Annotated in this window: 47 protein-coding genes, 3 pseudogenes and 1 riboswitch (1 of these 51 running past the window's edge); of the genes and pseudogenes, 28 read left to right on the forward strand and 22 right to left on the reverse strand. The window is 61.7% G+C overall.

Features of this window, described 5'->3' with window-relative positions; translation table 11 throughout:
- The 4 genes from ACCD05_RS20545 to ACCD05_RS20560 all read left to right on the forward strand — a co-directional run.
- A protein-coding gene (locus ACCD05_RS20545) for a MarR family winged helix-turn-helix transcriptional regulator (protein ID WP_111562653.1) crosses the window boundary here: on the forward strand, positions 1-200 show its 3' portion. 337 nt of this gene lie to the left of the window's left edge; 200 of the gene's 537 nt are visible here — the last part of the coding sequence; the start codon falls outside the window, past its left edge; its stop codon occupies positions 198-200.
- 84 nt (positions 201-284) lie between these two features.
- A complete protein-coding gene (locus tag ACCD05_RS20550; protein ID WP_413394935.1) occupies positions 285-965 on the forward strand; it encodes an OmpW/AlkL family protein in 681 nt (226 codons plus the stop codon).
- Positions 966-1,052: 87 nt separating this feature from the next.
- Positions 1,053-1,709: a thiamine diphosphokinase gene (locus ACCD05_RS20555; protein ID WP_413394937.1), complete on the forward strand. Its 657-nt coding sequence runs from the start codon at positions 1,053-1,055 to the stop codon at positions 1,707-1,709.
- A 3-nt stretch (positions 1,710-1,712) separates the two neighbouring features.
- Entirely contained in the window at positions 1,713-3,536 is a 1,824-nt protein-coding gene (locus ACCD05_RS20560; RefSeq protein ID WP_413394939.1) for an ABC-F family ATP-binding cassette domain-containing protein, read from the forward strand.
- A 7-nt stretch (positions 3,537-3,543) separates the two neighbouring features.
- Here the strand turns inward: ACCD05_RS20560 and ACCD05_RS20565 are convergent, their stop codons facing one another.
- Positions 3,544-3,939, reverse strand: a complete 396-nt coding sequence (locus ACCD05_RS20565) for an ester cyclase (protein ID WP_413394941.1) — start codon at positions 3,937-3,939, stop codon at positions 3,544-3,546.
- Positions 3,940-4,086: 147 nt separating this feature from the next.
- On the opposite strand from ACCD05_RS20565, the gene ACCD05_RS20570 reads away from it, so the two are divergent.
- Positions 4,087-4,710, forward strand: coding sequence for a hypothetical protein (locus ACCD05_RS20570; RefSeq protein ID WP_413394943.1), 624 nt, complete (start codon positions 4,087-4,089; stop codon positions 4,708-4,710).
- Positions 4,711-4,725: 15 nt separating this feature from the next.
- Here ACCD05_RS20570 and ACCD05_RS20575 read toward each other — a convergent pair whose 3' ends face one another.
- Entirely contained in the window at positions 4,726-6,555 is a 1,830-nt protein-coding gene (locus ACCD05_RS20575) for an ABC transporter ATP-binding protein/permease (protein WP_413394945.1), read from the reverse strand.
- A 151-nt stretch (positions 6,556-6,706) separates the two neighbouring features.
- A riboswitch (SAM riboswitch) is annotated at positions 6,707-6,784 on the forward strand.
- Positions 6,785-6,818: 34 nt separating this feature from the next.
- Here ACCD05_RS20575 and metA point away from each other — a divergent pair.
- The 7 genes from metA (at position 6,819) to ACCD05_RS20610 (ending at position 12,491) form a co-directional block, all read left to right on the forward strand.
- On the forward strand, positions 6,819-7,742 hold the full coding sequence (metA, locus tag ACCD05_RS20580) for a homoserine O-acetyltransferase MetA (RefSeq protein WP_018901853.1): 924 nt from the start codon (positions 6,819-6,821) through the stop codon (positions 7,740-7,742).
- 137 nt (positions 7,743-7,879) lie between these two features.
- A complete protein-coding gene (locus ACCD05_RS20585) occupies positions 7,880-8,902 on the forward strand; it encodes an aldose epimerase family protein (protein WP_413394947.1) in 1,023 nt (340 codons plus the stop codon).
- A gap of 112 nt (positions 8,903-9,014) precedes the next feature.
- On the forward strand, positions 9,015-9,788 hold the full coding sequence (locus ACCD05_RS20590; protein WP_413394949.1) for a GntR family transcriptional regulator: 774 nt from the start codon (positions 9,015-9,017) through the stop codon (positions 9,786-9,788).
- Positions 9,785-10,816, forward strand: coding sequence for an SIS domain-containing protein (locus ACCD05_RS20595; protein ID WP_047508964.1), 1,032 nt, complete (start codon positions 9,785-9,787; stop codon positions 10,814-10,816). The genes ACCD05_RS20590 and ACCD05_RS20595 overlap by 4 nt, the downstream gene beginning before the upstream one ends.
- Positions 10,816-11,967: an N-acetylglucosamine-6-phosphate deacetylase gene (gene nagA / locus ACCD05_RS20600; protein ID WP_413394951.1), complete on the forward strand. Its 1,152-nt coding sequence runs from the start codon at positions 10,816-10,818 to the stop codon at positions 11,965-11,967. Before ACCD05_RS20595 ends, nagA begins: the two co-directional genes overlap by 1 nt.
- A 139-nt stretch (positions 11,968-12,106) precedes the next feature.
- Positions 12,107-12,253 carry a hypothetical protein gene (locus ACCD05_RS20605; protein WP_018901848.1) on the forward strand — a complete coding sequence of 49 codons (147 nt, stop codon included), beginning with the start codon at positions 12,107-12,109 and terminating at the stop codon, positions 12,251-12,253.
- Positions 12,254-12,338: 85 nt separating this feature from the next.
- Positions 12,339-12,491 carry a hypothetical protein gene (locus ACCD05_RS20610; protein ID WP_018901847.1) on the forward strand — a complete coding sequence of 51 codons (153 nt, stop codon included), beginning with the start codon at positions 12,339-12,341 and terminating at the stop codon, positions 12,489-12,491.
- 26 nt (positions 12,492-12,517) lie between these two features.
- Here ACCD05_RS20610 and ACCD05_RS20615 read toward each other — a convergent pair whose 3' ends face one another.
- Together ACCD05_RS20615 and ACCD05_RS20620 are read right to left on the reverse strand one after the other, a co-directional pair.
- The gene (locus ACCD05_RS20615) at positions 12,518-13,243 is read right to left on the reverse strand and encodes a beta-ketoacyl-ACP reductase (protein WP_047508970.1); all 726 of its coding nucleotides are present in this window, start codon (positions 13,241-13,243) and stop codon (positions 12,518-12,520) included.
- Positions 13,244-13,312: 69 nt separating this feature from the next.
- A complete protein-coding gene (locus ACCD05_RS20620; RefSeq protein WP_413394954.1) occupies positions 13,313-14,494 on the reverse strand; it encodes an acetyl-CoA C-acetyltransferase in 1,182 nt (393 codons plus the stop codon).
- 236 nt (positions 14,495-14,730) lie between these two features.
- Here ACCD05_RS20620 and phaR point away from each other — a divergent pair, with 236 nt between their 5' ends.
- Complete coding sequence (gene phaR / locus ACCD05_RS20625) at positions 14,731-15,309, forward strand: polyhydroxyalkanoate synthesis repressor PhaR (protein WP_018901844.1); 579 nt, start codon at positions 14,731-14,733, stop codon at positions 15,307-15,309.
- Positions 15,310-15,366: 57 nt separating this feature from the next.
- Here the strand turns inward: phaR and ACCD05_RS20630 are convergent, their stop codons facing one another.
- From ACCD05_RS20630 to mtgA, 4 genes are all read right to left on the reverse strand, one after another.
- Positions 15,367-15,774, reverse strand: a complete 408-nt coding sequence (locus tag ACCD05_RS20630) for a hypothetical protein (RefSeq protein WP_111562665.1) — start codon at positions 15,772-15,774, stop codon at positions 15,367-15,369.
- Positions 15,775-15,920: 146 nt separating this feature from the next.
- Positions 15,921-16,106: a 50S ribosomal protein L32 gene (rpmF, locus tag ACCD05_RS20635; protein WP_003543812.1), complete on the reverse strand. Its 186-nt coding sequence runs from the start codon at positions 16,104-16,106 to the stop codon at positions 15,921-15,923.
- A gap of 156 nt (positions 16,107-16,262) precedes the next feature.
- Entirely contained in the window at positions 16,263-16,910 is a 648-nt protein-coding gene (locus ACCD05_RS20640; protein ID WP_413394967.1) for a glutathione S-transferase family protein, read from the reverse strand.
- Between the two features lie 107 nt (positions 16,911-17,017).
- Positions 17,018-17,764 carry a monofunctional biosynthetic peptidoglycan transglycosylase gene (mtgA, locus tag ACCD05_RS20645; protein ID WP_413394969.1) on the reverse strand — a complete coding sequence of 249 codons (747 nt, stop codon included), beginning with the start codon at positions 17,762-17,764 and terminating at the stop codon, positions 17,018-17,020.
- Positions 17,765-17,899: 135 nt separating this feature from the next.
- Here mtgA and ACCD05_RS20650 point away from each other — a divergent pair, with 135 nt between their 5' ends.
- A complete protein-coding gene (locus ACCD05_RS20650) occupies positions 17,900-18,811 on the forward strand; it encodes a polyprenyl synthetase family protein (RefSeq protein ID WP_413394971.1) in 912 nt (303 codons plus the stop codon).
- Positions 18,812-18,963: 152 nt separating this feature from the next.
- A pseudogene (locus tag ACCD05_RS20655) lies at positions 18,964-19,600 on the forward strand (LysE family translocator).
- A gap of 29 nt (positions 19,601-19,629) precedes the next feature.
- Here ACCD05_RS20655 and ispG read toward each other — a convergent pair.
- The 3 genes from ispG to ACCD05_RS20670 all read right to left on the reverse strand — a co-directional run bounded on the left by ispG (position 19,630) and on the right by ACCD05_RS20670 (position 23,017).
- On the reverse strand, positions 19,630-20,883 hold the full coding sequence (gene ispG, locus ACCD05_RS20660; protein ID WP_047508990.1) for a flavodoxin-dependent (E)-4-hydroxy-3-methylbut-2-enyl-diphosphate synthase: 1,254 nt from the start codon (positions 20,881-20,883) through the stop codon (positions 19,630-19,632).
- 97 nt (positions 20,884-20,980) lie between these two features.
- Complete coding sequence (locus ACCD05_RS20665; RefSeq protein WP_111562669.1) at positions 20,981-22,174, reverse strand: MFS transporter; 1,194 nt, start codon at positions 22,172-22,174, stop codon at positions 20,981-20,983.
- A gap of 60 nt (positions 22,175-22,234) precedes the next feature.
- Positions 22,235-23,017, reverse strand: coding sequence for a DeoR/GlpR family DNA-binding transcription regulator (locus ACCD05_RS20670; protein ID WP_413394973.1), 783 nt, complete (start codon positions 23,015-23,017; stop codon positions 22,235-22,237).
- Positions 23,018-23,257: 240 nt separating this feature from the next.
- Here ACCD05_RS20670 and ACCD05_RS20675 point away from each other — a divergent pair, with 240 nt between their 5' ends.
- The 3 genes from ACCD05_RS20675 to ACCD05_RS20685 all read left to right on the forward strand — a co-directional run bounded on the left by ACCD05_RS20675 (position 23,258) and on the right by ACCD05_RS20685 (position 25,651).
- Complete coding sequence (locus ACCD05_RS20675; RefSeq protein WP_413394975.1) at positions 23,258-24,031, forward strand: amino acid ABC transporter substrate-binding protein; 774 nt, start codon at positions 23,258-23,260, stop codon at positions 24,029-24,031.
- A gap of 181 nt (positions 24,032-24,212) precedes the next feature.
- Complete coding sequence (locus ACCD05_RS20680) at positions 24,213-24,893, forward strand: amino acid ABC transporter permease (RefSeq protein ID WP_111562672.1); 681 nt, start codon at positions 24,213-24,215, stop codon at positions 24,891-24,893.
- Positions 24,890-25,651 (forward strand): amino acid ABC transporter ATP-binding protein, encoded by a 762-nt coding sequence (locus tag ACCD05_RS20685; RefSeq protein ID WP_413394977.1) that lies wholly within the window; start codon positions 24,890-24,892, stop codon positions 25,649-25,651. The genes ACCD05_RS20680 and ACCD05_RS20685 overlap by 4 nt, the downstream gene beginning before the upstream one ends.
- A 387-nt stretch (positions 25,652-26,038) precedes the next feature.
- Here the strand turns inward: ACCD05_RS20685 and pyc are convergent, their stop codons facing one another.
- The gene (gene pyc / locus ACCD05_RS20690; protein WP_413394979.1) at positions 26,039-29,503 is read right to left on the reverse strand and encodes a pyruvate carboxylase; all 3,465 of its coding nucleotides are present in this window, start codon (positions 29,501-29,503) and stop codon (positions 26,039-26,041) included.
- A gap of 119 nt (positions 29,504-29,622) precedes the next feature.
- Positions 29,623-30,366 (reverse strand): autoinducer binding domain-containing protein, encoded by a 744-nt coding sequence (locus ACCD05_RS20695; protein WP_112982850.1) that lies wholly within the window; start codon positions 30,364-30,366, stop codon positions 29,623-29,625.
- A 328-nt stretch (positions 30,367-30,694) separates the two neighbouring features.
- Between ACCD05_RS20695 and ACCD05_RS20700 the strand changes: the two genes are divergently transcribed.
- Entirely contained in the window at positions 30,695-32,458 is a 1,764-nt protein-coding gene (locus ACCD05_RS20700) for a glucan ABC transporter ATP-binding protein/ permease (protein ID WP_047509234.1), read from the forward strand.
- A 247-nt stretch (positions 32,459-32,705) separates the two neighbouring features.
- A complete protein-coding gene (locus ACCD05_RS20705) occupies positions 32,706-34,592 on the forward strand; it encodes an MFS transporter (RefSeq protein ID WP_413394981.1) in 1,887 nt (628 codons plus the stop codon).
- Positions 34,593-34,644: 52 nt separating this feature from the next.
- Here ACCD05_RS20705 and ACCD05_RS20710 read toward each other — a convergent pair.
- The 3 genes and pseudogenes from ACCD05_RS20710 to leuB all read right to left on the reverse strand — a co-directional run.
- Positions 34,645-35,373, reverse strand: a pseudogene (locus ACCD05_RS20710) (phosphatase PAP2 family protein); the annotation flags it as partial.
- Positions 35,374-35,456: 83 nt separating this feature from the next.
- Positions 35,457-36,215 (reverse strand): phosphatase PAP2 family protein, encoded by a 759-nt coding sequence (locus ACCD05_RS20715; protein ID WP_047509011.1) that lies wholly within the window; start codon positions 36,213-36,215, stop codon positions 35,457-35,459.
- Positions 36,216-36,334: 119 nt separating this feature from the next.
- Positions 36,335-37,447 carry a 3-isopropylmalate dehydrogenase gene (gene leuB, locus ACCD05_RS20720; RefSeq protein ID WP_112982854.1) on the reverse strand — a complete coding sequence of 371 codons (1,113 nt, stop codon included), beginning with the start codon at positions 37,445-37,447 and terminating at the stop codon, positions 36,335-36,337.
- 171 nt (positions 37,448-37,618) lie between these two features.
- On the opposite strand from leuB, the gene ACCD05_RS20725 reads away from it, so the two are divergent.
- Positions 37,619-38,551 (forward strand): pyridoxal-phosphate dependent enzyme, encoded by a 933-nt coding sequence (locus tag ACCD05_RS20725; RefSeq protein ID WP_413394984.1) that lies wholly within the window; start codon positions 37,619-37,621, stop codon positions 38,549-38,551.
- Between the two features lie 63 nt (positions 38,552-38,614).
- Here the strand turns inward: ACCD05_RS20725 and leuD are convergent, their stop codons facing one another.
- The 3 genes from leuD to ACCD05_RS20740 form a co-directional block, all read right to left on the reverse strand.
- A complete protein-coding gene (gene leuD, locus ACCD05_RS20730; protein WP_018901042.1) occupies positions 38,615-39,223 on the reverse strand; it encodes a 3-isopropylmalate dehydratase small subunit in 609 nt (202 codons plus the stop codon).
- Between the two features lie 127 nt (positions 39,224-39,350).
- A complete protein-coding gene (locus tag ACCD05_RS20735; RefSeq protein ID WP_413394986.1) occupies positions 39,351-39,779 on the reverse strand; it encodes a VOC family protein in 429 nt (142 codons plus the stop codon).
- Positions 39,780-39,915: 136 nt separating this feature from the next.
- Entirely contained in the window at positions 39,916-40,158 is a 243-nt protein-coding gene (locus ACCD05_RS20740; RefSeq protein WP_018901044.1) for a hypothetical protein, read from the reverse strand.
- Between the two features lie 112 nt (positions 40,159-40,270).
- Here ACCD05_RS20740 and ACCD05_RS20745 point away from each other — a divergent pair, with 112 nt between their 5' ends.
- Together ACCD05_RS20745 and ACCD05_RS20750 are read left to right on the forward strand one after the other, a co-directional pair.
- Positions 40,271-41,194, forward strand: coding sequence for an HpcH/HpaI aldolase/citrate lyase family protein (locus ACCD05_RS20745; RefSeq protein WP_413394988.1), 924 nt, complete (start codon positions 40,271-40,273; stop codon positions 41,192-41,194).
- 11 nt (positions 41,195-41,205) lie between these two features.
- Entirely contained in the window at positions 41,206-41,412 is a 207-nt protein-coding gene (locus tag ACCD05_RS20750; protein ID WP_018901046.1) for a DUF1737 domain-containing protein, read from the forward strand.
- 25 nt (positions 41,413-41,437) lie between these two features.
- On the opposite strand, the gene ACCD05_RS20755 is transcribed toward ACCD05_RS20750, so the two are convergent.
- On the reverse strand, positions 41,438-41,875 hold the full coding sequence (locus tag ACCD05_RS20755) for a metallopeptidase family protein (protein WP_112942703.1): 438 nt from the start codon (positions 41,873-41,875) through the stop codon (positions 41,438-41,440).
- 163 nt (positions 41,876-42,038) lie between these two features.
- On the opposite strand from ACCD05_RS20755, the gene ACCD05_RS20760 reads away from it, so the two are divergent.
- From ACCD05_RS20760 to bfr, 5 genes and pseudogenes are all read left to right on the forward strand, one after another.
- Positions 42,039-42,989 carry an ImuA family protein gene (locus ACCD05_RS20760; RefSeq protein ID WP_413394991.1) on the forward strand — a complete coding sequence of 317 codons (951 nt, stop codon included), beginning with the start codon at positions 42,039-42,041 and terminating at the stop codon, positions 42,987-42,989.
- Between the two features lie 40 nt (positions 42,990-43,029).
- Entirely contained in the window at positions 43,030-44,457 is a 1,428-nt protein-coding gene (locus tag ACCD05_RS20765; RefSeq protein ID WP_413395001.1) for a Y-family DNA polymerase, read from the forward strand.
- Positions 44,454-47,903: an error-prone DNA polymerase gene (locus ACCD05_RS20770; RefSeq protein ID WP_413394993.1), complete on the forward strand. Its 3,450-nt coding sequence runs from the start codon at positions 44,454-44,456 to the stop codon at positions 47,901-47,903. Before ACCD05_RS20765 ends, ACCD05_RS20770 begins: the two co-directional genes overlap by 4 nt.
- A 94-nt stretch (positions 47,904-47,997) precedes the next feature.
- Positions 47,998-48,392 (forward strand): annotated as a pseudogene (locus tag ACCD05_RS20775) ((2Fe-2S)-binding protein).
- Positions 48,358-48,843: a bacterioferritin gene (gene bfr, locus ACCD05_RS20780; RefSeq protein ID WP_018901052.1), complete on the forward strand. Its 486-nt coding sequence runs from the start codon at positions 48,358-48,360 to the stop codon at positions 48,841-48,843. Before ACCD05_RS20775 ends, bfr begins: the two are co-directional and overlap by 35 nt.
- A 42-nt stretch (positions 48,844-48,885) precedes the next feature.
- Here the strand turns inward: bfr and ACCD05_RS20785 are convergent, their stop codons facing one another.
- Positions 48,886-49,416 carry an RNA pyrophosphohydrolase gene (locus tag ACCD05_RS20785; protein ID WP_413394995.1) on the reverse strand — a complete coding sequence of 177 codons (531 nt, stop codon included), beginning with the start codon at positions 49,414-49,416 and terminating at the stop codon, positions 48,886-48,888.
- An 11-nt stretch (positions 49,417-49,427) separates the two neighbouring features.
- Entirely contained in the window at positions 49,428-50,624 is a 1,197-nt protein-coding gene (locus ACCD05_RS20790; protein ID WP_111562688.1) for a divergent polysaccharide deacetylase family protein, read from the reverse strand.
- Positions 50,625-50,787 lie beyond the last annotated feature (163 nt).

The raw sequence follows: 50,787 nt of genomic DNA on the forward strand, positions 1-50,787 counted from the left end.
TGATCACGCCATCCGGCTGGAGCCTGCTCACGGAACTGAAATCTCAGAAGCTCGCGATCATCAAGGATGTCGTCTCCGACTGGTCGTCCGAGGATGCCAAAAACTTCGCCGAGCTGTTTGATCGGTACATGACCGGTTTCGAGCGCGTTTTCGCCATGCGCGACAAACACTTGCCCGCGACACCAAAAGCCGGAAAATAGATCGAGAGATTGATCTGAATCAAACAGTTACCTTGCCGTGTTTCATAGAACTCCCCCTGACCATAAAACCTAGGAGAGAATCGAATGAAACGCCGCCTGGCAAAACTAAAGGGCATGTTCGCTGCCGTCGTTCTGGTTGCCGCTGCCCATCCGGCCATGTCCGCCGACCTGACCCAACCGACCGCGGCACAGGAAGCGACGCAGAGCCAGAGCCCCTGGATGATCCGCCTGCGCGCGCTTGGCGTTATCACCCAGGATTCCGGCTATGTCGGCGGCGTCCCTGGCTCGGATCTCTCCTACTCGGACACCGTCGTTCCTGAATTCGACGTCACCTACTTCTTCACCGACAACATCGCCGCCGAACTTATCCTCGGCACGACATTCGCCAATGTCACCGGCGAAGGCTCGATCGATGGTCTCGGCGATGTCGGCAAGACCTGGCTGCTGCCGCCGACGGTGACGCTGCAGTACCACTTCACCGACTTCGGCAACTTCAAGCCCTATGTCGGCGCCGGTCTGAACTACACCATCTTCTACAACGAGAAGGGCAAGAGCGCCCAGAGCCTCGACATCGACAACACCTTCGGCGTCGCGCTCCAGGCCGGCTTCGACTACATGTTCGACGAGCACTGGGGCCTCAACGTCGACGTCAAGAAGATCTTCCTGCGTCCCGATTTCAACGTGAACGTCGGCGGCACCGACATGACCGGCAAGGCCAAGCTCGATCCCTGGCTGATCGGCGCCGGTGTGACCTACCGCTTCTAAGCCCAGTCTTTCACGCAGAAACGCTTGAGGGCGCGGACAAACCATGTCCGCGCCCTTTCCCTTTTCCCCCGCTTTGCGCTATGGGCAATGCCCATGAGCCAATCCACCTTCACCATCCTGCTCGGCGGCGAGCTGCACATGACGGAGCGCCTTCGCGCCGCCGTCTCCGGCAGCCGTTTCATCGCGGCCGATGGTGGCATGCGGCACGCGCTGGCCCTCGATGTCAGGCCGGAGCTCTGGGTCGGCGATTTCGATTCCACGCCGGATGATTTGACGACCGCATTCTCGGATATCCCGAGAAAGCCCTACCCCGCCGCCAAGGCCGCCACCGATGGCGAGATCGCCGTGTCGGAGGCAATCGCCCACGGTGCAAAACGGCTGATCCTCGTCGGCGCCCTCTCTGGCGACCGCTCCGACCACGCGCTGCAGCACCTGCTCTACGCCGTCAGTCTGGCAGAAACCGGCCTCGATGTACTGCTCACCTCGGGCACGGAGGAAGCCGTGCCGCTGATCGCGGGCAGCATCACGCTCGACCTGCCGAAGAACAGCCTGTTTTCCGTGCCCGCCTTCAGCGAGCTCAACGGCCTCTTCATCGAGAACGCCCGCTATCCGCTCAGCGATTTCCATTTGCCCTTCGGCTCGTCGCGCACCATTTCCAATGTCGCGGAAGGCCCCGTGCGCTTCTCGCTTGAAAGCGGCCGCGCCATCGTGCTCGCCCGCCCTTACGATCTTTCCGGAGTCTGATTTTTGGCGCCCCCTATCCTTAAACTTGACGATATCTTCCTGAGCTTCGGCGGCGCGCCGCTTCTGGCGGGTGCTGCCCTGCAGGTGGAGCCCGGCGACAAGATCTGCCTTGTCGGCCGCAACGGCTCCGGCAAGTCGACACTCCTGAAGATCGCCGCCGGCATGGTGGAAGCGCAGTCCGGCGAGGTGTTCCGCCATCCGTCGTCGACCGTGCGCTATCTCGAACAGGCGCCCGATTTCGCCGGCTACAGCACCGTGCAGGCCTATGCGGAAGCGGGCCTCGGACCTGGCGACGACCCCTACCGCGTCACCTACCTTCTCTCGCATCTCGGCCTCACCGGCGAGGAAGACCCGAAGAACCTCTCGGGCGGCGAAGCGCGCCGCGCGGCCCTTGCCCGCGTTCTGGCGCCAGAGCCCGATATCCTGCTCCTGGACGAGCCGACCAACCACCTCGATCTCCCCACCATCGAGTGGCTGGAAGGCGAGCTGCAGAAGACCCGCAGCGCGCTGGTGCTGATCTCGCACGACCGTCGCTTCCTGGAAAAGGTCTCCACCGCCACCGTCTGGCTCGACCGCGGCACATCGCGCCGCCTCGATCGCGGCTTCGGCCATTTCGAGGCCTGGCGCGACCAGGTGCTTGAGGCCGAGGAGATGGAACAGCACAAGCTCGGCAAGGCGATCGAGCGCGAAGAGCACTGGCTGCGCTATGGCGTCACCGCGCGCCGCAAGCGCAACATGCGCCGCCTCGGCGAGCTGCAGACGATGCGCGCCAGCTATCGCGGCCACAAGGGTCCGCAGGGCACCGTTCAGGCGACCGTCTCCGACGCGCAGGAATCCGGCAAGCTCGTCATCGAAGCCGACAAGATCACCAAGACCTATGGCGAGCGCCCGATCGTCACGCCGTTTTCGATCCGCGTTCATCGCGGCGACTGCATCGGCCTCGTCGGCCCGAACGGCGCCGGCAAGACGACGCTCCTGAAGATGCTGACCGGCCAGCTCGCGCCCGACACCGGCATCATCAAGCTCGGCACCAATCTGGAGATCGCAACGCTCGACCAGAAGCGCGAGGACCTGAACCCCGAGGACACGCTGGCGCACTACTTGACCGACGGGCGCGGTGAGAACCTGCTTGTCAACGGCGAGCAGCGCCATGTGACCGGCTACATGAAGGAATTCCTGTTCCAGCCGGAGCAGGCCCGCACGCCGATCAAGAACCTCTCGGGCGGCGAACGCGCCCGCCTGATGCTCGCCCGCATGCTGGCGCGGCCATCCAACTTGCTGATTCTCGACGAGCCGACCAACGACCTCGACATCGAGACGCTGGACCTGCTGCAGGAGGTCGTCGCAGGCTTCCCGGGCACCGTCATCCTCGTCAGCCACGACCGTGACTTCCTCGACCGCACCGTGACCTCGACCATCGCCCCCGCCGTGCCGGATGCGCCCGATGGCCGCTGGATCGAATATGCTGGCGGCTATTCCGACATGCTGGCGCAGCGCAAGGGTGCAGCCGACGAGCGTAAGAAGGCGGAGAAAGCCGAGAAGGCGAAAGCGCAGGACGCGGCGCCCGCCGCCGAAGTGCCGAAGGGCAAGGGGAAGCTCTCCTTCAAGCAGAAGTTCGCGCTCGAAAACCTGCCCAAGGAGATGGCAAAGGCCGAAGCCGAGATCGCCAAGCGCGAGGAAAAGATGGCCGACCCCAACCTCTTCTCCAAGGACCCCACGACCTTCAATCGCCTGGCCGCCGAGATGGAGAAATTCCGCGACAGCCTGGTGAAGATGGAAGAAGAGTGGCTGGAACTCGAAATGCTCCGGGAAGAGCTGGAGGGCTGATCGCCCTCTACGCCGCCGAAAGCTGAGCCTCGATCGCCGCCTTGTCGACGATCGACCACACGTTGGTGATCTTGCCGTCGGCAAATTCGTAGAACACGTTCTCGGAAAACGAGATTCGCCTGCCGTTGACGGGCAGCCCAAGGAATGTGCCTTGCGGGCTGATGTTGAAATTCAGCCGGCTGGCCACCGTGGTGTCATCGGCGACCAGAATCCGGACGTCGAAATGGAGGTCCGGGATCGCACGAAACTCGGCCTCACGCGCCTGCCGATAGCCATCGAGGCCAACCATCTGGCCGTTATAGCGCACATCCTGCCAGACATAGGTGCCGAGCTTCTCCCAATCCTGGGAGTTCAGGCAGTCGATATAGGCACGATATACGGCCGCAAGCCTCTTCTCCGGCATTCAAGCTCTCCCACCCATTGGCATACCCTGCCAGATAGTTCCCGTCTCCGAGCCGGAAACCCTCACATTTCATTGATTGGCCAGCGCCAAGACCTCGTGCCTAAGCTCCCAAAGGCTCCCGCCCCCGGAGCCAAGAGGAGAAAACCCATGTCTCGCTACCTGAATACCAGTCATGTCGCGGCGCTTGCCGTCGGCATTCTTCTGAGCACGTCGCAGATCACATCGGCGGCTGATGCTGAGCGCGTGCGCGTGCGTGGCGATATCGCAAGCCTTTCCGGCGACACGCTCGTCGTCAAAACCCGTGAGGGCGCCGACCAGACCATTGCGCTGAAGCCGGAATGGAAGGTTGGCGGCATCAAGAAGGCGTCGGTCGAGGATATCAAGCCCGGCGATTTCGTCGGCATCGCCTCGCTGCCCAAACAGGACGGCGGCGACGGCGCCCTGGAGGTTCTGATCTTTCCCGCGGCCATGAAAGGCACCGGCGAAGGCAGCCGCCCCTGGGATTTGAAGCCCAACAGCAGCATGACCAACGCGACCGTCGCGAAGGCCGTAAAATCCGTCGATGGCCACACCGTGACGCTGACCTATCAGGGCAAGGAAAAGACCATCTCGATATCGGACGCCACACCGATCGTGACCTTCACCGCCGCGCAGAAGTCGGACCTGCCACCGGGCGCGCACGTCATCGTCATGGGCGAAAAGGCAGCCGACGGAACGGTCTCCGCAGCACAGGTGACGGTCGGCACCAACGGCATCGTTCCACCGATGTGATCCTGATCGAAGCGATCAGAGCGCCGGTGCCGGCGTGTTCGGCGCCTTGTCGGCGACCTTGCTCTCATCGGGCTTGGCGGCAAGCGCTTCGAGATGCAGCACGCGCGGATGGAAGGCCTCGATATAGGCGTCGGAGCGGCCGATATAGATCATCGTCGCATCCGGCATCGCCTCAAGCACCTTCATCATCGTCGACTGCCATTCGGGCTCCATGCCCTCGAGCACTTCGTCGAAGACCATCCATTGCGGCCGCACCAGCAAAAGGCGCGCGAAACCGATAGCCCGCTGTTCATCGGCATCGAGAAGCTTGTCCCAGCGCGCGCGCGTATCCAGACGGGCAACGAGATTGTGCAGCCCCGCCTTTTCGAGCGCCGCGACCACATCGTCGTTCTTGTAGGTGTCGGCGGCTGCGGGAAACGCCAGCGCTTCGCGCAAGGTACCACCCGGAATATAGGCCGATTGCGGCACGAACAGCATGTCGTCGGTGGGCGGCAGGCCGATCTTGCCGCTGCCGCACGGCCACAGCTCCGACATCGCCAGGAACAGCAGCTTGCGATTGACGTTATGATCGCCGTTGATCATCACCTTCTCGCCGGCCTTGATGGTGACGCTGCCCTCATGCAGCCGGAAGCCACCGCACTGGTCGATCTCTTCGTCCATCTTCGTGGCGATGGTCACATTCTCGAGCGTCAGCGTACCCGGCGCGCTGCGCTCATAGGCGATCGTTTCCTTGAGGTCGACATCGTCGCCCATGGTGGTCAAGGCCTGGCGGAAATCGGTGACACGCATCAAGGTTGCGCGCCATTCGGCGATCGGGCCGAAGTTGGACACGTACCAGCGCAGCGCCGTATTGACCTGGTTGAACGCGCCGACCGACATCATCAGCTGACCGAAGGTGAGGCCGCCGGAGAAATAGGCGGGTGCGGCAACGATGATCGGAATGACGACGACGAGCCAGCCGTAACCAGCCGATACCCAGGTCAGGTTGACGTTGGCCATCGCCAGCTTCTTGATGACGGCGAGAACGGCGCTGATATCGGTGTTGATCCGCCCCCGCTCGTTCTCCTCGCCACGCGCCGCCGTGATCGCCGGAATGTTCTCGTTGGCATGCATTAGCGCGAAACGGAGCTCGGCTTCCTTGGAGAAACGGTCGGCATTGAGCTTGACGAGCTTGCGCCCGACGAGCTGGCTGAGCACCGAGGCGGACGCGGCGTAAAAGATCGCCGCCCAGACCATATAGCCCGGAATGGAAAAGGCGTACTCGCCGAAACGGAAGACGAAGCCGCTCGACAGTTCCCAGAGAACGCCGATGAAACTCACCAGCAGGATCGTCGATTGCACCAGGCCGATGACAAGCCCCGTGGTGCTTTCCGCCAGATTGCGCGCATCCTCATGCAGGCGCTGGTCCGGATTGACGCCGATCAGCCCGCTGGAGGCCAACCTGAGCGCCCGCTTGCGCTGCAGCCACTGGTCGACGAGATCGCGCGTCAGCCCCTCGCGCATGTAAAGCGCCGTCATCTGGTTCAGCCAGGCCTGCACCACGTTGAGCAAAAGCAGCATGCCGGCGATCAGCGCGAAGATCTTCAGCTGGTGGAAGAACCCCGGCAGGTCGCGCCGCGAGATGGCGTCGTAGAATGGCGCATTCCACTGGTTGAGGATGACGGTGGCATAGGCTGTCGCCAGAATGATGCCGATCAACGCCGTCGAGAGAATGAGCACCGGCGCCCGCACCCTGGAATGCCAGAATGCCGAAAACATCACCTTGAGCCGGAAGATCAGGCTGAGATCATACCCTACCCGGTCCTGCCCCTGGATGCTCGGTCTGCTTTTGACGTCCTCTGCCATCATGCTTCCTTACGCGTATGTAGCACCTGAATAGCACCGTGAGTCAGCCTGTCCAGCAACAGTTTCTAGCACCAGGTAATGCGCGAGTTACCTCGGCAAATATGCGACGCCGCGGATCGGTCATTGATTCGCGGCCTGACTGGGTCTATTTAGAGCGCTCCGTGGTGATTTGGCCGGCCGGCTTGCAGCCACGTTAAAGAAGTTGCTAAAGGGCCGCGTGCGGACCGATAGCGATATTTTCGTTTTTTCATCGAGTGACCGCTATGCCGATCAAGATCCCCGATACCCTGCCCGCCTTTGAAACCCTGGTTCAGGAAGGTGTGCGCGTGATGACCGAGACGGCCGCGATCCGTCAGGACATTCGCCCCCTGCAGATCGGGCTTCTGAACCTCATGCCGAACAAGATCAAGACCGAGATTCAGATGGCGCGCCTCATCGGCGCCTCGCCGCTGCAGGTCGAGCTGTCGCTTGTTCGCGTCGGGAACCACAAGGCGAAGAACACCTCGGAAGATCATCTCTTCTCCTTCTACCAGACCTGGGAGGAGATCAAACACCGGAAGTTCGACGGCTTCATCATCACAGGCGCGCCGATCGAAACGCTTCCATACGAAGACGTTACTTATTGGGATGAAATGCAGCAGATTTTCGACTGGACGCGCACCAACGTGCACTCCGCGATGAATGTCTGCTGGGGCGCGATGGCCGCGATCTACCATTTCCACGACATCCCGAAGCACGCGCTGACGGAAAAGGCCTTCGGCGTCTATCGCCACAAGAACCTCAAGCCGTCGTCGGTCTACCTGAACGGTTTCTCCGACAATTTCGAGGTTCCGGTCTCGCGCTGGACGGAAGTGCGCCGCGCCGATATCGAAAAATCCGACACGCTGGAAATCCTGATGGAATCGAGCGAGATGGGCGTCTGCCTCGTTCACGAGAAGAAGGGCAACCGGCTCTATATCTTCAATCACGTCGAATATGATTCGACGTCGCTCGGCGACGAGTATTTCCGCGACGTGAATGCCGGCGTTCCGATCAAGATGCCGCACAATTACTTCCCGCACAACGACCCCTCGATCCCGCCGCAGAACCGCTGGCGCAGCCACGCGCATTTGCTGTTCGGAAACTGGATCAACGAAATCTATCAGACGACGCCTTACAATCTGGAAGATATTGGCGAGGACGGCTGAGACCTTTTCGCCTTGCTTGATACGCCGCCGGACCCTACCGGCGGCGTTTGTTTTTTATATCGCGGCGGTTGCGATTTCATTCAATTGAGAGCAGGTTCTGGCCCGAAATTGCGGACGCGAACCGGGGAGGAAACAGGATGGCGGATAGATTGAAGCGGGACGTTTTTGGAACGACGAAGACGGGCGAGACCGTTCATCGCGTCGAAATCTCGGGCGGCGGGCTCACCGCCAAGGTGATCACCTGGGGCGCGGTCATCCAGGATCTCAGGCTCGAAGGCCATGACGCGCCGCTCACCCTCGGCTTCGATGATTTCGACAGCTACCCCGCCCATTCCGCCTATTTCGGCGCGACGCCCGGCCGCAATGCCAATCGCATCGGCGGCGGCAAGTTCACGATCGACGGCAAGAATTATCAGCTCGACCTCAACGAAAACGGCGTCAGCCACCTGCATGGCGGCTTCGAGAACATCGCGCTGCGCAACTGGACGATCGTCGAGCACGACAGCGACCGCGTCGTCCTGAAGATCGTCGATGCCGATGGCCGCGGCGGCTATCCCGGCAATTGCACCATCCTCGTCACCTACCGCGTGCATGGTGATGGCGAACTCTCGGTGGTCTACGAGACGACCAGCGACCAGCCGACCATCGCTAATGTCTGCCAGCACGCCTACTTCAACCTCGACGGCCGCGACGATACGCTTGGCCACGACATCATGATCGCGGCCGATAGCTATCTTCCGACCGACGAACGCCAAATCCCGACCGGCGAAATCCGCCCGGTGCAAGGCACGGTGTTCGATTTCCGCGAAATGGCCTCGCTGAAACGCTTCGAGGGCGACACCCAGGCGCTCTACGACCACAATTTCTGCCTCTCGTCCGAACGTGTCGCCAAGCGCTCCGTGGTTCTGGCGCGCAGCCTTTATTCCGGCGTCTCGATGGAAGTGCGCACCACCGAGCCCGGCGTGCAGTTCTACGCCGCATTCAAGCTCGATGTGCCGGTGCCCGGCATCGGCGGCCGCAAGTACGGCCCCTTCGCCGGCTTCTGCCTGGAAACCCAGATTTGGCCCGACGCCATCAACCACGAGGGCTTCCCCAACGCGGTTCTGCGCCCCGGCGAAGTGCTACGCCAGGAAACGGACTACATCTTCTCGAAGAGCTGACGGCAGCAAGCCGACCGCTTCTGATGTCATCAAACCTCGCAGACCTCTGCGAGGGTTTTTTCATGCAAGTTAGCGCTTGCAATTGGTTCCAAAGAGGTTCTATTTTAATCTCATGGATAGAACCAGTCTGATAGCCGAGATTGAGGCACGCGGACTGCGCGACACAGCGCGCAGCGGGCCTCTCTATCGTCGTCTCGCGCAGACACTGACCGGGCTGATCAATGAGGGACTGCTGAAGCCTGGTGCAGCACTTCCGAGCGAGCGCGATCTGGCGGAAGCCCTGAAGATCGGCCGCGTCACCGTGCGCACCGCCTATCGCGATCTCCTCAACGCGGGCACGCTGGAATCGCGCCATGGCAGCGGCACCTTCGTTTCCGCCAAGGTCGAGCGCATGGAGCAGTCGCTCTGGCGGCTTTCGTCCTTCTCGGAAGACATGCGCTCGCGCGGCCGCGTGCCGGCGGCAAGAATCCTGTCGCGCACCATCAACAAGCCCTCGCCGGAGGAGGCCTTCCTGCTGGGCCTCGGCGTCGACGAGCGCGTGTTGCGCCTCGATCGTCTGCGCCTTGCCGACGGGCTGCCGCTGGCGATCGATCGCTCCGTGGTCCCCGTTAAGTTCCTCGATGACACCGCCGGCGGCGAAGGCTCGCTCTATGACGCGCTGACGGCAAGCGGCCATCGCCCGGTGCGCGCGCTGCAGAAACTCTCCGCCGTCACGCTCGACGCAACATCGGCGGCAGCGCTCGACGTCGCGGCCGGTGCGCCAGCCCTTCTGATCGAACGCGTATCGCGCCTGGAAGACCAGCGCGTCGTTGAATACACCCGCTCCCACTATCGTGGCGATGCATATGATTTTGTTGCAGAATTGAGAATTGGAGACGAGCTATGAGTGAAACCCAGTCACTGATGTTGCAGGAAGCAGGCCAGTCCCCCGAGGTGGTCGCGACGCTGCTGCGCAAGGAAAAGCCTGTTTTCGACGAGATCGCCAAGCTCTTTTCCAAGAATGCGCCAAGCGTCGTCACCACCGCCGCGCGCGGCTCGTCGGACCACGCCGCCACCTTCTTCAAGTATTTGTTCGAGATCACCTGCGGCATTCCGGTGGCCTCGGTCGGCCCGTCGATCGCGTCGGTCTATGGCACGCCACTGCGCCTCAAGGGTGGCATCCACTTCACCGTATCGCAGTCTGGCGCGAGCCCCGATATCGTGGCGCTTCAGGAAGCGGCCAAGCGCGGCGGCGCGACGACCATTGCCGTCGTCAACGTCACCGATAGCCCGCTCGCCAAGCAGGCCGATCTCGTGCTCGACCTCAACGCCGGCGCCGAAAAGAGCGTCGCGGCGACCAAGTCCTTCATCGCTTCGGTCGCGGCCCTGTCGGGCGTCACGGCGGCAATCGGCGCCAGTGGCGACCTGCAGGCAGCACTTGAAAAGCTTCCCGAAGCGCTGAGCGCCACATCGGGCATCGATACAGCTGCCGCCGAAGACGTGCTCTTCAACGCCACCTCGCTCTACACCGGTGGCCGCGGTCCGGCATTCGCCATCGCGCTCGAGGCAGCGCTGAAGGCCAAGGAGACCTCCGGCCTGCATGCCGAGGCATTCTCGCTAGCCGAGCTCATGCACGGCCCGATGCGCCTGGTGCAACCGGGCTTCCCGATCCTCGCCTTCACGCCCGATGACGCGGCCTATGCCAACAACGTCAAGGCGCTCGAACGCCTGAGCAAGCTCGGCGCCACCACGGTGCCCTTCTCGACCAAGGAACTCCCCGGCATCAACCTGCGCGTCCCCACGACAGGCAACGGCCTCCTGGACCCACTGGTTTCGCTGCTGGTCTACTACCGCATGATCGAGGCAGTCACCCGCCGCAAGGGCTTCGACCCCGACAAGCCCGCGAACCTCTTGAAGGTGACGGAGACCGTCTGATGTCGCGCAAGATCTTTACCGGCGCCCGCATCTTCGACGGCGAGCGCTTTCACGACGACAGGGCGCTTGTCGTCGCCGATGGACGTATCGAGACGATCGCCAGCCTGAACGACCTGCCTGATGGCGAGACGATCGAGCTCGATGGCGGCATTCTCGCGCCCGGCTTCATCGATGCACAGGTGAATGGCGGCGCCGGCCGGATGCTCAACGACGAACCGTCGCCCGCATCCATGTACCGGATCGCCGAGGGACATCGCCCCTATGGCACGACGTCGCTGCTGCCGACGCTGATCACCGATACAGGCGAGGCGACGGCCGCCGCGATCGACGCCGCGAAAGAAGCCGTCAAGGCGAACCGAGGCGTGGCTGGCCTTCACCTCGAAGGTCCGCATCTCGCGCCTGCCCGCAAGGGCGCGCATCTGGCCGAACTGATGCGCCCGGTTGAGGATCGAGACGTCAAGGCGCTTTCCGCTGCCGCAGAGGCGATCGGCACGTTGCTGGTGACGATGGCGGCCGAGCAGGTCACGGCACGACAGGTGCGCGAACTGAGCGAAGCGGGCGTCACCGTCAGCATCGGCCACTCCGATTGCACGAGCGAAGCCGCCGAGGCGCGCTTCGACGCCGGTGCCCGTGGCGTGACGCATCTCTTCAACGCCATGAGCCAGCTCGGCCATCGCACACCCGGGCTTGTGGGCGCGGCAATCGATCATCCGGCCGTCTGGTGCGGCATCATCGCCGATGGCCACCACGTCGATCCCAAGGCGCTGCGCACCGCGCTTCGAGCCAAGCGCGGCGAGGGCAAGCTGTTCTTCGTCACCGACGCCATGTCGCTGGTGGGGTCCGCCGAGAACAGCTTCACGCTGAACGGCCGCACGGTGCGGCGCGAGACCGGCGCCTTCTGCTCGAGGCTGGTGCTGTCAGACGGCACGCTTGCCGGCTCCGACGTCGATATGGCCTCGGCGATCCGCTATGGCCTCACCTATCTCGATCTGTCGCTCTCAGAAGCACTGCGCATGGCAACGCTCTACCCCGCCCGCTTCCTGAAGCTCGATGACCGTGGCCGCCTCGCACCCGGCCTGCGCGCAGATCTCGTGCATATGACCGATGGCATCAAGGTCAAACAGACCTGGATCAGCGGCGAGCCTGCGTGACCGAGAAATGCCGATTGTCAATTTGGCGTTGACAATCGGTCGCCAAAGCCTGGTCTATTCGGCAACGGCGGGCAAGCTCATATTCCCCTCACAAAACGGCGGCGCATCAGATGCGCCACCCCTGCGAGAGGACACAATCATGGCCCAGATCATCCTGAATTCGGCAACCGCCATCCTGATCGCGGCGGCATTTCTGGCAACGGCAGCAATGGCGCTCCGCACTGAAAACCAGGTGCGCGTCCGCGTGCCTGTGAAGGTCCGGGACCGGCACCATCCCAACGGTTGAATGACCGAATAATTCCTCGAATTCGCCCCAATATCGACACCGGTCGGGATCAGGAATGCCTCGACCGGCTTGGGAGGGAAAGACAATGACGAAGATCATCGGCGCTGCGGCAATCTTGACGATTGCGCTCGCCACTTATGCGGCCTCGCTCAACCCATATGACACGAGCAAGACCCCGCATAAGCCGTCGCACCAGACGACCGTCAGCGATACCGAACATACCGCCTCGATCCGCTAAGCTGCCGCGCTGAAACGTAGCGCGCTTTAGACGAACAACTGCCCGCCATTGGCGCTGAGCGTCGAGCCGGTGATAAAGCCGGCATCATCCGAAACCAGGAACACAACGCAGCGCGCGACCTCATCGGGCGTCCCGAGACGCCCCACCGGGATCTGCGGGATGATGCGCTCGTTGAGCACCTTCTCCGGGATCGCCAGCACCATCTCGGTGCCGATATAGCCGGGGCAGATGGCGTTGACGGTGATGTTCTTCGCCGCCCCTTCCTGGGCAAGCGCCTTGGTGAAGCCGAGATCGCCGGCCTTCGCCGCCGAATAGTTCGCCTGCCCCATTTGGCCCTTCTGACCATTGATCGACGAGATATTGACGATGCGCCCGAAGCTGCGCTCGCGCATGCCGGCCCAGACCTGATGCGTCATGTTGAACAGGCCGGTGAGGTTGGTGTTGATCACCTCGTGCCATTGCTGCGGCGTCATCTTGTGAAACATCGCGTCGCGCGTGATGCCGGCATTGTTGATGAGCACCTCGATCGGGCCGAGCTCGGCCTCGATCCGCGCCAGACCTTCGGAACAGGCCTCATAGCTCGATACGTCCCACTTGAAGACTGGAATGCCGGTCTCCGCGTGAAACGCCTGCGCGGCCTCGTCATTGCCGGCGTAATTGGCCGCGACCCGATAGCCTGCGCTCTTCAAGGCCAGTGAAATGGCGGCGCCAATGCCGCGCGTACCGCCGGTGACAACAGCGACTCTGCTCATGTTCCGCTCCCCAAATGTAAGGCTCCGCTATCCCCGGAGCTCAACCACGACACGATATAAAGCAGGCTATTAGAATGCTTCGAAGCACATGGCGACGCCCATTCCGCCGCCGATGCATAATGTCGCAAGTCCCTTCTTGGCGCCGCGGCGCTTCATCTCGAACAAAAGCGTGTTGAGCACGCGCGCGCCGGACGCACCGATCGGATGTCCGATGGCGATCGCCCCGCCATTGACGTTGACGATCTCGGGGTTCCAGCCGAGGTCCTTGTTGACCGCGCACGCCTGCGCCGCGAAGGCCTCGTTGGCCTCGACGAGGTCGAGATCGTTGATAGACCAGCCGGCCTTCTCCAGTGCCTTGCGCGAAGCCGGGATCGGTCCGGTGCCCATGATCTGCGGATCGACGCCTGCGGTGGCCCAGGAGACGATGCGCGCCAGCGGCTGGATACCGCGACGCGATGCTTCCTGTTCGGTCATCAGCACGGCAGCAGCCGCGCCATCGTTGAGGCCAGATGCGTTGGCGGCGGTGACCGTGCCTTCCTTGTCGAACGCCGGGCGAAGCTTCGCCATCGCCTCCATGGTGGCGCCGTGGCGAATATATTCGTCCGCATCGACGGTGACGTCACCCTTGCGCCCCTGGATGACGAAAGGAATGATCTCGTCGCTAAAGCGCCCGGCCTTCTGCGCAGCCTCGGCCTTGTTCTGCGAGGCGACGGCAAACATGTCCTGCTCCTCGCGCGTCAGCTGCCACTGGCGGGCGATGTTTTCGGCGGTCACGCCCATGTGGTAGCCGTAGAAGGCGTCGGTGAGGCCGTCCTTGATCATGGTGTCGATCATCTTCATGTCGCCCATCTTGGTGCCGGCGCGCAGGTGCGCTGCATGCGGCGCCATCGACATGGATTCCTGGCCGCCGGCGACGATGATCTTCGCATCGCCGAGCGCGATCTGCTGCATGCCGAGTGCCACGGCACGCAGGCCCGAACCGCAAAGCTGGTTGATGCCCCAGGCGGTCGCTTCCTTGGGAACGCCGGCCTTCATCGCCGCCTGCCGCGCCGGGTTCTGCCCCTCGCCCGCCGGCAGCACCTGCCCGAGGATCACTTCGTCCACATCGGAGGCATCGACGCCCGCACGATCGAGCGCGCCCTTGACGGCCGCGGCACCGAGTTCATGGGCGGCGACGGTGGCGAAAGCGCCGTTGAACGAACCGACGGCCGTACGGCCGGCGCTGGCGATGACGATAGACTGACTGGACATGAAGGTCTCCTCGTTTGCTCCACCACATATAGGTTGAAACTGACAAAGCTTCATCGCCAAGTCAAACGACAAGACAGCACATGCGAATTTTCGAAAGAACTTACGCTGCGTGAATTGTCTTGCACTAAAAGGGGCTTGCCGCATCGCACAAAGAGATTGTCACCGGCCCGATTTTGCGTCTACACTCCCAAGTGGAGGAATTTCAATGACAATAAGACGGGCTTTGGGAGATTCATATGGCGAAGAATGAGGGCCAGGTAGCAATCAAGAAATACGCCAATCGCCGACTGTATAACACCGGCACCAGCACATACGTGACGCTGGAAGACCTGGCGGAGATGGTGAAGAAGGGAGAGGACTTCACCGTACAGGACGCCAAGAGCGGCGACGACATCACGCATTCCGTGTTGACGCAGATTATCTTTGAGCAGGAATCGAAGACCGGCAACACGCTGCTACCCATTTCCTTCCTACGCCAGCTGATCACCTATTACGGTGACCAGATGCAGATGGTGGTTCCGAGCTTCCTGGAACACTCCATGCGCGCCTTTACCGAGCAGCAGACGCAGATGCGCGAGCAGGTAACGCGCGCCTTCGGTGAGACGCCGCTGACCAAGAACCTGCAGCTGCCGATGCAGATGGTCGAGGACCAGGTGCGCCGCAACACCGAGATGTTCCAGCAGGCGATGCAGATGTTCTCGCCCTTCAAGGCGCCGGCGACAGCCGCCAAGGAAAGCCGCAAGGCCGAAGCCAAGGACATCGACGAACTTAAGGAACAGCTGCGCGCGCTTCAGAGCAAGCTCGACAGTCTCTGATACCAGACCCCACCGCTTCGCATCTCCTCTGGCTATGGCTCGGGGAGATGCCGAAACTCATAGCCCGATAGAGACATCCCGCCCGGCGCTGCGGATTGATACCGCGAAGCCGCCGACGACATCGATCAGCGCGATCGTCAAAAGAATGAAGAACACCTGCGTCGCCGCATCGGGAACGAGCAGGAACTCCACCAGAAACGCGATGAAAACAAGCATGGACAGCATGTGGTTGGCCAGGCTGCCGCGCGCGTTGCGCGTCGCGCGCAAGATCTCGAAGAACAACACGACGAGCGCCACGACGATGAACAGGTCGCCGAGCGACATGCTCCAGATCGCCCCTGAGATCATCGACAGTACGATGAGGTCATTGTGAAGCGCGGGAAGTCCGCCGCTGCCCATCAAGCCGACCATCGCAAGATTATAGAGAATGAAAGGCACGACCATCAGCGGAATTGCAGTGAACATGTGGCGGTATTCTCCCTCGGTGGAAGAATAGTGCCGTAAATCACCGCGTCACTTCAAGTGATCATGCGATATATTATTGCCAAAACGCAAAAGGCCGGCACACGGCCGGCCTTGCGAATTCTGCTGAAGCAGAACGCATAATGAAATTATGCGCTTTCCTTCGGCGTCAGAACCTGACGGCCGCGGTACATACCGGTCTTCAGATCGATATGGTGCGGGCGACGCAGTTCGCCGGAGTTCTTGTCTTCAACGTAGGTCGGGGCCTTCAGCGCGTCAGCAGAGCGGCGCATACCGCGCTTGGACGGGCTTGTTTTTCTCTTAGGTACAGCCATTTTTCTTACTCCACTTCACAGGCGAACACATCCAACGGCCAGACTGGCGGCCGAAACGACATATCGCGATTTCGGAAATTTTGCGCGCTTATACATGCCTTGGAGGGGCTTGACCAGTCCCCAGCTTTATTTTTTGAGATTCACGTGAAACTCTCATCAGACCTCGTCTTCCTCGACGATCCAGGGCTCCGCGCGCGCCGCATCACCCCAGGCCTTCCAGGCCGGCAGGGCCTTTAGCGCCGCCATATAGCTCAACGTCTCGCCCGACGCCACCAGATCGTAGATCTCGAAGCGATTGACGACGGGCGCGAACATCGCATCGGCGCCGGAGAATTCACCGAACAGGAAGGGACCGCCGGAATGAGCGCGCAGATCCCGCCAAATCGTCTCGATGCGCGCCACATCGGCCATGACGCCGTCGGCAAGCGCAATCCGGCCCTTCGGGCGGCGTATGTTCATCGGACAGGCGTTGCGCAGCGCTCCGAAGCCAGAAAGCATCTCCATCGACACAGCGCGCGCCACGGCCCGCTTGTCGCGCGCCTTCGGCCACAGGCCGGCTTCGGGAAAAAGCTCGGCGACATATTCGATGATGGCGAGCGACTGCCACACGCGGGTAGCGCCATGCTGCAGCACAGGGACCTGCCCGGTCGGCGAAAACGCCCGGAAATGCGGATTGCCGGCCGCGTTATCGAAGGGAACCAGAACCTCCTCGAACGGAATGCCAGCAGCCGTCATGGCGATCCATGGACGGAACGACCAGGAGGAATAGTTCTTGTTGCCGATATAAAGCGTCAGCCGGTCCAAAGATCTCTCCCTTGCAAGAGGCGCGGCCAGGCCGCGCGCATCGTCCTTCATACGTGCGATCACGCATGCCAGATGATATCTGGGGTCACCAGCGACATCTTCTGATGTCAGTCATAAATGCATCTGATGTATTCGCCGGAATTGCGCGCCCGGCGCTCGATGACACCGGCAAGACTGCGCAGACCGCGGCCTGGCTTACCGGCATTGCGGTCGATCGGATTGGGCAGCGACACGGCAAGCAAGGCCGCCTGCCGACTGGTGAGCTTCGACGCCGGCACCTTGAAATGATAGCGCGCCGCCGCCTCGATGCCGTAGATGCCCGGCCCCCATTCGGCAATGTTGAGATAGATCTCCATCAGCCTACGCTTCGACCAGACGAAATCGGCCGTCACGGCCAGCGGTAGTTCCATCGCCTTGCGCACGAAGGAGCGGCTGTTCCACAAGAACAGGTTCTTCGACGTCTGCATCGGAATGGTGCTGCCGCCGCGCGTCGCTTCACCGCGCAGCGTGTCGGTGACGAGCATCCGCATCTCGCCCCAATCGACGCCGCCGTGGAAACAGAACTGCCCGTCTTCCGACATCATCACCGACTGCACCAGAACCGGCGAGATCTGGTCGATCGACACCCATTGCCGGTCATAGCCGCGCAAGAGAACCAGATCGCGCAGCATCAAGGTCGAGACCGGATGAATGAAGGGCAGCACGTAAAGGAAGATCAGCACATAGGGCAGAACAAGCAGCGCGGCGATCGCCAGAACAATACGCATCATAAGCGAACGACCCTTTAGCCAAACGAGGGCGCGCCGATGGATCGGCATGGCCATGCTGTCGTCTGTCTCCGGCGTGATGTCCAATTCCCCTGACCCAGTCTCGTTCCCCTCTTCTCCATACCGCCTGCAAACTGGCATGGCCAGACACAAAGGAAATCTTGGTTGCTCTGTCGACAATTCCGTTGCAAGCCCAAGCCCGCCCGTGCCAAACAACGCCGCATGAACGCGCACCTGAAGACATTCGAAAGCCGGCTCCTCGCCAACGCTCGTGAGATCGAAGGCGTGCTCGACGCGTTGCTTTCTCAAGCGGTCTTGGACGACGAGATCGCCCGCCCGGAAAACCTGCGCTCGGCCATGCACTACGCGGTCTTGAACGGCGGCAAGCGGCTGCGCCCGCTTCTCGTTGTCGAAACGGCAACGATGCTCGGCGGCAATCGCGACGCCGCCCTGCGGATCGGCGCGGCACTTGAATGCGTTCACTGTTATTCGCTCGTCCACGACGACCTTCCCGCCATGGACGACGACGACCTGCGCCGTGGCAAGCCGACGGTCCATATTGCCTATGATGAGGCGACCGCCATTCTCGCCGGCGACAGCCTGCTCACCTATGCCTTCGACATCATCGCCTCGACATCAGGTATCGACGAGGCGAGCAAGGTCGCGCTGATCCTGGCGCTGTCGCGGGCCTCCGGCCTCGGCGGCATGGCCGGCGGACAGGCGCTCGATCTGGCCGCAGAGAAGCAGGCGCCCGACGAACAGGGCATCATCATGCTGCAGGCGATGAAGACGGGCGCGCTCATCCGCTTCGCCTGCGAGGCGGGCGCCATCGTAGCCGGCAGCCCAACCGAAGACCGCGCGACATTGCGCCGTTTCGGCGAACGCATCGGCCTCGCCTTCCAGCTGGCCGACGACATCCTCGACCTCACCGCCGACAGCGCCACCATGGGCAAGGCGACCGGCAAGGACGCCGGCCGCGGCAAGGGCACGCTGGTGGGCCTGCACGGCATGGCCTGGGCCGAGGCGACGCTCTCCGCCCATGTGAAGGAAGCCGAAGCGCTACTGGCCCCCTATGGCGAGCGCGCCACGGTTCTCGTCGAAGCCGCCCGTTTCATCGCCGAGCGCAAGAGCTAAGGCGGACAAGCGTTAGCAATCGCTGAAAAAGCGTCACCGAGACAAGATTCCGGCGCCCGCTCAGGCTCCGCTCTCTTGCCGAGCGACACGTGGCGCGCCTAAAACTTGGCGCAAGGCCGCAACGACGCGCGGCCGTTCCCAAGAGAAGCGCCATGCACGAGACCCTGAGCTACCTTCCGCAGATCCTGCCTGCCTACATCGCCTATATAGTGGCCGTCATCAGCCCTGGCCCGGCCATCATGGCGATCGTCTCGACATCCATGGTGCATGGCCGCAAGGCCGGCATGACGATCTCGCTCGGTATCTTCGCCGGCTCCTTCACCTGGGCCTGCGCGGCGGCACTCGGGCTTGCCACGATCCTCAACACCTATGCGGTCGCGCTCGAGATCCTGAAGATCTTCGGCCGCCTCTACCTGCTCTACCTCGCCTACAAGGCCTTCAAGGCCGTGCGCGCCAACCCCGATATCCAGCAGGCCACGACGCCGAAGAACATGTCGACGCGCGCGCTGCTTCTGCGCGGCTACGGCATTCACGTCACCAATCCGAAGGCGATCTTCGCGTGGCTGGCGATCATCGCGCTCGGCATGCCGCAGGGCGCCGGCATCGGTTGCCGGCCTGATCGTCGGCATCTGCCTGACGACGGGCTTCATCGTCTTCATGGGCTATGCCGTGCTCTTCTCGACACCGCAGGCGCTGAAGATCTATTCAAGCCTGCGTCGCTGGATCGAAGGCGCCATGGCAGCCTTCTACTGCTTCGCAGGGCTGAAGCTGCTCACCAGCCGCATCTGATTTTTGAATAGGAAAAGCGACGGCGCGGATTACTCCGCCGCCGTCCTGTTCTGGCCGAAGCGCTTTTCGATGTAATCGGCGACCAGCGCCTCGAAATCCGACGCGATATTCGGACCACGCAGCGTCATCGCCTTTTGTCCGTCGATATAGACGGGCGCAGACGGGCTTTCTCCGGTTCCGGGTAGCGAAATGCCGATATCGGCATGCTTGCTCTCACCCGGGCCATTGACGATGCAGCCCATGACCGCGACGTTGAGCGCCTCGACACCCGGATACTTGTCACGCCACACCGGCATGTTCTTGCGCAGGTCGTTCTGGATGTTCTGCGCCAGCTCCTGGAAGACCGTCGACGTCGTACGCCCGCAGCCGGGACAAGCCGCGACCACAGGAATGAACTGGCGGAAGCCCATGACCTGCAGGATTTCCTGCGCCACCTGCACTTCGCGCGTGCGGTCGCCATTCGGCTCCGGCGTCAGCGACACGCGGATCGTATCGCCGATCCCGTGCTGCAGCACAAAGCCCATGGCGGCCGACGAAGCGACGATGCCCTTGGTGCCCATGCCGGCTTCGGTGAGGCCGAGATGCAGCGCGTGGTCGGAACGCTCCGACAGCATGGAATAGACGGCGATCAGGTCCTGCACCTGGCTGACCTTGGCCGACAGAATGATGCGGTTGCGCGGCAGGCCGATCTCTTCGGCGAGATTGGCCGAGATCAGAGCCGACTGCACGATCGCCTCGCGGGTAACCTGGCGGGCTGACAAAGGCGAACCGGCCGCCGAGTTCTGGTCCATCAGCGCGGTCAGCAGTTCCTGATCGAGCGACCCCCAATTGACGCCGATACGCACCGGCTTGTCGTAGCGGATCGCCATCTCGATGATGTCGCCGAACTGCTTGTCCTTCTTGTCCTTGAAGCCGACATTGCCGGGATTGATCCGGTACTTCGCCAGCGCCTCGGCGCAATCGGGATGATCGGCAAGCAACTTGTGGCCGATATAGTGGAAATCGCCGACCAAGGGCACGTCCATGCCGAGACGCAGCAGCCGGTCGCGGATGCGAGGCACGGCGGCGGCACTCTCATCGCGATCGACGGTGATGCGAACGAGTTCGGAGCCGGCCTTGTAGAGCGCGGCCACCTGGGCGACGGTCGCGTCGATATCGGCCGTATCGGTATTGGTCATCGACTGGACGACGACGGGCGCGCCACCTCCGACGATGACGCCACCGACATCGACGGCAACAGATGCGCGGCGCGGTTTCGGATCAAAATCCGTAGCTGAAGACATGGATAGAGCTCTTGAACCCTTAAATTTCGTGCCTTTCAGGTGGATCATGACCGCTCGCTTGTCAACCCGCGGCATCCATCACTTTGTTTGACGTCTGTCAGTGACCGCCACCGGAAATGCCGTCGGCGTATCGCGCCAGACTGGAAAGCGCCAGTACCACGAGGAGCAGCACCGGCAGCGCCATGAACACGACGGAGAAGCCGACATGCTCGGCCACGAAGCCGATCGCCGACGGCGCCACCAGCATGCCGGAATAGCCCATGGTGGTAACGACCGAGATGCCGATGCCCGCCTTCAGATGCGGAATGTTGCCCGCCGCCGAGAAAGCGATCGGCACCATGTTGGAGATGCCGATGCCGCAGAAGGCAAAGCCGAGAATGGCGATCTCGGCATTCGGCGCGAAACCTGCGAGAAGCATGCCGGCGATGGCGAACAACGTGCAAATCCTGAGCGTCATGACGCCGCCAAGGCGATCACGAACGAGGTCGCCGGCAAAGCGCATCGCCGCCATCGTCAGCGAGAAGGCCGCGAAGCCGAAGCCCGAGAGCGCAACCGAAGCACCGAGTTCCTCGCGGAGATAAAGCGCGCCCCAATCGAGCACCGCCCCCTCAGGCATCATCGAAAACAGCGCGACGAGACCGAGCAGCCAGGGCAGCGGAACCATCGGCAGCCGCGTCTTCTCTTTCTTCGTGTCGGGATGCGGCTGGTCGGCAAGGATCATGTTCCAGGCAACGGCCAGCGTGATGGCGGCGAGAGCCGTGGCGACGACGGCATGCGCGAAAACGCCGAAATGCGCGATCAAAAGCCCGCCGAGGCCGGCGCCGATCAAGCCGCCGAGGCTCCAGAAGGCGTGGCAGGACGACATGATCGCCCGCCGCATCGATTGCTCGACGGCAACCGCATTGGCATTCATGGCGACATCCATGGCCCCCATGAATCCGCCGAACAGGAAGATCGCGATTGCCGCCGTCACGATATTGGGCGCCAGCGTCAGCGCCAGCAGGCCGGGCAGCAGGCAGACGGCCATGGCAAGCGATACGACCCGCGATCCATGCCGGGCGATCTGCGCGCCGGCAATCGGCATCAACGTCAGCGAGCCGATCCCAAGCACCAGGATCATCAGCCCGAGATGAAACTTGCTGAGCTCCAGCCGTTCGGCGAATTCGGGGATCTTCGGCGCCCAGGAACCGACGGTGAAGCCGTTGATCAGGAACAGCAGCGACACCGCCGTCCTGTTCTTGGTGACGTAGCCGCTTCTCACCGGAAGCGCTGTGTTGACGTGATTATCCATATCTCTTCCCATTATGCACTGGCGCCGGCACTCCTCGTCCGGCGCGTCATTGAACGATATCTATTCGGTTTCGCCGGCAACCAGCGCCTTGCAGCCAAGATCGCGATAGCGCGCCAGCATCTGAGGATCGGCATCGCGCTCGACCACCAGGCAGCCGCAATCGGCGACCGAGAGCACGCCATGCGGCGCGGCCGTGCCGAACTTGTCGGAGGTGACGGCGACGAGCACCTGCCGGCTTTTGGTCGCGACGAAGCGTTTGAACTCCGCATCCTCGAAACCGAAGACGGTAACGCCGGCCGCGATATCGACGCCGCAGGCGCCGAGAATGCAGAGATCCGGCGACAGCGGCTCCATGTCGCGCAAGGCCTTCGCCCCCAGCGCACCGCCCACCTGCCGGTCGATTAATCCGCCGATCAGGATGACGTTGACGAGCGGCTTGTCGATCAGTGCCGCGGCAATCGACGGCGCATTGGTCACCGCGGTCAGCGGCAGATCCATCGGCAGCGCCATGGCGATCGCCAGGTTCGTGCTGCCGGCATCGAAGAACACGGTCATATCAGGCGCGATCTGCGAAACGGCCGCTGCCGCGAGCGCCTGCTTGCGGTCGCGCGCAATACCGGCGCGGTGATTGAGGCTGCCGCCGGCAGGCGAAACCGGCAGCGCGCCGCCATAGACCCGCTCGCAGAGCCCCGCTGCCGCCATCTCGCGAAGATCGCGGCGCACCGTATCTTCCGACACGCCGAATTCCGCCGCGAGCTCGGCGGCCAGCACGCGCCCATGCGTTTGCAGCTTGCGCGAAATGACGCTCTTGCGCTCCTGCAGCAGAAGTTCGTTCGTGTTCATGCCGGATTTAGCCTGACCAATCTCAAATCGACTGAATCATGCATAAACCGATACAAACGTGCAAACAAGCAGCAACTGATAAATCGTCGCTTCACATTGTGAAACACTGAACACCAAAACCGTGATAAATGAGAAAAATATTCGCAGTTGCCGATTTTATTCGCAGTTTTTGACGCATCCCGGCATCGGCTTTTCTGCGATTTTCCAGCCATCGAACACACTGGTGAATTGGACAGACACATGAACCTCCTGAAGACCCTCGCCACCGCAGCCCTGATCCAGGCCGCCGCCCTGATGCCGGCACTGGCCGGCGAAAACCTCGCCGCCATCAAGCAGGCGGGCGTGCTGAAGATCGGCACCGAAGGCACCTACGCCCCGTTCACCTTCCATGATGCCGGCGGCAAGCTTGTTGGCTTCGACGTCGAGATCGGCGAAGCGGTCGCCGCCAAGCTCGGCGTCAAGGCCGAGTTCGTCGAAGGCAAGTGGGACGGCCTGATCGCCGGCATCGACGCCAAGCGCTACGACACGGTCATCAACCAGGTTGGCATCACCGATGCGCGCAAGCAGAAGTATGACTTCTCCGAGCCCTACATCGCCTCGAAGGCCGTGCTCATCGTTCGCGACGGCGACGACAGCATCAAGACCTTCGCCGATCTCAAGGGCAAGAAGTCGGCCCAGTCGCTGACCAGCAACTTCGGCAAGCTCGCCGAACAGTCCGGCGCCGAACTCGTCGGCACCGACGGCTTCGACCAGTCGATCCAGCTCGTGCTCACCAAGCGCGCCGACGCCACCATCAACGACAGCCTGTCCTTCCTCGATTTCAAGAAGCACAAGCCCGACGCCCCGGTGAAGATCGCCGCACAGGAAGAGAATGCCGACCACTCCGGCATCATCATCCGCAAGGGCGAGCCGGAACTGCTTGAGGCCATCAACAAGGCCCTCGTCGATATCAAGGCCGACGGCACCTACAAGACGATCTCCGACAAGTATTTCGGCCAGGACGTCTCGAAGTAAGTCTAAGCCACAGCGCAGATCTCCTCCCAACCCCTCCCCGCAAGGCGGAGGGGCTTTTTATTGGGCGTTTTCAGACTAACTTTGCACGCACGGTGCCGCCTCTTAGCCCCTCCCCCTTGTGGGAAGGGGTTGGGGAGGGGTATTCCACGTCGAACCGATAACCCCGCGAAAGGGAACGCCTGTGCCGCACTGGCTTCAATTGATGGCGGATTCGCTCGTGCCCCTGTTGTGGGCCGGGCTGGTCTTCACCATTCCGCTGACATTGCTGTCCTTCACCTTCGGGCTCATTCTCGGCCTGATCACCGCGATCGCCCGGCTCTTCGGCGCCGCTCCCTTCGTGGCGATCGCCCGCTTCTACGTCTGGGTGATCCGCGGCACGCCGCTTCTGGTGCAGCTCTTCGTCATCTTCTACGGCCTGCCCAGCATCGGCATCCTGCTCGACGCCTTCCCGGCAGCCCTGATCGGCTTCACGCTCAACATCGGCGCCTACAGCTCCGAGATCATCCGCGCCGTCATCTCCTCCGTGCCCAAGGGCCAGTGGGAGGCCGCCTATTCGATCGGCATGAGCTGGCGCCAGGCGATGAGCCGCACCATCCTGCCGCAGGCCGGCCGCGTTGCCGTGCCCCCGCTGTCGAACACCTTCATTTCGCTGGTCAAGGATACGTCGCTCGCAGCCGCCATCACCGTGCCGGAGCTCTTCCAGGCCGCCCAGCGCATCGTCGCCACCACCTATGAGCCGCTGATCCTCTATATCGAGGCGGCCCTCATCTATCTCGCCCTGAGCTCGGTTCTTTCCGCCCTGCAGGTCAGGCTGGAACGCCGCTTCGCCCGCTATGGCGGCATGCTGGAGGCAAACGCATGATCGAGCTCTCGAACATAGAAAAGCGCTTCGGCGACGCCGTCATCCTGAAGGATATCAGCATCCGCGTTCCCGAAGGCAGCGTTACCGCGCTCGTCGGCCCCTCGGGCGGCGGCAAGAGCACGCTCCTGCGCTGCATCAACCTCCTGGAAATCCCGACGGCGGGCACCATCCGCCTCGGCGAGGAGACGCTGACCTTCAAACCCGGCCAGAAGACCAGCTGGCAGGCGATCCAGAAGATCCGCCGCCAGACCGGCATGGTCTTCCAGAACTTCCAGCTCTTCCCCCACCAGACGGCGATCGAAAACGTCATGGAAAGTCTGGTGACGGTGCTCAAATGGCCGAAGGAAAAGGCCCGCAACCGCGCCATGGAACTCCTGACCAAGGTCGGTATGGCCCACAAGGCCGATGCGTGGCCCTCGACACTCTCGGGCGGCCAGCAGCAGCGCGTGGCGATCGCCCGCGCGCTTGCCCCCTCGCCCCGCGTCCTCCTCTGCGACGAGCCGACATCGGCGCTCGATCCGGAACTCTCCGCCGAAGTCGTCGACGTCCTCGGCCGCCTCGCGAGCGAAGGCACGACCATGGTCATGGCGACCCATGACCTCAGGCTCGCCTCGAAGATCGCCAACGATGTCGTCTTCCTGGAAGCGGGAAGCGTGGTCGAGACCGGCAGCGCGAAGAACATCTTCACCGCCCCGGAACGCGACCGCACCAAGCGCTTCATCTCGACGATCAACGCCGCGCATACCTACGATATTTGAGGAATGCTTACGAGATCACGGGGCAAAGTCAGGATTACGGCGGAGCGGGTGACCGCGGACATAACTCATTGAAACGCCGAACCAAAAATCCGCTCGACGTCATCCTCGGGCTGGTCCCGAGGATCTAAGCACGCCTCCCGGAATTCAACGGTGCGGACATTCGCGACGGATCAGCACGCGCCATTGAGTCGACTAAAACACGCGTCAAGTGTCCATGCACGTCGAGCAAGTGGGACCCTTGGCAGATCCTCGGGACGAGCCCGAGGATGACGGCAGAGTAAGTGGCCGCGTCCGTAACCTATTGAAACGAAAAGGTACGCCGCCAAGAACGCCACACAGCGGATGGTCCGACCGGGCGCCGCGTGACACGACGCCCGTCAACATCAGTTAGCCTGCGTAAGTGACCAGCAGGTCCTTGGCGTCGATCTGGTCGCCGGCCTTGACGAGAACTTCGGCGATCGTGCCGTCCTTCTCGGCGTGGATCGCCGTTTCCATCTTCATGGCCTCGATCGACACCAGCACGTCGCCGGCGCTGACCGTCTGGCCGGCCGAAACGAAGGCGCGGGAGATGACGCCAGGCATCGGCGCGCCGACATGGGCGGCATTGCCCGGCTCCGCCTTGCGGCGGGCGGCGGCGCCGGTGGCACCATGGGCGCGATCCGGAACCTTGATGCGGCGCGGCTGGCCGTTGAGTTCGAAGAACACCGTGACCATGCCCTGGCTGTCGGTGCCGCTCATCGCCTGGTTGACGATGACGAGCGTCTTGCCCTTCTCGATATCGGCAAACAGCTCCTCGCCGTCACCAAGACCGTAGAAATAGGCAGGCGTCGGCAGGACCGAGACCGGGCCGTAGGTGTCGGATGCCAGCGCGAAGTCGGTGAAGACCTTCGGATACATCAGGTAGGAGGCAAACTCGAAGTCGTTGACCTCGCGCTCCAGCTTGGTCTCAATCGTCTTGCGCTCGGCATCGAGATCGGCGTCGTCGAGCAGAGAGCCCGGACGCACCGTATAGGGTGCATCGCCCTTCAAAGCCTTCTTCTGCAGTGCTGCCGGCCAGCCAGACGGCGGCTGTCCGAGATCACCCTTCAGCATCGAGACGACGGATTCAGGGAAGGACACGTCCTTGGCCGGGTTAACAACATCGTCAACCGTCAGATCCTGGGAGACCATCATCAGCGCCATGTCGCCGACCACCTTGGAGGACGGCGTCACCTTGACGATATCGCCGAACATCTGGTTGGCGTCGGCGTAGGCCTGTGCCACCTGGTGCCAGCGGGTCTCGAGGCCGAGCGAACGTGCCTGTTCCTTGAGATTGGTGAACTGACCACCCGGCATTTCGTGCAGGTAGACTTCCGATGCCGGTCCCTTGAGATCGCTCTCGAAGGCCGCGTACTGGTGGCGCACCGCTTCCCAGTAGAAGGAAATGCGGCGGATCCATTCCGGATCGAGACCCGGATCGCGCTCCGAGCCACGAAGCGCTTCCACGATCGAGCCGAGGCAGGGCTGCGAGGTGTTGCCCGACAGCGCGTCCATGGCCGCATCGACGGCATCGACGCCGGCATCCACAGCCGCGAGAACGGTTGCCGCCGCAATGCCCGACGTGTCGTGCGTGTGGAAGTGGATCGGCAGGCTGGTCGCCTCGCGCAGCGCCTTGAACAGCACCTTGGCGGCGGCCGGCTTCAACAGGCCCGCCATATCCTTTAGCGCGATGATATGCGCGCCGGCCTTTTCCAGCTGGACGGCTAGATCGGTGTAATACTTCAGATCATACTTCGGACGCACCGAGTTCAGGATATCGCCGGTATAGCAGATCGCTGCTTCGCAGAGCTTGTTCTCTTCGGCCACCGCATCCATCGACACGCGCATGTTTTCGACCCAGTTCAGGCAGTCGAAGACACGGAAGAGGTCGATACCACCGGCCGCCGCCTGGCGGACGAAGTATTTGACGACGTTATCAGGATAGTTCTTGTAACCGACGCCGTTGGCGCCGCGCAGCAGCATCTGCAACAGCAGGTTCGGCGCCGCCTCACGCACTTGGCTCAGGCGCTCCCACGGATCTTCCGTAAGGAAGCGCATGGAAACGTCGAAAGTGGCGCCGCCCCAGCATTCCAGCGAGAGCAGGTTCGGCAGCGCATGCGCATAGGTGCCGGCGATGCGGGCGATATCGTAGGTGCGCATGCGGGTCGCGAGAAGCGACTGATGGCCGTCACGCATCGTCGTGTCGGTCATCAGGACACGCTTTTCGTTGCGCATCCATTCGCCGAATTTCTTCGGACCCAGCGTGTCGAGCAGCTGCTTGGTGCCGTCCTTGATCGTCGTGCCGTTGGTGTAGGGCACGACGGGCTCGGCGGCATCCGCCGTCGGGCGCGGCCTATCCTTGGCCTCGGGGTGACCGTTGACGGTGACGTCGGCCAGATAGGTCAAGAGCTTCGTCGCGCGGTCCTGGCGCTTGACCTGCTGGAACAGCTCCGGCGTCGTGTCGATAAAGCGGGTGGTGTAGCTGTTATCCTTGAACTTCGGATGCGTGATGATCGCTTCCAGGAACGTCAGGTTGGTGGCGACGCCGCGGATACGGAATTCGCGCAGCGCACGGTCCATGCGCGAGATCGCTTCCGACGGGCTCGGCGCCCAGGCCGTGACCTTGACCAAGAGCGGATCGTAATAGCGCGTGATGATGGCGCCCGAGTAGGACGTGCCGCCATCGAGACGAATGCCGAAGCCGGAGGCCGAACGATAAGCGGTAATGCGGCCGTAATCCGGGATGAAGTTGTGCTCTGGATCCTCAGTGGTGATGCGGCACTGCAGGGCATGGCCGTTGAGCTTGATATCGGCCTGTGCGGGAACGCCCGATTCCGGCGTACCGATCGCGAAGCCGTCGAGGATATGGATCTGCGCCTTGACGATATCGATGCCGGTGACGACTTCGGTGACCGTGTGCTCGACCTGGATGCGCGGATTGACTTCGATGAAGTAGAATTTGCCGGTATCGGCATCCATCAGATATTCGACGGTGCCGGCGCCGACATAGCCGGTGGCACCCGCGATCTTCAGCGAATAGGCGGCCAGTTCCTGGCGCTGCGCTTCGGAAAGATAGGGAGCTGGCGCGCGTTCGACGACCTTCTGGTTACGGCGCTGGATCGAGCAGTCGCGCTCGAAGAGATGCACGACATTGCCGTGCGTATCGCCAAGAATCTGGCTTTCGACGTGGCGGGCGCGCTCCACGAGCTTTTCGAGATAGACCTCGTCCTTGCCGAAGGCGGCCATCGCCTCGCGCTTGGCTTCGGTCACCTCGCGAGCAAGGTCTTTCGGATCGCGAATGGCGCGCATGCCGCGACCGCCGCCGCCCCAGGAGGCCTTGAGCATGACGGGATAGCCGATCTCGTCGGCCATGCGGGCGACTTCAGCCATGTCGTCAGGCAGCGGGTCGGTAGCCGGAACGACGGGAACGCCGACCGAGATCGCGAGATTGCGGGCCGCCACCTTGTTGCCGAGCTGGCGCATCGTGTCGCCGGTCGGGCCGATGAAGATGATGCCGGCCTTGTTGCAGGCATCGACGAATTCGGGGCTCTCGGACAGGAGGCCATAGCCCGGATGGATCGCATCGGCGCCGGAAAGCTTGGCGACACGGATGACTTCGTCGATCGACAGATAGCTCTCGATCGGGCCGAGATCGCGCGCCAGATGCGGGCCGCGGCCGACCTGGTAGCTCTCGTCCGCCTTGAAGCGATGCAGCGCCAGTTTGTCTTCCTCAGCCCATATCGCGACCGTTTTTATCCCGAGTTCGTTGGCAGCGCGAAACACGCGGATGGCAATTTCGGAACGGTTGGCGACAAGGATCTTGGAAATGGGCAAATGCGGTCTCCTCACGGCATCTAAGCGGGCAATGCTGCACCCGCGAAAGGAGTCTTAACCCGCTGTCACGGAAAGTTCAATTTCCCACGACGACACCAGATCGAATTTCTCTAAACTAGCTAACTGATGAGCCCATGGCGGAAAGCAACAGCCACGGCATGCTGGCGGTTCTTTGCCTTCAGCTTGTCCTGCAGACCGTTCATATACCAATCGACAGTATGGTTGGAGATCTGCAACAGCTTGCCGATCTCGACCGACGTCAATCCTTCCCCGAGATATTGCAGGATTTCCATTTCGCGGCGCGTGAGCCGCGTATCGGCGCCCGACAGATCGTCCGACACCGAACCGTCTTCCCCACGTAGTTCGAGAATGCGCCAGAAGGCCCGCTTGGCGATCGCATCAAACAGGGTGATCTCGAGCGGCGACAGATCGACAGGCTTGCCGCCGACGCGCAGATAGCCGAGCACACCGCTTCGCCCATGGATCGGAAACATGTAGCCGTCCTTCAGGCCATAGCCTGAGGCAGCGGACATCACCTGTTCCATCCGCCGATAGTGCGGATCCTTTCGGAACGCTGCCAAGCCATCTTTCCAGCGGAACGGCTGTTGCGCGAAGGCGAGATAACGGATCGTTGGATCGTTCAGCATGTATTTCTTGCCGACATAAATCTGCGGCCAACCCTCGGGCCACTCGCCGGCAAGCACGGCCGCAGTCAGATCCTCGCTATGCTTCGGATACCGGAGCAATCCATGAAACTCGAAGCCATAAGACAGGATGACGCGCTTAAGCTCATCGACCACCGCTTCCGGTTTCCGGCACTCTTCAAGAACGACAAGTAATTGAATTAATGAATGAATATTCACTAAAATGCCCCCATCCCATCCCAGGCTTTTAAGTGAAGCCGCTGCGACAGGACCTGCCCCGATAGCGAACGGTTATCGATGCAATTAAAATTAGAGTTCAGAATATCGTTTATGGTTGTGCCAGTTTGACGCGACAACGCAAGGGTTAAATGTCGGGCCTTTTTATTTCCCTAAGAAATTTTACCACATCTGACATCTGCTCATGAAAGCGAGCCATCGCACGGCGGCGAAATTCCAACAATGAATGCCTTGTTAATCGCCAGTTCAGATAGGTTTTTGTAGCATCGCAACATCCGCTATTTCGCAGATGCACAAAGAGGAATTCGCCGTGTCGCTTTTCAAGGTCTATGCAAGAGCTTTGCGCTATCTTGGCGCCTACAAGTTCCGCGTATCCCTGGTCGTTATCGCGAACATCGTGCTCGCAGCGATCACCATCGCCGAGCCGATCCTTTTCGGCCGCATTATAGATGCAATTTCCGGCAAAGGCGAGGTCAAGCCGATCTTGTTCATGTGGGCCGGTTTTGCCGTCTTCAACACGATCGCCTTCGTCCTGGTCGCCCGCGAGGCTGACCGGCTGGCGCATGGCCGTCGCGCAACGCTTCTGACGGAAGCTTTCGGCCGCATCATCTCCATGCCGCTTTCCTGGCATCATCAGCGTGGCACGTCCAATGCCCTGCATACGCTGCTGCGCGCCTGTGAGACGCTGTTCGGCCTATGGCTCGAATTCATGCGCAACCACCTCGCGACCGCTGTCGCCATCGCCATCCTCATCCCGACGGCGATCTCTATGGACGTCCGTCTGTCCGGCGTGCTTGTCGTGCTTGGTATCGCCTACTGGCTGATCGGCCGTCTCGTCATGAGCCGCACGAAGGATGGCCAGGCTTCGGTCGAAAATCACTACCACACGGTTTTCTCGCATGTCAGCGACTCGATCAGCAACGTCTCGGTGCTGCACAGCTACAACCGTATCGAAGCGGAAACCAAGGCGTTGCGGTCCTTCACCGAACGCCTGTTGCAGGCTCAGTACCCGGTTCTCGACTGGTGGGCGCTGGCCGGCGCGATGAACCGCATGGCTTCGACCATCGCCATGATGATCATCCTCGTCATCGGTACCGTCATGGTCCAGGCCGGCGAGCTGCGCATCGGTGACGTCATCGCCTTCATCGGCTTTGCCAACCTCCTGATCTCGCGTCTCGACCAGATGCGCCAGTTCGCCTCGCAGATTTTCGAGGCCCGTTCCAAGCTCGAGGACTTCTATGCTCTCGAAGACTCGGTCCGCGACCGCGAAGAGCCTGCCGGCAACGCCGACATCACCGACGTGAAGGGCGAAGTCGAGTTCCGCAACGTGTCGTTCCGCTTCGGCAACACGGCACAGGGCCTGCACAACGTGTCCTTCACCGCCAAGGCTGGCCAGACGGTTGCGATCGTTGGTCCGACCGGCTCGGGCAAGACCACGATGATCAACCTGCTGCAGCGCGTGTATGACCCCGACAGCGGCCAGATCCTCGTCGACGGCCACGATACGACGAAGATCACCCGCAAGTCGCTCCGTCGCTATATCGCCACGGTGTTCCAGGACGCCGGCCTGCTCAACCGCTCGATCAGCGACAACATTCGCCTCGGCCGGGAGAACGCGTCGGATGAAGACATGCGCCGTGCAGCTGAAGCTGCTGCCGCAGCCGACTTCATCGAGACCCGCGAAGACCAGTACGACACCCATGTCGGCGAGCGCGGCAACAGGCTTTCGGGTGGCGAGCGCCAGCGTGTCGCCATCGCCCGCGCCATCCTCAAGGATGCGCCGATCCTGGTGCTGGACGAGGCGACGAGTGCGCTCGACGTCGAAACTGAAAACCGCGTGAAGGCTGCGATCGACAATCTTCGTCAGAACCGCACCACCTTCATCATCGCCCACCGTCTGTCGACGGTTCGCGAAGCCGACAAGGTTCTCTTCCTCGATAACGGCCGCGTCGTCGAAGAAGGCAGCTTCGACGAACTCAGCCAGAGCAACGGCCGCTTCGCCGCATTGCTCCGCGCCTCGGGCATTCTGACGGACGAGGAAGTCCGCAAGGCACACACGACCGAAGCCGCCTAAGTCAGGCACTTCACGAAAACGATTGAAGCCGGATGGTCCGCCATCCGGCTTTTTTCGTGCCCGGACCTGGGCTGCGGCGGCCCAGCCTCACTGCAGAGCCTTAGACTAAAGTCATAATCCCAAAGCCGCTCTCCGTAAGCGTGGTGTTTTCTGGCACACTTTCCTCGGGCGAACCGCGACCAGGGGTATGCTTTGAGGAGAGTATGGTCGCGCGCCGCATTTCACATCATTCTGTGGAGGACAGAACATGGCAAATGTCGCAAGCGTCGGGGGCGCGAAAGCCGGACCGATGACATCGGAGGAGAAGAAGGTCATCTTCGCCTCCTCGCTTGGCACCGTTTTCGAGTGGTACGACTTCTATCTCTACGGCTCGCTCGCCACCTATATCGGCGCGACCTACTTCACCCAATATCCCGAAGCCACCCGCAACATCTTCACGCTGCTGGCCTTTGCCGCCGGCTTCCTGGTGCGCCCGTTCGGCGCGCTGGTCTTCGGCCGCCTCGGCGATCTCGTCGGGCGTAAATACACCTTCCTGGTGACGATCCTGATCATGGGTCTCTCGACCTTCCTAGTCGGTATCCTTCCCGGTGCGGCCACCATCGGCATCGCCGCGCCGATCATCCTGATCGCTCTTCGCCTGCTGCAGGGCCTGGCACTCGGCGGTGAATATGGCGGAGCCGCCACCTATGTGGCCGAGCACGCGCCGAACGGCCGCCGCGGCTACTTCACCTCATGGATCCAGACCACCGCAACGCTCGGCCTCTTCCTGTCGCTGATCGTCATCGTCGGCGTCCAGTTCATCATGGGCAAGGAAGCCTTCGCCGCCTGGGGCTGGCGCATTCCGTTCCTGGTCTCGGTCGTCCTTCTCGGCGTCTCCGTCTGGATCCGCGTGCGGATGAACGAATCCCCCGCCTTCCAGAAAATGAAGGCGGAAGGCAAGGGCTCCAAGGCGCCGCTGACGGAAGCATTCGGTCAGTGGAAAAACGCCAAGATCGCCCTCATCGCTCTGCTCGGCGCCACCATGGGCCAGGCAGTCGTCTGGTACGGCGGTCAGTTCTACTCGCTGTTCTTCCTGCAGAACGTCCTGAAGGTCGACCTGCAGGCAGCCAACATCATGGTCGCCGTCGCCCTCATCCTTGCCACACCTTTCTTTGTCATCTTCGGCGGCCTGTCGGACAGGATCGGCCGCAAGCCGATCATCATGGCCGGCCTGTTGATTGCGGCAGTCACCTACAATCCGCTGTTCAAGGCCCTGACCTGGACCGCCAACCCGGCGCTCGCCGAAGCCCAGGCCTCAGTTCGCGCAACGGTCACGGCCGATCCGACGGACTGCAAGTTCCAGTTCAACCCGACCGGCACATCGAAGTTCACCAGCTCTTGCGACGTGGCGACAGCCTTCCTGACCAAGAACTCGGTTCCCTATGATGTCGTCCCAGGTCCTGCCGGCCAGCCGGCAACGGTCAAGATCGGCGATGAAACCATCACCAGCTTCGATGCGGTCGCTGCCGGCGACAAGGCCAAGGGCCTGACGGCGGCCTTCGAGAAAAGCGTCAACATCGCGCTCCACGACGGTGGCTACCCGCTGAACCGCGGCGCCATCAAGGTTCCGGACGCGAAGCTCGATGCCTTCATCGCCGCCAATCCCGAGCTCGCGCTGAACGCCGATGCGATCCGCGCCGGCGCCAAGGAGACGATGCCGGCCGACAAGCTGGTAGCGGCCAAGCTGCTGACGGCGGATGAGGCCAACGGCGTCACCGACATGGCGGTCTACAATATCGCCGGCGGCGGCACCTTCGCCATGGCGGCCGATCCTGCACGCGTCAACTGGATCGGCACGATCGCCATCCTGTTCGTGCTGGTTCTCTATGTGACGATGGTCTACGGCCCGATCGCTGCATTGCTGGTCGAACTCTTCCCGACCCGCATCCGCTACACCGGCATGTCGCTGCCCTATCACATCGGCAACGGCTGGTTCGGCGGCCTGCTGCCGGCAACGGCCTTCGCGATGAGTGCGGCCACCGGCGACATCTACTTCGGCCTCTGGTACCCGATCATCTTCGCCGCGATCACGCTTGTGATCGGCCTGATTTTCCTGCCGGAAACCAAGAACCGCGATATCCACGCAATGGATTGACCATCCCCGAGACGAGAGACAAGGCCCGGCGCTCCAAAGGCGCCGGGTTTTCTATTGCCGGAAACAGCCGCTTGGGCTGCGGCCAGCCGCCGACGCCTGGGCGAAACAGAAGATTGTGGCGCGCATAGACGATGGCAATCATCAGCGAAAACCACCCGCCGAGCGCCAGGCCGGCGATCACATCGCTTGGGTAATGCGCACTTACCATGACCCGAGTCATGCCGAACCACAGCGCACAAGCCACGAAAGCAATGCGATAGCGCGGGAAAAGCAGCGCGAAGGCGGCGAAGAAGGCCCCGATCGTCGTTGCGTGGCCTGATGGGAAGCTTTCGAAGGAATGGCCGGAGAAGGACGAAAACGAGAAGATGCCGTAGTCCTGGAAATGCTCCGGCCGTGCCCGCCCGATCAACCGTTTCAGGAGATTGGCGACCAGTCCCGACAACGCGATCGAGGTTAAGAGATAGCAGCCGATCCAGCTGACCCTGAGTGCTTGCAGGCGGTGACGCACGCTGGTGGCGGTGCGCGACGACGCCCAACCCTGGAACAAAAGGAAGGCGCTGACGATGATGATCCAGTCGGACTTGCCGAAATCGGTCAACATCAGGCCGACCCTGCGAATGGTTGGCGGCACGTGATCGCCGCCGACAGGACCATCGAACAACAGGAGCGAGAGGATCACGGCGTTGACCGTGACGAACAGACAGGATTGCCAACGCAGGTGCGGCATGCCGTGACGACAGCGAAGCCTGCGTTTCTCAAGCGAAGAGAGAAAGGATTTCATGTCTGTCGGCGGTCCTGGTCAGGGGTTGTCGATCAACGACCGAGACCTAGCAGAAGCAGACTACAGAATTTTTACGGAGGCGCTTACAACAAGCGGCTGAGCCGCGGTATCGGCCACCCGCCATCGCGCCCGATCGAGAACACCAGACCGAAGCGTGCAAACAGGATGGACGTGGCAAAAGCGATCCACGCGCCAAGCGCCAGCCCCGCCGTAACGTCACTTGGATAATGCACGCCGATGATGATACGGGTGGCGCCCAGCCAAAGCCCGATGCCAATGAAACCAAGACGAAACCGTGGGAAGAGCAGCGCCAGCGCCACAAACAGCGCGCCGATATTGGCCGAATGCCCGGATGGAAAGCTCTGGTGCAGGAAATCCATGTTGAACGGCGCGAAGCTGAAAATGCCCTCCTGATCGTAGATCAGCGGCCGGGCGCGGCCGATCGCGAACTTCAGGAAGTTGGCAATGATGGCGGTCAGCACGACGGAGAGTGCGACATAGGCCGCCATCTGGCCGAAATAGACCATGCGAAACCGCCTGCGCACCTTCCATAGCCGACGCCTCACCAGATAGGCGGTTGCAACAATGGTTGTCAGACCGGCGAGAATCCATGCAAGTCTGCCGATATCGGTAATATCGCCGGCAAGGGTGACCAGCGGCTGCGCCAGTTCCTTGGCCGCAATACCGAGCGGGCGATCAAACACGAAGAATGCGATGGCAATGGCATTGATCGCGGAAAAGGCAAACCCCTTCCAGGGAACCCGGCGATGGATCGTACGGCGCGCCTGGTAGCGCTTCTTCAGATAGCCCCAGAAACCCGGCCTTCGATCGCTCTCGCTCATTCTACTCCCGCTCTTTTCTCAATGCAGGAGGGAGATAGGGGCGGCGATAGGCACCTTCAATGCAAAGACCCTCCGCATCGTGAGATGCGAAGGGTCTGAAAGATGTTTCACGTGAAATATCAGGCAGAAAGCGCCTTGAACTCGGCGAGGATCGCTTCACCCATCTCGACCGTGCCGACCTTCTTGGCACCATCGGCCATGATATCGGCGGTGCGGATGCCCTGGTCGAGCACGTTGGCGATCGCCTTTTCGAGGTTGTCGGCTTCCTTGACCATGGCGAAGGAGTAGCGCAGGCACATGGCGAACGAGGCGATCATCGCGATCGGGTTGGCAATGCCCTTGCCGGCGATATCGGGGGCCGAACCGTGCACCGGCTCGTAGAGCGCCTTGCGCTTGCCGGTCTTGCCGTCAGGCGCGCCGAGCGAAGCCGACGGCAGCATGCCGAGCGAACCCGTGAGCATGGCGGCAACGTCGGAGAGCATGTCGCCGAACAGGTTGTCGGTGACGATGACGTCGAACTGCTTCGGCGCACGCACCAGCTGCATGCCGCCGGCATCCGCCAGCATGTGCTCGAGCTTGACGTCGGAATACTTGTCCTTGTGCGTCGCGGTCACGACCTGGTTCCACAACACGCCCGACTTCATGACGTTGCGCTTTTCCATGGAGCAGACGCGGTTCTGGCGCGTGCGGGCCATTTCGAAGGCCACGGCCGAGATGCGCTCGATCTCGTAGGTGTCGTAGACCTGCGTGTCGATGGCGCGTTTCTGGCCATTGCCAAGATCGGTGATGGTCTTCGGCTCGCCGAAATAGACGCCGCCGGTCAGTTCGCGGATGATCAGGATATCCAGGCCTTCGACCAGTTCCGGCTTCAGCGAGGAAGCGGCAGCGAGCGCCGGGTAGCAGATGGCAGGACGCAGGTTGGCGAACAGCTCGAGATCCTTGCGCAGGCGCAGCAGGCCGGCTTCGGGGCGCACTTCATAGGGAACGTCGTCCCACTTTGGGCCGCCGACGGCGCCGAAGAGAACCGCGTCGGCCGAAAGCGCCTTCTGCATGTCAGCTTCGGAGATCGCCGCGCCATGCGCGTCGTAAGCACAACCGCCGACCAGACCTTCATCGGTGGTAAAGCCAGCCGACATCTCTTCGTTCATGAAGGCAATGATCTTGCGGACCTCACCCATAGCCTCGGGACCGATGCCGTCACCCGGCAGCAGGAAAAGATTGCGCGTCGTCATGGAAAACCTCCGGGAAAAACAAGTTGCGGCTTATTATCCCTCGGCAGAAGGCATTTCAAGCGACCAAGAGGCCGTTTCGGTACGGTTGACGCCAGAGTTGAATGATCAGTTGACCCCGTAATTTGCCTGGGCAACAAGAAGGGCATCGTGACCATGATCCGGAAAACGCCCATGCCCGCCGCACCGCTCCATCTCGACACCCCGCTCTTTTTGACATCCGCCGACTATAGCGCCGCAAACCGGCCGCTCTGGCTGAAGCTGGACGCGCTACAGCCGGCCGGAAGTTTCAAGCTGCGTGGCGTTGGCAGGCTCTGTCAGCACGAGGTGGAAAATGGCGCGAAAGAAATCTTCTGCGCCTCCGGCGGCAATGCCGGCATCGCCGCGGCCTATGCCGGCCGCGCGCTTGGCATACCCGTCACCATCGTCGTGCCGGAAACCACCGCCGAGGACGTCCGCCGCTCGATCGCAGCCACCGGCGCCGCCGTCCTCGTCCATGGCTCCGTCTTCGACGAGGCCAACGCCCATGCGGTCAATCTCGCCGCAGAGCGCAAGGCCGCCTATGTGCACCCCTTCGACCACCCGCTGCTCTGGGAAGGCCACGGCACGCTGATCGACGAAGTGGTGGCCAAGGGCGCCGAATTCGACTGCGTGATTGCCAGTGTCGGCGGTGGCGGACTGCTTGCCGGCATCGTCGCCGGCCTGAAACGCAACGGCCTAGACAATGTGCCCGTCATCGCCGTCGAGACTGAAGGGGCCGCATCCTTCAACGCCAGCCTGGCCGCCGGCGAACGCATCACCCTGCCCGCCATCACCTCGATCGCCACCTCGCTCGGCGCGCGCCAGGTCGCCCAGCATGTCTTCGACCTCCCCAAGCATCATCCGATCGAGAGCGTGACGGTGACCGACGCCGAAGCCGTCGCCGCCTGCCTGAAATTCGCCGACGCCTACCGCATCCTCGTCGAACCCGCCTGCGGCGCCGCCCTTGCGGTCACCGACACCCACCCCGACCTCCTCGCCCGCTTCAAAAACCCGCTGATCGAGGTCTGCGGCGGCATCGGCGTGTCGCTGGAAAAGCTCAAGATGTGGAGAGAGCGGCTGCTCTGAGGCAAAAGAAAAAGCCGGCGGGAGAGAACCCGCCGGCTTGATCATGTAATCCTGTCGAGGCGCTTAGGCGGCCCAGGGATGGGAAGCGGCGTTGGCCTTTTCGAACTGGTCGATTTCCTTGCCCTTTTCCATCGTCAGGCCGATATCGTCGAGACCGTTCAGCATGCAGTGACGCTTGAAGGCATCGAGGTCGAACTTGATGGAGCCGCCGTCGGGGCCGGTGATTTCCATGTTTTCCAGGTCGACCGTCAGGATGGCGTTGGAGCCGCGCGAGGCGTCGTCCAGCAGCTTTTCCAGGTTTTCCGGGCTGACCTTGATCGGCAGGATGCCGTTCTTGAAACAGTTGTTGTAGAAGATGTCGGCGAAGCTGGTGGAGATCACGCAGCGGATGCCGAAATCGAGCAGCGCCCACGGCGCGTGCTCGCGCGAAGAGCCGCAGCCGAAATTATCGCCGGCGACGAGGATCTTGGCGTTCTGGTAGGCCGGCTTGTTGAGGACGAAATCCTCGTTCGGCGTGCCGTCTTCATTGTAGCGGGCTTCCGCGAAGAGACCCTTGCCGAGGCCAGTGCGCTTGATCGTCTTCAGGTAATCCTTCGGGATGATCATGTCGGTGTCGATGTTGACAACCGGCAGAGGGGCGGCGACGCCCGTCAGCTTGGTGAATTTTTCCATGGCCTGGCCTCCAGTTCGGCAGAGATAGTGTGTTGATCAGCGTTTAGTCCAGTTTCCCGGCAAAATGAAGGGGAATCTGCAGCACCGGCCAGCGCCCTGAAGAATCGGCCGGCCGGGCGCGACTGATCTAGCCGGCCTTGGCGGGCTCGTTCATCGCCCAAGAGACGCCGAAGGGATCGCGCAGCTGGCCATAGCGGTCGCCCCAGAACATACGCTCGACGGGCATGACGACCTCGACGCCGGCCTTCACCGCCCGATCCCACCACAGATCGATATCGTCGACGACGAGCTGCAGTGAGAAACCCTGGTGCGGCCGAAAAGGATGGCCGTGCTCGGGATAGGCGTCGCTCAGCATCAGCGAGCTGCCGTTGATGTAGAGATGCACATGCATCGTGCGTCCCTTTTCATCGGGCGGCACGACGAATGCCTGCTCGGCGCCGAAAGCTTTTTCGTAGAATTCCGCCGCCTTCAGCGCGCCGTCGACTGTGATGTAGGGGAGCAGCCCGTTCTTGACCGGCGGCATGATCATCTGGCCGGTTTGCGTTTCGCTTTCCATGCAGTCCTCCATTGATGCCTGGGCGTGATGCTTGTGCAGCCACAAGCCTTGCCGCATCTAGGACGCGCGAGCAAAACGCCAGCCGACAGACCGAATGAAATAAATGCGGACGCCAGAAGCGATCGGAGAAAGGCGATCAGAGATCGATGATCGTGCCGCGACCGTCGTTCCAGATGCGCATGGGTTGACCATCGCGCGTCTTGGACTTCGCCCTTGCGCAGACCGGAGCCGCCTTCATCTTCAACGAGAGCGCGCGGCCGACCATCAGCACCGTCAGAATGGCGCCGACGGCGAGCGTCACCGAAAAGGTGAGGAGCGCCAATGCTGCGAATGCGGTGATGCCTGCAAGCAAAAGGAAGACGGAACGAATATTCTGCATGGGTTTGAAACCTTTCTAGGAAAGGAATGTGGTCCTTCGTCTTGTCTTCTGCAAGATAAGCATGGCTTTTTGTTGTCTTGCCATTGCTCACAAAGCTTGACACACATTCGTGATGAGCCAGTCTCCCCTCACCCGTTCAACGAACCTGCGCCGCTCGGTGCTGAGCGTTCCCGCGATCAACCCTCGCGCTCTGGAAAAGACCCATCAGCTCGATTGCGATGCGGTGATCTTCGACCTTGAGGATTCCGTGGCACCCGAGAAGAAGGCCGAAGCGCGCGAAAACCTGGCCGCCTTCTTTCAGGGCAGACCACTCGAGGGCAAGGAACGCATCATCCGCATCAACGGCCTCGACACCAACTGGGGCCGCGCCGACATGGAGCTTGTGAGCGCGCTGGAGCCGGATGCCGTCCTGCTGCCGAAGGTCGGCGAACCACAGGACGTGATGTCGGTCAGCGATCTTCTCGCGGATGCCGATGCGCCTGATGAAGTGCGGATCTGGGCAATGATCGAGACACCCCGCGGCATCCTCAATGCCGCGGCGATCGCCGAAGCCGGGCGAACGGCGGGCTCGAGGCTCGATTGCTTCGTCGTCGGCCTCAATGACCTGCGCAAGGAAACCGGCGTGCTGCCGCAGCCCGGCCGGCAGTATCTTGTGCCCTGGCTGATGCAGGTGATCCTGGCCGTGCGCGCTTACGGCCTCTGCGCCATCGACAGCGTCTTCAATGATTTCAAGGATATCGATGGCTTCGACACCGAATGCGCCGAGGCGCGCGCTATGGGCTTCGATGGCAAGATGCTGATCCACCCCGCGCAGATCGAGCCCGCCAACCGGCATTTCGGCCCGGACGCATCCGCCATCGCCGAAGCCCAAGCGATCATGAAAGCCTTCGCCGACCCCGCCACGGATGGCCTCAACGTCATCAATGTCGGCGGCCGCATGATCGAACGGCTGCATCTTGTCCAGGCGGAAACTCTGGTTCATAAAGCCCGCCTGATTGCAGATCGCCAAAAGGCAAAAGGCCAGACGGCAAACTGAAAGACGATGTGATGAAGCTCTACCGCCTTCTGACCGGCCAGGACGACGCCGCCTTCTGCCACCGCGTAACCGACGCCCTCAACAAGGGTTGGTCGCTGAACGGCTCGCCGGCCATGACCTTCAACTCGCAGACCGGCCAGGTGATGTGCGCCCAGGCGATCGTCAAGCATGTCGAAGGCAAGGATTACCACCCCGACATGAAGCTCTCCGAGCAGTAAGCGCTCAGAGGCGGCGGTCGACCATTTAACGCTCGGCCGCCTCTTCCGCGCTCGCCTCGATCCGCTCCATGTCGTCGTCGCTGAGACCGAAATGGTGGCCTATCTCGTGGATCAGCACGTGGGTGATGATATCGCCCAGCGTCTCGTCGTTCTCGGCCCAATAATCGAGGATCGGCCGCCGGTAGAGGCGGATGCGATTGGGAAGCTCGCCCGTTTCCATGGTGAAGCGCTCGGAAATCCCGCGCCCCTCGAACAGGCCGAGCAGATCGAACGGCGTTTCCAGCGCCATGTCCTCAAACACCTCGTCATCGGGGAAGTCTTCGATCTCGATCGTCAGATTGGTGGTCAGCGCACGGAATTCTTCCGGCAGGTGGCTGTAGGCCTCCATCGCCAGGGACTCGAACGTGCTGATTGTCGGAGCGTGGCGATCCTGCCAATTGTCGCTCTGGTCTATGCGAGCCATAAAAGCTCCTTTCCTTTGCCGCCCATATAGAGCCTTTGCAGCTGATTTTCGAGAGCGGAATCAAAGGCAGGAATAAATTCACATCAAACGGCTGTTGACTCTTCGGTCGAGCTCTGGAATCCATAAGAACATAATAGGAACATCCGTTAGATGGAGTGACGTCGTGGCACAGTCGGCCGTGGCGCGCGAGCGGCTTTTTGCGCTCCGCGAAACCATTGCAAAGCTTGAAGGAAAACCGGTGCCCGCATTGGCGGCGGCGGAAAATCAGGCTTTGGCCGAAACCGTTCTCGACAAGCCGAAGAGCGAAGACGCCCTGCGTCTGCCGCTTGGCATCCCCGCTCTGGATGAGGCACTCGACGGCGGCCTGCCGCTCGATGGCCTGACCGAAATCCGCACGACGCTATTGCGCAATGCCGGCGCAAGCAGCGGCTTCGTTCTGGCGATCGCGGCCATGCTCCAGCATGGGCACGAGGAGGGGGCGAACGCGCACCTGCCGATCCTCTGGATCGCCGATACTGTGGCGACGATGGAGGCCGGGCGGCCCTACGCCGTCGGCCTCAGCGATTTCGGCCTGAAGCCGCGGCTCTTCCTGCACGCCGCACCCAAAAAGCTGGAGGATGCGCTGTGGCTGGCGGAAACCGCCGTCGAAAGCGGCGTCTTTCCGGTCACCATTCTCGAGGTTCGCGGTAATCCCAGGCCCTTCGGCCTGACGGAAAGCCGCCGTCTCAACCTGCGGGCAAAGGCGTCTCGCCGCCCGCTTTTCCTGTTGCGGCAGGCAGCGGAGGAAGAAGCCAGCAGCGCCATCTTCCGCTTCCTTGCCGAACCCGCGCCATCTGCGGCGCGGCCCTTGCCTGATGGTTCGATGCTGGGCGGCAGCATCGGCAATCCGATCTTTCGCATCACCCTGGAGAAGAGCCGAAACCCGGCTCCTTTCTCCATTCTTCTGGAGTGGAACCCCCATGACCGCCGGTTTTTCCCTGTCCGCCCATCAGCCAACACTCGCTTTCCAGGCGAACGCTCAGCGCATTCTGGCGCTGCATTTTCCGCATTTGCCGACCGATCGCATATCCAGGAAGAAATGGGGTCTCGCCTGGCGTTTGCGCAATCGTCCTGAGACGCCGCCGATCGTCTGCTCCGGCCGCCACGCCAACACCATGCGGTTGACGGCGCTGGACGAGGCAGCCGAGGCGATCAACCTGAAAAAGAACATGGGCGTTGCCGAAGCCCGCGCCATCCACCCGACGATCGAGGTAATCGAGGAGGACCCGGCCGCCGACCAGCGCTTTCTCGAAGGCATCGCCGATTGGTGTGACCGCTATACGCCATTGGTGGCGCTCGACGGCAGGGATGGCCTGTTTCTCGACATCACCGGCTGCGCCCATCTCTTCGGTGGCGAAAAGGCGCTGCTCAAAGATATCCTGTCCAGGCTCTTTCAAATGGGTATCGACGTCCGGGGCGCGATCACTGCCTCCCCGGGCCTCTCCTGGGCGGTCAGCCGCTTCGGCCAGGGAGGCGTGATCGACGCGGATGAGACGGAACGGGTCGTCGCCCCACTTCCTGTCGCCGCACTTCGCCTCTCGGACGACACGATCGCAGCGCTCACCAAGATGGGCCTGAAATACATCGGCGACCTGATGGAAACCCCGCGCGCCCCGCTGACCCGTCGTTTCGGCGCAAGCGTGCTGTTGCGGCTTGACCAGGTGCTTGGAACGGATGAGGAGCCGATATCGCCGCGCCTGCCCGTCGCCAGCCTCTCGGCCGAGCGCCGCTTGATGGAGCCGGTCGCCGCGGAAGAGGAGATTCTGGCCGTCACCGACCAGATCGCCCATGCGCTGAAACCGTCACTGGAGGCACGCGGCGTCGGCGGTCGCGTTTTCGAACTCGTCCTGTTCCGTGTCGATGGCAAGGTCTTCCGCATTGCGGCCGGCACGACAAGGCCGCTGCGGGAACCCAGGCGCATCGCCATCCTCTTCACCGAACGCCTGCAGGCCGTCCATGACGATCTCGATGCCGGCTACGGATTTGAGATCCTGCGCCTCAATGTCCTGCGCCACGAAAATTTCGATACGGCCCAGAGCGATTTCGAGGGGCACCGTCAAACGGACGCATCGCTGGCCATCTTCGTTGATCGCGTTTCGGCAAGGCTCGGTGCCGATTGCCTGCAAACCTTTCAGTTACGCGAGAGCCATATACCAGAAAAGGCGGCTATTCTCGTCCCCGCGATCGACGCTTTATCGGCATCCCGAATTGAGCAAATCATTACACCACCAGCGCGCAGCGAAAGACCGGTCCGTCTCTTGCAGCGGCCGGAACCCATGGATGCTTTCGCCGTAGAGGTTCCCGACGGCGCACCCGCCAGCTTTCAATGGCGCCGCACGCGCCACCGCGTCGTCAAAAGCGAGGGGCCTGAACGGATTGCCGAAGAATGGTGGATGAAAGACAAGACCGACGACAAGGATAAACCCTCGCGCGATTATTTTCGCATCGAGGACGATCAGGGCTATCGGTTTTGGATCTATCGCGAAGGCCTTTACGGCTACGATGAAAAGCAGAGCTGGTACATGCATGGAATGCTCGCATGAACGCCGGTTTTTTCGAGATCGGCGCCAAGACGAACTTCTCCTTTCTTGAAGGTGCATCCAAGCCTGAGGAGATGGTGCTGCAGGGCACGCTCCTGAAACTGGGCGGTCTCGGCATTGCCGACACCAACTCTGTGGCCGGCGTCGTCAGGGCGCATGCCCAAGCCAAGGCGATCAAAGAAAAATACGAGCGAAAACAGCAGGGACGGCTGCAGGGGGACGAGAAGCCAGAAACCGTTCTCGACCCAATTCGCTTTCAGCCGGGCGCTCGTCTCGTTTTCTCGGACGAGACCCCCGACATTCTGGCCTATCCACAAGACCGAAAAGGCTGGGCCCATCTTTGTCGCCTGCTGAGCGCCGGTAATCTGCGCGCGGAAAAGGGCAGTTGCCTCTTGCAGGAGGCCGACCTTATCGAATGGGGAGACCGGATGATGCTGGCGCTTGTTCCAAACCCATCAATCGCCGACGATACCAGTCGTCACCCCGCCTTCGAAGCCTGCCTCCAACGCCTGCGCGAGCGTTTCCGTGGTAAGTTCCACATGGCACTGACGCCCGCTTATGACGGCCGCGACAGGCGCGTTTTTTCCGTTCTTTCCATGCTGGCCGCCCGCAACCGTGTGCCTCTCATCGCCACCAACCAGCCGCTATTTCACGAAGCGGCTCGCCGCCCCTTGTCGGACGTCGTCACCTCGATACGTGAACACGTTCCGATCTATAAGGCGGGCTTCCTGTTGGCGCCGAATGCAGAACGCCATCTGAAAGACGAACGTGAAATGAAGCGTCTCTTCAGGGATCATCCGGACGCGGTCATCAACACACAAAGGTTCTTCGCCGGGCTGAGTTTTTGCCTCGATGACCTGCAGCACAATTACCCGGATGAAAACGACGAGGGTGAAACCCCTTACGAGACACTTGAACGCCTGACCTGGGCCGGAGCCGCCAGACGTTTTCCAGAGGAGATGAAGGAGAAAACCAGAGCGCAGATCCGCTATGAGCTGGAACTGATCAAGGAAAAACAATACGCGCCTTATTTCCTGACGGTCCACAGGATCATCATGCATGCCCGATACAAGCTACATGTTCTTTGCCAGGGCCGAGGCTCGGCTGCCAACTCGGTCATCTGCTACTGCCTGGAAATCACCGAGGTTAATCCGGAGAAGAACAAGCTTCTCTTCGACCGCTTCATGTCCACGGACCGCGACGAGCCTCCCGACATCGATGTCGATTTCGAGCACGACCGGCGTGAAGAGGTGATCCAGCACATATACCAGCGATACGGAAAGGAGCATGCCGGGCTCACGGCGGCCGTGACCAGCTACCGCACGCGTTCCGCAGGGCGGGAGGTTGCAAAGGCGTTTGGCCTGTCGGAAGACGTCCAATCGGCGATTGGCAGTCTGGTCTGGGGCTGGTCTGACGACAAGCTTTCGGAACGCGAGGCCAAGGCTGCTGGTCTTGATACCGGAAACGTCGTGACCAACAACGTGCTGAAATATGCCTCAGAGCTTCTGAGCTTTCCCCGCCACCTCACCCAGCATGTCGGTGGTTTCGTCATCACTCGCGATCGGCTCGATGAAGTCGTGCCCATCATGAACACGGCCATGCCGGACCGTTACATGATCGAGTGGGACAAGGACGATCTCGACAATTTGAAGATATTGAAGGTCGACGTTCTGGCACTCGGCATGCTGACCTGCCTGCGCAAAGCCTTCGACCTTCTTCTGCTGCATTACGACGAGAAGAAAACCCTCGCAGATCTCGGCAATGCCAAACACGAAGACGAAGAGCCCGTCTATGACATGATCTGCCGGGCCGATACGCTCGGCGTATTCCAGATCGAAAGCCGGGCGCAGATGAGCATGCTGCCACGCCTGCGCCCAAGAGAATTCTACGATCTGGTGATCGAGGTGGCGATCGTCCGGCCCGGCCCGATCCAGGGCGACATGGTCCACCCATATCTGAAGCGACGAGAGCAACGACGGCAAGGTATCCCGATCGACTATCCAAGCGAGGAGCTAAAAGACGTTCTGAAACGGACATTGGGTGTCCCTCTCTTTCAGGAACAGGCGATGCAGATCGCCATCACCGCGGCCGGTTTCAAGCCGGCGGAAGCCGATCAGTTACGCCGGGCGATGGCGACCTTCAAGCGAACCGGCACGATCGGCAATTTCGAAAAGCGCTTCATCGACGGCATGATGTCCAAGGAGATCTATTCGAAAGAGTTCGCACAGCAATGCTTCAACCAGATCAAGGGTTTTGGCGAATACGGCTTTCCGGAAAGCCACGCGGCCTCCTTCGCGCTGCTTGTATACGCCTCCTCCTGGGTGAAGGCCTATTACCCCGATGTCTTCTGTGCGGCCATGCTGAACTCGCAGCCGATGGGCTTCTACGCACCGGCGCAGCTGGTCCGCGACGCCAGGGAACACGGCGTGGAGATCCGGCCGGTCGACATCAACAGCTCGGATTGGGACTGCCTCCTGGAAGGCGGACGCTTCGATGGTCGTCGGATCGATTTCCGCCATCGTGAGATGACTGATGTCATCAAGGCAAATCACGCCGTTCGCCTCGGCTTTCGCCAGGTAAAGGGGCTATCCGAGGAGGCCATACGCGAGAAGCTTATGGCAAACAGGAAGACGGGCTATGCCTCCATCCGCGATCTCTGGCTGCGCTCCGGCCTCGACAAATCCGATATCGAGCGGCTGGCGGATGCGGATGCCTTTAACAGCATCGGCCTGTCCCGGCGCGAAGCGCTATGGGCCGTCCGCGCGCTCGATGTGAAGAGCGCGGCCGAACGTTTGCCGCTTTTCGATCAGACCTCCCATCTCGACCTGCAGGTCGAGCCTGAGGCTAAACTGCCTGAGATGCTGCCGGGCGAGCAGGTGGTCGAGGACTACCGATATCTGTCGCTGTCGCTCAAGGCGCATCCTCTGTCCTTCCTGCGCGACGAACTGCGTGGGATCGGCATCACCCGTAGCGTCGACCTGCTCAAGGTGCTGAACGGCCGGTGGGTGACGATTGCTGGCCTCGTTCTGGTGCGCCAGCGCCCGGGCTCGGCCAAGGGCGTGATCTTCATGACGCTGGAGGATGAAACAGGCGTGGCCAATGCCATCGTCTGGCCGAAGACCTTCGAGAAATACCGCGCCATCGTCATGGGCGCCCGACTCGTCAAGATCCGCGGCAAGCTGCAGAGCCAGAGCGGGGTGATCCATACGGTTGTCGATCATATCGAGGACATGACGCACGCTCTGGGGCTGCTCCAGAAGGAGGCCAATCGCTTCGGCGTCTGCGACCGCTCCGACGAAGCGCGCCGACCGACCGCCGATCCCCGGCAGAAGAAGCTCAACGAGACATTGGAGAAGGCGGTGATGGAAAAAAGAATGACCACGCATGACAAGCGAGGGCGGGATGAAGCCACGGCCTCGGTCATGCCGAAGGGACGTAATTTTCATTGATTTTCAATGGTGGGTCCGATCGGGCATCGTCGCAAGCGGAGAGCCGTCCGCTTCGATTGGATCGTAAGTGAGCCGGAGGGCCGGCGAAGCGAGAGTGCCTGAATATGAATCTTTCTTGACAACGAGCGTCTTCTTTAGCAAAAAGACGATAGTCATTGTCATGTTTGGAATGAAGACGTGCTTGTCTGCAGCTGCAATTACATAACCGACACTGAAATCCGGGAGGTTATCAACAGCCTTCTCGATGAGGACTGTTGGCAGCTTATTGTCCCTGCGAAAGTCTATCATGCCATGGAAAAACGCGGCCGTTGCTGCGGTTGTTTCCCGAATGTGGTCGACATCATCATTCAGACGACCGAGGACTATCACGCCCGTCGCCACTCGACGGATGCCGAAATATTTGATTTCATGTCCCGCCTCAGAAACTTCCATGAAGAAAACAGGAGAGCGGACATTGAAAGGCGACAAAAAAGTCATCGAGCGGCTTAACGAGGCCCTCTTTTTGGAGCTTGGTGCTGTCAATCAGTACTGGGTTCACTATCGTTTGCTCGAGGATTGGGGCTACACCAAGCTTGCCAAGAAAGAGCGCGCTGAATCGATCGAAGAAATGCAGCACGCCGACAAGCTCGTCGCGCGCATCATTTTCCTAGAAGGCCATCCCAATCTGCAGACGCTTGCGCCGCTGCGCATCGGCCAGAACGTCAAGGAAGTTCTGGAAGCGGATCTCGCCGGCGAATACGACGCCCGCACCGCCTACAAGAAATCCCGCGATATCTGTCATGAGGCCGGCGACTACGTTTCCATGAAGCTCTTCGAAGAGCTCCTCATGGACGAGGAAGGCCACATCGACTTCCTCGAAACGCAGCTCGAGCTGCTCGGCAAGATCGGCGAGGCCAAGTACGGCCAGCTGAACGCCGACTCGGCCGACCAAGCCGAATAATCAAGCCACAGGAGCCGGTCGCCCAGGCGGCCGGCATCCAAATCAAGCGGCCGACAATCCAGCGAGATGGCTGAACTCGCTGACCACCTGCTCGTAGACACCGCGCTTGAACGAAACGATCAGTTCCGGCAACTCCGCCATCGGCTTCCAGTCCCAGGCGTCGAATTCCGCAGAATGTCCACCCGGCGGCGGGTTGATGGCGATCTCGCTCTCATCGCCATCGAAACGGAAGGCGAACCAGCGCTGCGTCTGTCCGCGAAACTTGCCCTTCAGACCGATGCCGATCAGCTGCGGCGGCAGATCGTAGTTGATCCAGTCTTTCGCCTCGGCAAGCAGCGTCACCGTCTTCATCCCCGTCTCTTCATAGAGCTCGCGGTAGGCCGCCGTCAGCGGGTCCTCGCCCTTGTCGATGCCACCCTGCGGCATCTGCCACAGCTGCGGCGAGCCGTCATACTCCGAATTCTCCGCCGGAATCCGGCGGCCGGCCCAGACGAGCCCGGCGCGGTTGAGGATCATCACGCCGACGCAGGGGCGATAAGGCAGATCTTCGGCTTTAACGGTCGATTGGCTCATGGTTGTCTCTGCTAGGGTTTCTTTGGATCATTGGTCAGCGCGGCGATCCCGACGATCTCGATGCCGCGCATCGCCGCTTCTTCCGTCCATTTTGAAATGGCATCGATGCTCTCGTCAAATGCGGAGGCAACGCCGATCGCCTGGCCGTTGCGCTTGGCCACGCGCTCGAGTTCGTCAAGCTTGTTGGTGATCGCGTTGAAATCCACCTGCCCGTCGAGCTGCACGTCCGCGAACGCGTATGGCGTCTCCGTACCCTTGGCGATCGCGGCGGTCTTCGACTGCGCCGAGGTTCCGTCGTCGAGAAACAACAGCCCGCGCTTGCCGATATCGCGCATGACAGGCTCCAGGGCATTCGCATCAGAGAGGAAACGGCCGCCCTGATAGTTCAGTACGCCGGTGTAGTTGGTGATTTCACCCATCGCCCGGTGCAGGCTCTCGATATTCTTGGCGACGCTTTTCGACGTCAGCAGCGTATCGGGACCCGGATCGTTCGCCGGGTAATCGAAAGGCTCAAGCGGCACCTGGATCAAGATCTCGTGGCCGGAGCGGCGCGCCTCCTGCATCCAGCGTTGCAGGCTGTTGCCGCTGGCGGCAAAGGCGAGCGTCACCTCCTCGGGTAACTGCTGGATCGCCCGCTGCGTGCCCGTCTGGCTGAGGCCAAGACCGCTCACGACGATCGCGATCCGCGTCCCATGAGTCCCCGACCATGGCCGTGCATACTGATCCATCGGCCGGCGGCCATCGGGGCCAACGATCGGCAACCGTCCGAACGACGACGCCTCGAGCAGGGCATCGTTCGGCAGCGCGGCCATTCGCGGATCCTGGCCCACCTGCATGGCGTCGATCAGAACGGGGCCGTTTCCATCACGGGTCTTCGGGCTGTATTTGGTCACCACCGAGCCATCCCCCGTCGTCATGCGCTCGACATTGGCGCCGGAATTCGCGTCGCTGCGCGGCATGCCGTTGAGAGGCGTCGCATCGGGCGTGGCGGTCTGTTGAGTGGTGTCGGTGGGAACGGCGGAGGCCTGCTCCTTGGCGGGCGGCGTCTCGCGCTTCAGGCCATCGCCGCGAAAGGCGGTATAGACCGAAAAGCCGCCGATTAGCACGAGGCAAAGCCCGGCAACCACCCGCCCCGTGCGCAAGACGCCAGGGCGCTTGCCGCCAGGCTTGCGGTTCTGTCCAAGGGGCGCGTGCAGATCGGTATTCATTCTTCGGCTGCTTCCATCGACAGGACAGCAAAAAGGGGGGGGGGGGGGGGGGGGGGGGCGCGGCCCCCCCCGCCCCCCGCCGGGGAGTAGGGGGGGGGGGGGGGGGGGGGTGGGGGGGGGGGGGGGGGGGGGGGGGGGGGGGGGGAGAGAAAAAGAAAAAAAA

It is taken from the genome of Rhizobium sp. Rhizsp42, assembly GCF_047304155.1.
Lineage (GTDB): Bacteria > Pseudomonadota > Alphaproteobacteria > Rhizobiales > Rhizobiaceae > Rhizobium.

Coding starts and splice junctions, on each gene's coding strand:
- ACCD05_RS20550 (WP_413394935.1), top strand. CDS start 285: ATGAAACGCCGCCTGGCAAAACTAAAGGGCATGTTCGCTGCCGTCGTT.
- ACCD05_RS20555 (WP_413394937.1), top strand. CDS start 1,053: ATGCCCATGAGCCAATCCACCTTCACCATCCTGCTCGGCGGCGAGCTG.
- ACCD05_RS20565 (WP_413394941.1), bottom strand. CDS start 3,939: ATGCCGGAGAAGAGGCTTGCGGCCGTATATCGTGCCTATATCGACTGC.
- ACCD05_RS20570 (WP_413394943.1), top strand. CDS start 4,087: ATGTCTCGCTACCTGAATACCAGTCATGTCGCGGCGCTTGCCGTCGGC.
- ACCD05_RS20575 (WP_413394945.1), bottom strand. CDS start 6,555: ATGGCAGAGGACGTCAAAAGCAGACCGAGCATCCAGGGGCAGGACCGG.
- metA (WP_018901853.1), top strand. CDS start 6,819: ATGCCGATCAAGATCCCCGATACCCTGCCCGCCTTTGAAACCCTGGTT.
- ACCD05_RS20585 (WP_413394947.1), top strand. CDS start 7,880: ATGGCGGATAGATTGAAGCGGGACGTTTTTGGAACGACGAAGACGGGC.
- ACCD05_RS20590 (WP_413394949.1), top strand. CDS start 9,015: ATGGATAGAACCAGTCTGATAGCCGAGATTGAGGCACGCGGACTGCGC.
- ACCD05_RS20595 (WP_047508964.1), top strand. CDS start 9,785: ATGAGTGAAACCCAGTCACTGATGTTGCAGGAAGCAGGCCAGTCCCCC.
- nagA (WP_413394951.1), top strand. CDS start 10,816: ATGTCGCGCAAGATCTTTACCGGCGCCCGCATCTTCGACGGCGAGCGC.
- ACCD05_RS20605 (WP_018901848.1), top strand. CDS start 12,107: ATGGCCCAGATCATCCTGAATTCGGCAACCGCCATCCTGATCGCGGCG.
- ACCD05_RS20610 (WP_018901847.1), top strand. CDS start 12,339: ATGACGAAGATCATCGGCGCTGCGGCAATCTTGACGATTGCGCTCGCC.
- ACCD05_RS20615 (WP_047508970.1), bottom strand. CDS start 13,243: ATGAGCAGAGTCGCTGTTGTCACCGGCGGTACGCGCGGCATTGGCGCC.
- ACCD05_RS20620 (WP_413394954.1), bottom strand. CDS start 14,494: ATGTCCAGTCAGTCTATCGTCATCGCCAGCGCCGGCCGTACGGCCGTC.
- phaR (WP_018901844.1), top strand. CDS start 14,731: ATGGCGAAGAATGAGGGCCAGGTAGCAATCAAGAAATACGCCAATCGC.
- ACCD05_RS20630 (WP_111562665.1), bottom strand. CDS start 15,774: ATGTTCACTGCAATTCCGCTGATGGTCGTGCCTTTCATTCTCTATAAT.
- rpmF (WP_003543812.1), bottom strand. CDS start 16,106: ATGGCTGTACCTAAGAGAAAAACAAGCCCGTCCAAGCGCGGTATGCGC.
- ACCD05_RS20650 (WP_413394971.1), top strand. CDS start 17,900: ATGAACGCGCACCTGAAGACATTCGAAAGCCGGCTCCTCGCCAACGCT.
- ispG (WP_047508990.1), bottom strand. CDS start 20,883: ATGTCTTCAGCTACGGATTTTGATCCGAAACCGCGCCGCGCATCTGTT.
- ACCD05_RS20665 (WP_111562669.1), bottom strand. CDS start 22,174: ATGGATAATCACGTCAACACAGCGCTTCCGGTGAGAAGCGGCTACGTC.
- ACCD05_RS20670 (WP_413394973.1), bottom strand. CDS start 23,017: ATGAACACGAACGAACTTCTGCTGCAGGAGCGCAAGAGCGTCATTTCG.
- ACCD05_RS20675 (WP_413394975.1), top strand. CDS start 23,258: ATGAACCTCCTGAAGACCCTCGCCACCGCAGCCCTGATCCAGGCCGCC.
- ACCD05_RS20685 (WP_413394977.1), top strand. CDS start 24,890: ATGATCGAGCTCTCGAACATAGAAAAGCGCTTCGGCGACGCCGTCATC.
- ACCD05_RS20705 (WP_413394981.1), top strand. CDS start 32,706: ATGGCAAATGTCGCAAGCGTCGGGGGCGCGAAAGCCGGACCGATGACA.
- ACCD05_RS20715 (WP_047509011.1), bottom strand. CDS start 36,215: ATGAGCGAGAGCGATCGAAGGCCGGGTTTCTGGGGCTATCTGAAGAAG.
- leuB (WP_112982854.1), bottom strand. CDS start 37,447: ATGACGACGCGCAATCTTTTCCTGCTGCCGGGTGACGGCATCGGTCCC.
- ACCD05_RS20725 (WP_413394984.1), top strand. CDS start 37,619: ATGCCCGCCGCACCGCTCCATCTCGACACCCCGCTCTTTTTGACATCC.
- leuD (WP_018901042.1), bottom strand. CDS start 39,223: ATGGAAAAATTCACCAAGCTGACGGGCGTCGCCGCCCCTCTGCCGGTT.
- ACCD05_RS20735 (WP_413394986.1), bottom strand. CDS start 39,779: ATGGAAAGCGAAACGCAAACCGGCCAGATGATCATGCCGCCGGTCAAG.
- ACCD05_RS20740 (WP_018901044.1), bottom strand. CDS start 40,158: ATGCAGAATATTCGTTCCGTCTTCCTTTTGCTTGCAGGCATCACCGCA.
- ACCD05_RS20745 (WP_413394988.1), top strand. CDS start 40,271: ATGAGCCAGTCTCCCCTCACCCGTTCAACGAACCTGCGCCGCTCGGTG.
- ACCD05_RS20750 (WP_018901046.1), top strand. CDS start 41,206: ATGAAGCTCTACCGCCTTCTGACCGGCCAGGACGACGCCGCCTTCTGC.
- ACCD05_RS20755 (WP_112942703.1), bottom strand. CDS start 41,875: ATGGCTCGCATAGACCAGAGCGACAATTGGCAGGATCGCCACGCTCCG.
- ACCD05_RS20765 (WP_413395001.1), top strand. CDS start 43,030: ATGCGGTTGACGGCGCTGGACGAGGCAGCCGAGGCGATCAACCTGAAA.
- ACCD05_RS20770 (WP_413394993.1), top strand. CDS start 44,454: ATGAACGCCGGTTTTTTCGAGATCGGCGCCAAGACGAACTTCTCCTTT.
- ACCD05_RS20785 (WP_413394995.1), bottom strand. CDS start 49,416: ATGAGCCAATCGACCGTTAAAGCCGAAGATCTGCCTTATCGCCCCTGC.
- ACCD05_RS20790 (WP_111562688.1), bottom strand. CDS start 50,624: ATGAATACCGATCTGCACGCGCCCCTTGGACAGAACCGCAAGCCTGGC.